The 51,009-nt window shown below is 43.3% G+C and carries 43 protein-coding genes and 2 tRNA genes (1 of these 45 cut by a window edge); 19 read left to right on the forward strand and 26 right to left on the reverse strand.

Translation table 11 applies throughout. The annotated features are described in order from the left end of the window. From BW716_RS17085 to BW716_RS17110, 6 genes are all read left to right on the forward strand, one after another. Positions 1-1,102: the 3' portion of a response regulator gene (locus BW716_RS17085; RefSeq protein WP_083724132.1), read on the forward strand. Its footprint begins 452 nt before the window's first position; 1,102 of the gene's 1,554 nt are visible here — the last part of the coding sequence; its start codon lies off the left edge, out of view; it ends in the stop codon at positions 1,100-1,102. 15 nt (positions 1,103-1,117) lie between these two features. Beyond that, positions 1,118-1,450 carry a hypothetical protein gene (locus BW716_RS17090; RefSeq protein ID WP_083724134.1) on the forward strand — a complete coding sequence of 111 codons (333 nt, stop codon included), beginning with the start codon at positions 1,118-1,120 and terminating at the stop codon, positions 1,448-1,450. After that, the gene (locus BW716_RS17095; protein WP_083724136.1) at positions 1,447-2,211 is read left to right on the forward strand and encodes an MBL fold metallo-hydrolase; all 765 of its coding nucleotides are present in this window, start codon (positions 1,447-1,449) and stop codon (positions 2,209-2,211) included. The genes BW716_RS17090 and BW716_RS17095 overlap by 4 nt, the downstream gene beginning before the upstream one ends. A 28-nt stretch (positions 2,212-2,239) precedes the next feature. After that, a complete protein-coding gene (locus BW716_RS17100; RefSeq protein WP_083724138.1) occupies positions 2,240-2,881 on the forward strand; it encodes a helix-hairpin-helix domain-containing protein in 642 nt (213 codons plus the stop codon). After that, positions 2,878-4,017, forward strand: a complete 1,140-nt coding sequence (locus BW716_RS17105) for an acyl-CoA dehydrogenase family protein (protein ID WP_083724140.1) — start codon at positions 2,878-2,880, stop codon at positions 4,015-4,017. Before BW716_RS17100 ends, BW716_RS17105 begins: the two co-directional genes overlap by 4 nt. 106 nt (positions 4,018-4,123) lie before the next feature. Continuing rightward, on the forward strand, positions 4,124-5,749 hold the full coding sequence (locus BW716_RS17110; RefSeq protein WP_083724142.1) for an NADP-dependent glyceraldehyde-3-phosphate dehydrogenase: 1,626 nt from the start codon (positions 4,124-4,126) through the stop codon (positions 5,747-5,749). A 297-nt stretch (positions 5,750-6,046) separates the two neighbouring features. Here BW716_RS17110 and BW716_RS17115 read toward each other — a convergent pair whose 3' ends face one another. From BW716_RS17115 to BW716_RS17150, 8 genes are all read right to left on the reverse strand, one after another. Next, on the reverse strand, positions 6,047-6,250 hold the full coding sequence (locus BW716_RS17115) for a hypothetical protein (protein ID WP_083724144.1): 204 nt from the start codon (positions 6,248-6,250) through the stop codon (positions 6,047-6,049). Positions 6,251-6,325: 75 nt separating this feature from the next. Continuing rightward, the gene (clpX, locus tag BW716_RS17120) at positions 6,326-7,561 is read right to left on the reverse strand and encodes an ATP-dependent Clp protease ATP-binding subunit ClpX (RefSeq protein ID WP_083724146.1); all 1,236 of its coding nucleotides are present in this window, start codon (positions 7,559-7,561) and stop codon (positions 6,326-6,328) included. Between the two features lie 131 nt (positions 7,562-7,692). Then, positions 7,693-8,403, reverse strand: coding sequence for an ATP-dependent Clp endopeptidase proteolytic subunit ClpP (clpP, locus tag BW716_RS17125; protein ID WP_083724148.1), 711 nt, complete (start codon positions 8,401-8,403; stop codon positions 7,693-7,695). Then, positions 8,393-9,775 (reverse strand): trigger factor, encoded by a 1,383-nt coding sequence (tig, locus tag BW716_RS17130; RefSeq protein WP_083724150.1) that lies wholly within the window; start codon positions 9,773-9,775, stop codon positions 8,393-8,395. The genes clpP and tig overlap by 11 nt, the downstream gene beginning before the upstream one ends. 174 nt (positions 9,776-9,949) lie before the next feature. Further along, positions 9,950-10,031 (reverse strand) — tRNA-Leu (locus BW716_RS17135). 100 nt (positions 10,032-10,131) lie between these two features. Continuing rightward, positions 10,132-11,316, reverse strand: coding sequence for an MFS transporter (locus tag BW716_RS17140; protein ID WP_220388779.1), 1,185 nt, complete (start codon positions 11,314-11,316; stop codon positions 10,132-10,134). Between the two features lie 64 nt (positions 11,317-11,380). Next, positions 11,381-12,553, reverse strand: coding sequence for a M20 family metallopeptidase (locus tag BW716_RS17145; RefSeq protein WP_083724152.1), 1,173 nt, complete (start codon positions 12,551-12,553; stop codon positions 11,381-11,383). A 28-nt stretch (positions 12,554-12,581) separates the two neighbouring features. Beyond that, on the reverse strand, positions 12,582-13,586 hold the full coding sequence (locus BW716_RS17150) for a helix-turn-helix domain-containing protein (RefSeq protein WP_083724154.1): 1,005 nt from the start codon (positions 13,584-13,586) through the stop codon (positions 12,582-12,584). Positions 13,587-13,769: 183 nt separating this feature from the next. On the opposite strand from BW716_RS17150, the gene BW716_RS17155 reads away from it, so the two are divergent. From BW716_RS17155 to BW716_RS39010, 5 genes are all read left to right on the forward strand, one after another. Next, positions 13,770-14,129 (forward strand): SnoaL-like domain-containing protein, encoded by a 360-nt coding sequence (locus tag BW716_RS17155; RefSeq protein WP_083724156.1) that lies wholly within the window; start codon positions 13,770-13,772, stop codon positions 14,127-14,129. Between the two features lie 128 nt (positions 14,130-14,257). Then, positions 14,258-16,180, forward strand: a complete 1,923-nt coding sequence (locus tag BW716_RS17160; protein WP_083724158.1) for a gamma-glutamyltransferase family protein — start codon at positions 14,258-14,260, stop codon at positions 16,178-16,180. Positions 16,181-16,257: 77 nt separating this feature from the next. Then, positions 16,258-16,331, forward strand: a tRNA-Ala gene (locus BW716_RS17165). Positions 16,332-17,592: 1,261 nt separating this feature from the next. Then, positions 17,593-19,716, forward strand: a complete 2,124-nt coding sequence (locus BW716_RS17175; protein WP_220388780.1) for a DEAD/DEAH box helicase — start codon at positions 17,593-17,595, stop codon at positions 19,714-19,716. After that, the gene (locus BW716_RS39010; protein ID WP_368677480.1) at positions 19,716-20,069 is read left to right on the forward strand and encodes a helix-turn-helix transcriptional regulator; all 354 of its coding nucleotides are present in this window, start codon (positions 19,716-19,718) and stop codon (positions 20,067-20,069) included. The genes BW716_RS17175 and BW716_RS39010 overlap by 1 nt, the downstream gene beginning before the upstream one ends. 254 nt (positions 20,070-20,323) lie before the next feature. Here BW716_RS39010 and BW716_RS17185 read toward each other — a convergent pair whose 3' ends face one another. Next, positions 20,324-21,361, reverse strand: a complete 1,038-nt coding sequence (locus tag BW716_RS17185) for a Fic family protein (protein ID WP_083724166.1) — start codon at positions 21,359-21,361, stop codon at positions 20,324-20,326. 968 nt (positions 21,362-22,329) lie between these two features. Here BW716_RS17185 and BW716_RS17190 point away from each other — a divergent pair. From BW716_RS17190 to BW716_RS17215, 6 genes are all read left to right on the forward strand, one after another. Then, positions 22,330-24,054 (forward strand): tetratricopeptide repeat-containing sensor histidine kinase, encoded by a 1,725-nt coding sequence (locus BW716_RS17190; RefSeq protein ID WP_083724168.1) that lies wholly within the window; start codon positions 22,330-22,332, stop codon positions 24,052-24,054. After that, complete coding sequence (locus BW716_RS17195; protein ID WP_083724170.1) at positions 24,026-24,772, forward strand: LytTR family DNA-binding domain-containing protein; 747 nt, start codon at positions 24,026-24,028, stop codon at positions 24,770-24,772. The genes BW716_RS17190 and BW716_RS17195 overlap by 29 nt, the downstream gene beginning before the upstream one ends. Positions 24,773-25,296: 524 nt before the next feature. Next, a complete protein-coding gene (locus BW716_RS17200; protein ID WP_083724172.1) occupies positions 25,297-27,030 on the forward strand; it encodes an alpha-keto acid decarboxylase family protein in 1,734 nt (577 codons plus the stop codon). Positions 27,031-27,309: 279 nt separating this feature from the next. Further along, on the forward strand, positions 27,310-29,073 hold the full coding sequence (locus BW716_RS17205; protein ID WP_220388781.1) for a hypothetical protein: 1,764 nt from the start codon (positions 27,310-27,312) through the stop codon (positions 29,071-29,073). 254 nt (positions 29,074-29,327) lie between these two features. Continuing rightward, positions 29,328-29,678: a hypothetical protein gene (locus BW716_RS17210; protein ID WP_083724176.1), complete on the forward strand. Its 351-nt coding sequence runs from the start codon at positions 29,328-29,330 to the stop codon at positions 29,676-29,678. Between the two features lie 129 nt (positions 29,679-29,807). Next, on the forward strand, positions 29,808-30,056 hold the full coding sequence (locus BW716_RS17215; protein WP_083724178.1) for a hypothetical protein: 249 nt from the start codon (positions 29,808-29,810) through the stop codon (positions 30,054-30,056). Between the two features lie 266 nt (positions 30,057-30,322). Here the strand turns inward: BW716_RS17215 and BW716_RS17220 are convergent, their stop codons facing one another. The 12 genes from BW716_RS17220 to BW716_RS17270 all read right to left on the reverse strand — a co-directional run bounded on the left by BW716_RS17220 (position 30,323) and on the right by BW716_RS17270 (position 43,626). Continuing rightward, entirely contained in the window at positions 30,323-33,121 is a 2,799-nt protein-coding gene (locus tag BW716_RS17220) for a bifunctional aconitate hydratase 2/2-methylisocitrate dehydratase (protein ID WP_083724180.1), read from the reverse strand. 171 nt (positions 33,122-33,292) lie between these two features. After that, positions 33,293-33,505, reverse strand: coding sequence for a hypothetical protein (locus BW716_RS17225; RefSeq protein ID WP_083724182.1), 213 nt, complete (start codon positions 33,503-33,505; stop codon positions 33,293-33,295). Positions 33,506-33,557: 52 nt separating this feature from the next. After that, complete coding sequence (locus tag BW716_RS17230; RefSeq protein WP_083724184.1) at positions 33,558-34,985, reverse strand: TolC family protein; 1,428 nt, start codon at positions 34,983-34,985, stop codon at positions 33,558-33,560. Then, the gene (locus BW716_RS17235) at positions 34,982-36,310 is read right to left on the reverse strand and encodes an HlyD family secretion protein (protein WP_235643762.1); all 1,329 of its coding nucleotides are present in this window, start codon (positions 36,308-36,310) and stop codon (positions 34,982-34,984) included. Before BW716_RS17235 ends, BW716_RS17230 begins: the two co-directional genes overlap by 4 nt. Before the next feature lie 31 nt (positions 36,311-36,341). Then, entirely contained in the window at positions 36,342-37,337 is a 996-nt protein-coding gene (locus tag BW716_RS17240; RefSeq protein ID WP_083724188.1) for an ABC transporter transmembrane domain-containing protein, read from the reverse strand. Positions 37,338-37,425: 88 nt separating this feature from the next. Continuing rightward, positions 37,426-37,755, reverse strand: a complete 330-nt coding sequence (locus BW716_RS17245) for a hypothetical protein (protein ID WP_143708886.1) — start codon at positions 37,753-37,755, stop codon at positions 37,426-37,428. A gap of 182 nt (positions 37,756-37,937) precedes the next feature. Continuing rightward, positions 37,938-39,263 carry a sigma-54 dependent transcriptional regulator gene (locus BW716_RS17250; protein ID WP_083724192.1) on the reverse strand — a complete coding sequence of 442 codons (1,326 nt, stop codon included), beginning with the start codon at positions 39,261-39,263 and terminating at the stop codon, positions 37,938-37,940. Then, a complete protein-coding gene (locus tag BW716_RS17255) occupies positions 39,260-41,461 on the reverse strand; it encodes a histidine kinase dimerization/phosphoacceptor domain -containing protein (RefSeq protein ID WP_083724194.1) in 2,202 nt (733 codons plus the stop codon). The genes BW716_RS17250 and BW716_RS17255 overlap by 4 nt, the downstream gene beginning before the upstream one ends. A 1-nt stretch (position 41,462) precedes the next feature. After that, positions 41,463-41,939: a DUF1275 family protein gene (locus BW716_RS17260; protein ID WP_143708887.1), complete on the reverse strand. Its 477-nt coding sequence runs from the start codon at positions 41,937-41,939 to the stop codon at positions 41,463-41,465. Between the two features lie 54 nt (positions 41,940-41,993). After that, a complete protein-coding gene (locus tag BW716_RS17265) occupies positions 41,994-42,692 on the reverse strand; it encodes a M17 family peptidase N-terminal domain-containing protein (RefSeq protein ID WP_083724198.1) in 699 nt (232 codons plus the stop codon). A 12-nt stretch (positions 42,693-42,704) separates the two neighbouring features. Continuing rightward, complete coding sequence (locus BW716_RS36790; protein WP_179091166.1) at positions 42,705-42,854, reverse strand: hypothetical protein; 150 nt, start codon at positions 42,852-42,854, stop codon at positions 42,705-42,707. A gap of 175 nt (positions 42,855-43,029) precedes the next feature. Beyond that, positions 43,030-43,626, reverse strand: a complete 597-nt coding sequence (locus BW716_RS17270) for an FMN-dependent NADH-azoreductase (protein WP_235643764.1) — start codon at positions 43,624-43,626, stop codon at positions 43,030-43,032. A 115-nt stretch (positions 43,627-43,741) separates the two neighbouring features. Here BW716_RS17270 and BW716_RS17275 point away from each other — a divergent pair, with 115 nt between their 5' ends. Continuing rightward, positions 43,742-44,086 (forward strand): helix-turn-helix domain-containing protein, encoded by a 345-nt coding sequence (locus BW716_RS17275; RefSeq protein WP_083724202.1) that lies wholly within the window; start codon positions 43,742-43,744, stop codon positions 44,084-44,086. 8 nt (positions 44,087-44,094) lie between these two features. On the opposite strand, the gene BW716_RS17280 is transcribed toward BW716_RS17275, so the two are convergent. The 5 genes from BW716_RS17280 to BW716_RS17300 all read right to left on the reverse strand — a co-directional run bounded on the left by BW716_RS17280 (position 44,095) and on the right by BW716_RS17300 (position 49,757). Next, a complete protein-coding gene (locus BW716_RS17280; protein WP_083724204.1) occupies positions 44,095-44,514 on the reverse strand; it encodes a two-component system response regulator in 420 nt (139 codons plus the stop codon). Then, positions 44,498-45,595: an ATP-binding protein gene (locus BW716_RS17285; protein ID WP_083724206.1), complete on the reverse strand. Its 1,098-nt coding sequence runs from the start codon at positions 45,593-45,595 to the stop codon at positions 44,498-44,500. The genes BW716_RS17280 and BW716_RS17285 overlap by 17 nt, the downstream gene beginning before the upstream one ends. Before the next feature lie 84 nt (positions 45,596-45,679). Beyond that, positions 45,680-47,803: a 7TM diverse intracellular signaling domain-containing protein gene (locus BW716_RS17290; RefSeq protein ID WP_083724208.1), complete on the reverse strand. Its 2,124-nt coding sequence runs from the start codon at positions 47,801-47,803 to the stop codon at positions 45,680-45,682. A gap of 20 nt (positions 47,804-47,823) precedes the next feature. Further along, complete coding sequence (locus BW716_RS17295; RefSeq protein ID WP_083724210.1) at positions 47,824-48,534, reverse strand: hypothetical protein; 711 nt, start codon at positions 48,532-48,534, stop codon at positions 47,824-47,826. Between the two features lie 116 nt (positions 48,535-48,650). Beyond that, positions 48,651-49,757: a ThiF family adenylyltransferase gene (locus tag BW716_RS17300; RefSeq protein ID WP_235643780.1), complete on the reverse strand. Its 1,107-nt coding sequence runs from the start codon at positions 49,755-49,757 to the stop codon at positions 48,651-48,653. Between the two features lie 441 nt (positions 49,758-50,198). Between BW716_RS17300 and BW716_RS17305 the strand changes: the two genes are divergently transcribed. After that, positions 50,199-50,939: a superoxide dismutase gene (locus BW716_RS17305; RefSeq protein WP_083724224.1), complete on the forward strand. Its 741-nt coding sequence runs from the start codon at positions 50,199-50,201 to the stop codon at positions 50,937-50,939. Positions 50,940-51,009 lie beyond the last annotated feature (70 nt).

The following is a 51,009-nucleotide window of genomic DNA, read 5'->3' on the forward strand; positions in this document are numbered from 1 at the left end:
TGAGTGGATGGATATTTATAAGAAGCTGGTTTACTGGGAAATGGAAATGGCCAAAACCAACAATCCAGAGATGATGGAGGTATTAAACTCCCAAAAGGCGGAGGCCAATACGGAGTTTGCCAAATTCATCTCCCGCAACTATGCCAGCTGGGTGGCTCCGAAAGCGAAGGAAGCTCCTGTGATGTCGCACTCCGTATTTAAAGAAAAGGTGGTGCCACAGCTGGACAATGACGTGCCGAACTTCTTCATTATCATAGACAATCTGCGTCTGGACCAGTGGAAGGCGATCCTGCCTATCTTCCTGGAGTCCTTCAGGCTGGTCACCGAAGATACTTTTTACAGTATACTCCCTACTTCTACTCAATATAGCCGCAATGCGATCTTTGCTGGTCTGTTGCCAATAGATATAGAAAGCCGTTTTCCACAAGAATGGAAAAATGACGATGAAGATGGAGGGAAGAACCTGCATGAAGAAGAATTCTTCGCAGATCAGCTCAAACGCCTGAAATTAGATGCCCGTTTTTCCTACACCAAGGTGACCACTCACAATGATGGTCAGCACCTTGTGAACAGCATACATAACCTGCTGGCCTATCCGCTGAACGTAATTGTGTACAACTTTGTGGATATGCTGAGCCATGCACGTACAGAAATGGAGGTGCTGAAAGAACTGGCAGGGGATGAAACTTCTTACCGTTCTATCACCGCCAGCTGGTTTGAACACTCACCTTTGCACCAGGCGCTGCGCAAAGTGGCAGACAGAAAGATTAACCTGATCATTGCGACTGACCATGGTAATGTCAGGGTGAAGACACCGGTAAAAGTGATAGGAGATAAGCAAACCACTACCAACCTGCGTTATAAACATGGTCGTAACCTGAACTATGACGCCAAGGAAGTACTGGCCTTCAGGGATCCCCGCGAAGCAGGTCTGCCCAAACCCAATGTAAACTCCTCTTATATCTTTGCAAAAGAAGATGGCTACCTCTGCTATCCGAATAATTACAACTACTTTGTCAACTTCTACCGCAATACCTTCCAGCATGGAGGTATTTCGCTGGAAGAGGTGATCGTACCTGTCGCAAGGTTGGTGAGTAAATAATCTTACTTTTGTGTCATGAACTTCAAAGTGACACCCAATAACCTGACCCGCCTTGAAAAAATCTTTGGAGAGGCTAAGTATGAGTTGCGTTTTGAAAAAGGAACGTTTAATTCAGGCTATTGTGTACTCGAACATAAAAAGGTCGTGGTAGTTAATAAATTCCTGAACCTGGAAGGACGTATCAATACGCTCCTGGATATCCTGGGCTCGATGGAACTGGATGAAAGTGTGCTGACTCCTGAATCCCTGAAGCTATACAAGCAGATCGTGGAAAACAGGAATACCGCTGCTGATGCGGCCGACGAAGAATCCACTCCTCCTTCACCAGAAACACCTTCAGAGAATTGAAAGTAACTTTTTTAGGAACAGGCACCTCTCAGGGCGTACCCGTTATAGCTTGTGGCTGTAGGGTATGTACTTCTACCGATAAGCATGATAAGCGTCTGCGCAGCAGTATCCTCATTTCTGATACACCTGCAGGCAATATCGTTATCGATACAACACCAGACTTCCGCTACCAGATGCTGAGAGCAGAAGTGAAACACCTGGAAGCGGTATTAGTGACTCACTCACATAAAGATCATATAGCAGGGATGGACGACATCCGGGCTTTCAATTATTTTCAGCAGCGCGCGATCGATATCTATGCGACACCGTTCACACAGGAAAGCATCATGCGTGAATTTGCCTATGCTTTTGCAGAGCATAAATATCCGGGCATTCCGGAGCTGAATCTCCTTACCATTGGTAATGACCCGTTTGTTGTAAATGGCATGCTGTTTACGCCGATCAATGTCATGCATCATAAGATGCCGGTATTGGGCTTCCGTTTTGGTGACTTCACGTATATTACAGATGCGAATTTTATCGCACCTGAAGAAAAAGAAAAAATCGTGGGCTCCCGCATACTGGTAGTAAATGCCCTGCGCAGGGAGAAACACATATCTCACTTCACCCTGGATGAGGCGATTGCCCTGGCACAGGAGCTGGCTATTCCACAGGTATACTTCACGCATATCAGTCACCAGATGGGACTACATGCCGAAGTCTCGCAGGAGCTGCCTGCCGGTATGGCACTGGCCTATGATGGGCTTGAAGTGACATTGTAATTTCATCCATCCATTTATTTGTTAACCTATGAAACCATTCTGGCACTTCACCGCGCTTGAAAGAAGAGGCATCATCGCATTGCTGCTTCTCACTGCTATCAGCATATATACACCGGCGATAGTCGCGCACTATTTTCCACTGCAAACCAGCAGGGATACATTACTTCAACAAGATATTGCGGCTTTTCAATCCTCTCTGAAAAAAGCCCCGCCTCCACCTAAAAAGCATATTACCTTTTCCCGTCCCCGGCAATCAGTAATCAACATCGACATCAACAAGGCTGATTCCGCAGCCTGGGAGTCATTGAAAGGAATAGGACCTGTGCTGGCTGCACGAATTATCCGCTTTAGAGAGAAACTCGGCGGTTTTTATGCCATTTCCCAGATCAGGGAAACTTACGGCCTGCCGGACAGCACATTTAAAAAAATTCAACCTTACCTGCGATTGAATGCAGTTTCACTAAAAAAACTGGACCTCAACACCGCAGATGAGCAAACTTTGGCCCAACATCCTTACATAAGGTATAAACTGGCGCGGTTAATTGTCCTGTATCGCAGCAACAACGGGCTTTTTCAGCAACCATCTGACCTTCTTGGCATACCATTGGTGGATGATAGTATTTATCGTAAAATTGAACATTACATCAAAACAGAAAAACCCCCAATATGAACTTCGAACCTACAGAAATGCAGCAGCAGATCACCCAGGTGATCAGGGATTTCGGTAAATCGCACATTCAACCAAACGTTATGGAATGGGATGAAACCCAAACCTTTCCGGCACCACTCTTTAAACAACTCGGCGAATTAGGCTTAATGGGGGTGTTAGTTCCACAGGAATATGGCGGCAGTGGCCTCAGTTATCTTGAATACGTTACTGTCGTCAGCGAAATCAGTCGCTTCTGTGGCGCTATAGGCCTTAGTATAGCAGCGCACAACTCTCTTTGCACCGGTCATATCTTACAATTCGGATCTGAAGAACAAAAGAAACGTTACCTCCCTAAACTCGCCAGTGGCGAATGGCTCGGTGCCTGGGGCCTCACAGAACCGAATACCGGCTCCGATGCCATGAACATGAAGTGTGTGGCAAAGAAAGACGGTGACGAATGGGTGCTGAATGGCACCAAATGCTGGATCACCCATGGTAAAAGTGGGGACGTGGCAGTGGTAATAGCCCGTACCGGAGATGTAAGAGATAGTCATGGTATGACCGCCTTTGTAGTAGAACGTGGTACACCCGGTTTCAGCGGTGGTAAAAAGGAAAACAAACTGGGTATGCGTGCCTCGGAAACCGCCGAAATGATCTTTGATAATTGCCGGATACCTGTTGCCAATATGTTGGGTAATGAAGGCGAAGGCTTCATCCAGTCGATGAAAGTACTGGATGGGGGTCGTATCTCTATTGCCGCACTTTCGTTAGGCATTGCCAAAGGCGCTTACGAAGCGGCCCTGAAATATGCACAGGAACGGCATCAGTTCGATAAACCTATTGCAACCTTCCAGGGTATCTCTTTTAAACTGGCTGATATGGCCACAGAGATTATGGCTGCTGAGCTACTGACTATGCAGGCTGCCTCGGGTAAGAGCAAAGGACAAAAGGTGACTCAGCAGGCGGCAATGGCCAAATATTATGCTTCGGAAGTGGCAGTAAAAACTGCGAACGAAGCCGTACAGGTATTTGGTGGCTATGGATACACGAAGGATTTTCCTGTAGAGAAGTTTTATAGAGATGCGAAATTATGTACTATAGGAGAGGGGACTTCCGAGATTCAGAAGCTCGTCATTGCCCGTGAGGCCCTGAAGTAATTGAACTATCTAAAAACATACTAATAGACTGATCCGCTCCCGGAGTGCGATCAGTCTTTTTTTTATAACCTATTTACTATCTTTCATCTATATAAACTACTATGTCATGACCTTTGAAGAACACTTACATCAAATGTTCCCGACAGCAGACGCCATCCCGGCGCAATTCCTGCTACCGGAGGAGATTCACCAGCGTGAATATCTTTCCGGCGGTGAAATGAAACCCTGGAACGGTGATGTCCACACCGTTCTTTCCCCTGTAGCTGTCCAGACTCCAGAAGGCCTCAAAAGAAAAGTAATTGGCTCTTACCCGCTGTGCACACAAACAGAAGCCCTTGCAGCGCTCGATGCAGCTGTACTCGCGTACAATGATGGTCGTGGTGAATGGCCTACCATGCCGGTAGCTGAGAGGATTGCCTGCATGGATAAGTTCACCGGCAAGATGATTGCAAAGAAAGACGAGATTGTAAAACTGATCATGTGGGAAATCGGGAAATCGTATGCAGATTCCATAAAGGAATTTGATCGTACCATTGAGTACATCAACGCTACGATCGATGCACTGAAAGATCTTGATCGCAATTCCAGCCGTTTCGAAATTGAACAAGGTATTATCGGACAAATACGCCGCTCACCATTAGGTGTTGTGTTATGTATGGGACCATTCAACTACCCGCTGAATGAAACCTTTACCACCCTGATTCCAGCCCTCATCATGGGCAACACGCTGCTGTTCAAACCTCCAAAGCACGGTACGTTATTGCACTATCCTCTGCTGGAAGCTTTTGCAAGCTGTTTTCCAAAAGGTGTGGTGAATACCATTTATGGTCGTGGAAATGTGATCATAGCCCCGCTCATGGAGTCTGGCAAGATCAATGTACTCACCCTGATCGGTAGCAGTAAAGTAGCCAACCAGCTAAAGAAGATGCACCCGAAGGTAAACCGCCTGCGTGCTATTCTGGGGCTGGATGCAAAGAATGCCGCAATTATCACAGAAAAGGCTGATTTAGACCTCGCAGTAAAAGAATGTGTATTGGGTTCACTTTCATTCAATGGGCAGCGCTGTACGGCTATAAAGATCATTTATGTTCATAAAGATGTAGCGGATGCATTCATTGAAAAGTTTAGTGCTGCTGTAGGCAAACTGAAAATCGGTATGCCATGGGAGAAGGATGTATTCCTTACACCACTGCCAGAGCCACAGAAACCGGCTTATCTGCAGGAGTGTATTGAAGATGCTATCGCTAATGGTGCGAAGGTGATGAACGAAAATGGCGGTACTACATTCGAATCATTTGTATACCCGGCGGTATTATACCCTGTGAATAATAAAATGAAGTTGTATAGAGAGGAGCAATTTGGCCCTGTCATTCCAATTTTGCCATTTGACAATATAGAAACACCGATCGATTATCTGATTGAATCCTCTCACGGACAGCAGGTGAGTCTTTTCAGCAATGATGCAGACGAACTGGCTTCGTTGATTGATCCGCTGGTAAACCAGGTAAGCCGGGTGAATCTGAACTGTCAATGTCAGCGTGGTCCTGATATTTTTCCATTCACCGGCAGGAAGGATTCTGCTGAAGGAACATTGAGTGTTCCGGATGCTTTACGTGCATTCTCTATTCGTACAATGGTGGCTACTAAACTGACGGAAGAGAACAAAAATCTCCTGAATGAGATCGTAAGTGAGCAGCATTCAAACTTTTTGTCAACAAAATATATCTTTTAAACAAGATCCTATTAGTGTTGATTTTTGAGTTAGAATATTACTTTTAAGGTTTTTAGCCATATGTTAAAAGTTTAATGTATTGATGATGTCTAAACTTTTTGATAAAAAAGTGAGTATAAACTAAATAAGGTGCTGGATTTTTGAATTAAGAACGTTAAATTTGGGTTAATTCATCACTCTTTACCAATTTATCAACCTCCTACAAAAAGAAAAGACAATCGAAACAACTTTTACGCAACCAAAAGAAAAAGGCATCCTCTCAGAGGATGCCTTTTTTATTGTGCCAATGTCTTTTGCTTAGTGCTCCAGAAAATCGTTTTCTTTTTCTTCTTTGCCAGCTGCTTCGGCTTTCTTTTCGATGTCGTTAAACCATTTCTCGACAGTACCTGCCAGGAATACGGGCACCTTTCCACCAACGTACTCTTTCAGTATCTCAAAGGTCTTGATAGCCTGTTCGTTGCTAAGGCCGGCTCTTTCTTTCAATTCTTTTAAGAGGTCCATATTTATTATTTGAATTAAAGGTAATAAAAAAGGCGAACGATCATCGTCCGCCCTTTTCAAAATATCATGTACACCTTACGCAACTTTCAGCTGCACCAGTGTTGATTTATCTAACTTCTCTTCTGCATATGCTCTTGTCAGTACAAAAGAGCTTTCGTTGGAAGAAGGCAGGTTAAACATCGCATCGCTCAGTACTACTTCACAGATAGAGCGAAGACCACGTGCACCCAGTTTGTACTCCATTGCTTTTTCTACGATATAATCTACTGCATCATCTTCTATTTCCAGGTCAATACCTTCTACTTTGAACAGTTTCTTGTATTGTTTTATAAGTGCATTCTTTGGTTCTGTCAGAATCGCTTTCAGCGCTTCGTTATCCAGAGAATTCAAGTAAGTTACAACTGGCAGACGTCCCAGCAATTCAGGAATCAGACCGAATGCTTTTAAGTCCTGAGAGTTGATGTAACGGAGTATATGCTTCTTGTTTTCTTCTTCTCTCTCTTTGTTCACAGTGAACCCGATAGAATGCGTCTGTACTCTGCGGCTGATAATCTTATCAACACCATCAAATGCACCACCGCATATAAACAGGATATTCTGTGTGTTCACTTTGATCAGTTTCTGCTCAGGGTGCTTACGACCGCCTTGTGGAGGAACGAGTGCTTCGGTACCTTCCAGCAGTTTCAGCAGACCTTGCTGTACGCCTTCACCACTCACATCGCGGGTAATGGAAGGGTTATCGCTCTTACGTGCGATTTTATCGATCTCGTCAATATATACGATACCTCTTTCAGCAGCTTCAACATCATAGTTACATACCTGTAGCAGGCGGGTCAGGATGCTTTCCACATCTTCACCTACGTAACCGGCTTCGGTAAACACGGTTGCATCTACGATAGTAAAAGGAACATTCAGCAGACGGGCGATAGATTTAGCCAGCAGGGTTTTACCTGTACCGGTTTCACCTACCATGATGATATTGGATTTCTCGATTTCCACATCGTCATCTCCTACCTGTTGGTTTAGCCTTTTATAGTGGTTATAAACGGCAACTGCCAGTATTTTTTTTGCATCATCCTGTCCGATCACATACTCATCAAGGAATTTCTTGATCTCCTGGGGTTTGGCCACTTTTGGAACGAAGTGGGAAGGGGCTTTTTTACCCTGCTGTTGAAACAATTCCTGTTCTATGATCTCCTGTGCGTTGGCCACACAGTTCTCACAAATATGGCCATCTGCACCAGCTATCAATATCTGCACTTCATCTTTCGAACGATTACAGAATGAACAACGTATTTTGGACTCTTTCATAGCTTACAAAGGTACAAATTAAAGGGGGAAAGGGTGTCATTTAAAAAGAAAAGCAAAAGTTAAAAAGAAAAACCGGCTGTGAAGACACGGTTTCTCTTTCTAAATTTTGCTTCTATAGAATTTACAACTAATTATTGAGGCGTAGTACCGTCCTGCTGCTGTTGTTTTCTAGGGTTCTTGGTGAGTACGTCATCGATGATACCGTATTCTTTTGCTTCATCGGCAGTCATCCAGTAGTCACGATCAGAATCCTTTTCAACTTTCTTTACAGGCTGTCCGCAGTGTCCGGCAATGATTTCGTTCAGCTCTTTTTTCAGCTTTACGAACTCGCGGGCAGTGATCTCGATATCTGAGGTCTGTCCTTCAGCACCGCCATGAGGCTGGTGAATCATTACACGAGCGTGCTTCAGCGCAGTACGTTTGCCTTTAGTACCAGCCACCAGCAGTACGGCGCCAAAAGAAGCGGCCATACCTGTACAGATTGTGGCTACATCAGGAGCGATGATCTGCATGGTGTCATAGATACCTAAACCAGCATATACGCTACCGCCGGGGCTGTTAATATACATCTGTATATCACGGGTACGGTCAGTAGATTCGAGGAACAGCAACTGTGCTGTGATAATATTAGCTACATAGTCATTTACCGGATCGCCCATGAAGATGATGCGGTCCATCATCAAACGGGAAAACACGTCCATAATCGCCATGTTCATCGGGCGTTCCTCGATGATGTTGGGAGTTAAGGCATTGATCTGGTGACGGGTATAGCTATCTACTACCAGGCTACTGATCCCTCTATGCTGGATGGCATATTTCCTGAATTCGTTATTAATGTTCATGATGGTGATGTTTATTAGGTAATTTAGCAAATTCTTCGGCTGTTACTTCCTCTTCCTTCACATTTACCTTTTGTTCTGCCCAATCAAACAGTTTTTGAGTCACCATCTCACGATAGGTCTGATCTACGAATTTTTCATCCTGCAGCAGGCGTTCCAGGTAGCTATCCAGCCAGTCTGCACCATCTGCAGCAGCTGCACCACCAAAATAGCCCATTACTTTCTGTTTGGCGCTTTCCTTCAGTTCATCCAAGGAGACGTCCAGTTTATTTTCGCGGATCAGTTTGTCGCTGATCAAAGTCCAGCGTAACTGATGATCAAATCCAGGATATTCTTTTTCGGCTTCTTCAGCAGTCTTTGGCTTTTCGCCACCCTGCTGCAACCAGCGCTTCAGAAATTCTTTGGGCAGTTCAATAGGAGTTTCGTGTACCAGCACCTCGAACAGTTCGTTGTGCAGGTGGTTACGGCTCTCGGAATCCCAGTACTTTTCTATTTCAGATTTCAGTTTCTCACGGAAGGCTTCTTCAGTGGTTACTTCATCTTTAGGGAATACTTCTTTGAAGAATTCTTCATTCAGTTCCCTCTTTTCAATTACTTCAACTTTCTCGATTGTCAGTTTGAAGTAACGTTGTGCATCCGCATCGTTATGACCATGGAAACCAAGGTCGTGCAGGATATCGTGTAAAGCAGCTGCATCAAATGAAGTAGCCAGGAAGAATACGATGCTATCGCCCTTTCCTTTACCCTTCAGCTGTTCCTGGATAGGAGCAGAGAACTGCTTTAACTTAATGGCGTTTTCTTTCTGAATACCACCTTCCAGTACGTTACCTGCTTCATCGCTCTCTTCGAACTTAACAGTCAGGAAATCATTCTCAGAAGATACTTTTTCAGTTTCTACGTTTTTGCCACCTCTTTCGAGCAGGTTGTCAACCTCTTTGTCCAGCATTTCGCTGGTCACTTTAATTTTATAACGGCTCAGGGTAGTTTTACCTTCCTGCAGAGGAGTTACTTCAAAAGCAGGTTTCAGGCCAATTTCAAAATCGAAGTTATATTCGGTAGGATTGTTATGATCGAAATTTTTAGCTTCCTTTTCCAGAGAAAGTGGCTGAGCGAAGATCTCAACTTTCTCATTCTGAAGGTAGCCTGTGAGTTCTTTCTCTACAGTTTTCAGTATTTCATCCGCGAAGATTGCCGGACCGTGCATTTTTTTCACCATCCCTGCTGGCACCATACCTTTACGGAAGCCTGGTATATTGGCGGTTTTGCTAAGCTGTTTTACTGCTTTGTCATAATTGGGAAGATAATCTTCCTGGCTCACTTTCACAGTGATCTTATCATTCAATAAACCGATGTTTTCTCTGGTAACGGTTGCCATAATTAATTTTAATAAATGTTCTTGTATGAAGCAATAATAATTCCTGAATTGAAGAATATGCCATGAAGTCACAAAGGCACGAAGGAATGGCAGCTATGTGGGAGTTACTAAGTGACTTAGTGCCTTAATGGCAATATTTTTTATAAGCTGTATGCCGAAATGTATAAAAAAAAGTGCGGGTGGAGGGACTCGAACCCCCATGCCGTGAAGCACCAGATCCTAAGTCTGGCGTGTCTACCAATTTCACCACACCCGCATACACTATTGTGTAAAGAACTACTTCCCCCTGCCTTGACATGCTGTGGAAAGGACGGCAAAGGTATTGTTTTTTATGAATTTAAAAAAAATGTCTGCACTTAAATCAGTGTCTTTTTGGCTGTTGTCGGCCTGAACATATAAAATAAAGCTATATTCACCAGGATAATTATTGTACAGCCCGCACATACTACCGGCCACTGCCCTTGGTTCCAGAGCCATAAGCCGATCGCAGAACCGCCCGCCCCACCAATAAAAGTACTGGTCATATAAACTGTATTAAAACGGTTTCTCGCCTCCGGCTTCAAAGCGTATATAATGGTCTGATTCGTTACCATGATGGATTGATGACCTACGTCTACCAACACAATTCCGGCTAATAGTAATATAATATTGCTCCCTGTAAAGTAAAATGTCCCAAAACTGAGGAGTTCCAGTATTAGACCGATAATAATATTCTTTCCCGGATCACGGCCATCACTCATCTTACCCACCAGTGGTGCCGCCAGTGCCCCGGCTGCTCCCGCTATGCCAAATAAGCCAATCTGTGCCGAGGTATATTTAAAAGGAGCATTGGAAAGGAACAACACCATGGTCACCCAGAAGGCGCTCAGCACCGCAAAGGAAAGGGCGTTCATTACAGAAGCCTCTCTGAGCCGGGGATGTGTACGGGCATAATGAACCACCGTACGCATCAGTTCTCCATAGTTACTCTTCAGGGTTGGCTGACTATCCGGAAACCGGAAGTACATCAATACCATCAGCACGGTACAGATGCCTGCCGCTATATAATACATCTCCCGCCAGCCAAATAAAGCCCCCACTGTACCACTCACTGACCGGGAAGCCAGGATGCCTACCAGCAAACCACCCATGATGGCACCGATGATGCTCCCTCTTTTATGATCCGGCGCCAGGTGAGCTGCCAGTGGTAATATCAATTGTGGTACTACAGAGGTAATACCGATCAGCAGACTCGCTGCCTGCAATACAAAGAAGTTCTGCGCGGTAGCCGCCAGCAATAGGGCGCCTATCGCCACCAGCGTGGTGATCATTATCTGTTTTTTACGTTCAAGGATATCGCCCAGCGGTACCAGGAGTAATAACCCCAGTGCATATCCGATCTGGGTGAGGTAGGTGACACGCCCGGCGGCGCTTTCTTTCAGCCCCCATTCTCTGGCGATCAGAACGATGAGGGGTTGACAATAATATATATTAGCGACGATCAATCCGGTACAGGCCGCCATAAACGCGGTGTCTGCTTTTCCAAGGTGCTTTTGTTCCATGACAGGGTAAAATTAGTTATACTAATTCAACACCCAACCGGCCCATCATTTATTTAGACAATAATTACCTGTAATTATCCAACAAACTTATCGCCCCTGTCGCCAGGAATTTAGCGCCATAGGCAATGGCGCCTTCATTGAAGATCACTTTGGGATGGTGCAGATAATACCCGCCACATGTCGGATCCTGTGCGCCCAGCAGGTAAAACATAGAAGGTACTTTCCTGGAATAGTGGGCAAAATCTTCACCTGCCAGCAGCGGTATAACCTCTCTGCTATTGCCGGCACCAAATACGGTATCGAGACTTTGTACAAGTTTGCCATGTACATTGCCGTCGTTCAGTACACTTGGCAGGTTATAGTAGAGGTCGAATCTGATCTTTGCATCATAGGCTATCATCAATCCTTCAATGATCTTATTGAGTCTGCAGATGATGTCATTGTATGTATCCAGGTCCAGAGACCGGATGGTTCCTTCCAGCACTACTTTGTCAGCAATCACATTCGGGGCTACGCCACCATTGATTTTGGTGAAGGACAATACGGCTGTTTCCGTAGGAGCAGTATGCCTGGCTACAATCATTTGTGCAGAAGTCACCAGTTGAGCCGCCACAGCCACTGCATCTACACCCAGTTGAGGTGCCGCGCCGGCATGTGCAGCTTTGCCCAGTACTTCGATGCTAAAGAATCCGGTACATGCCAGTGCAGGGCCCAGTGCATAGGTGATCTGACCCACGGGCAATGACGGATCTACATGCAGCCCCAAAGCGGCCTGTACATCATCGAGGTAACCTTCTTCCACTATTCTGTGAGCACCTGTCATACCTTCAGGATCGCCATTTGGCCCTTCTTCAGAAGGTTGGAACAGGAACCTGACAGTACCCTGGAAGTCTGTATTCTTTAAAAGCGCAGCAGCGCCTATCAGCATAGTCGTATGCAGGTCATGACCACAGGAATGCATTTTGCCGGCTGTCAGTGAGGCAAAGGGTAAACCTGTTTCCTCCTGCATAGGCAAGGCATCCATATCAGCACGGATGGCTACTACAGGGCCATCACCCTTACGCAGGGTGCCAATCACACCTGTACCACGGGCAGCGCCGGTAGTATATGGTATGCCAAGCTTGTCAAGCTCCTGCCTTACCAGTAGAGATGTTTTTTCTTCCTGATAACCCAGTTCAGGGTTGGCATGAATCTGTCTTCTGATCTGTATAAGTCTGGCTGATAATTGCTCGTCCATTTATTCCACTTTTCTTAAGATGATCCTCTCAAGATAAGCGGTTTTTACGATATTCTCTCGGAGAGCAGCGATACCGTTTCCGGAACACGGCCGTGAAGTAGTTCGCCCCTCTGTAGCCGGTATTGTAACTAATTTCCTTGATGCTTAGTGTAGTTTGAGAAAGTAGCGTGGCTGCTTTTTTCATACGCAGGTGTTCGATATACCCTCTGGGGCTGACCCCTAATAGCTCTTTGAAAGCCCGTTCAAAAGTGTTGATATGCATATCTGCTTTCCTGCTCAGATCTGCAATGTTCAGGTGTTGGTGATAGTGATGCTGAATGTACAGGCATACCTGTTTCAGTTTGCCTGCCTGTTCGCCGTTTTGCAGGTATTTAGGCGTAAGGGCGTTGAAATACAGCGTGAGCAGTGATTCCAGTTTTTCTTCTATGTAGGCTAGCTTTTCTTCTTCCTGTATGGGGCATTGCCGCAGGTCCTCCAGTACTTTCAGATCGGCTGCTTCCATTCTGATGGCGGGCAGTGTCGTACCTCTGCGCGCCTGTTTTTGCTGTTGCTGATAGATGTCTTCGAACGAAGGATGCCGGGAAATGAACCTGCTGAAAAAGGATGGGGAAAAAGAGATACAGATCATCTCATAATTGCCGGACCGCAGGTCGGCCGTATTCTGAGAGTGCGACGGAATGTAATAGATGCCGAATTCTTTTTCAATCAGCATTAGTTTGCCCTGCCCCTGCAGCCGACAGCTGATATTACCTTTCAGGATGCAGTACATGGCCAGCATGGGCGATGGGGTAGAAGGCCGTAACCGTACTTTTTCCCGGATAAAACATTGTTGCCAGCTGATCAGCCAGTCGGGGCCCTTTATTTCCTGGGTAATGTAACTGCCGAAGGGGGCTTCTATATAAGTGGTCGCCGAGGTAGGTGATAGCAGATATTGCTTGAATTGCTCCGGCAGATGAGTTGATATACGGATATGCGGCTGCATTTTTTCAGGGATCCCGAAGTGCAGCCCAGGGGGATATTGGTTGGACATCATGCATAGTGTTTAATGTGTGATTATGAGTAAATAGTTTGGGTTAGTATCAGCAAATTAACGAATATGACTGCGGGGGCATTGCATACTCATAGCTTGTTATGTAGCAGCACTGCCGGGCGGGTCATTTAATACTATGGTAATATGCTTATCTTAGCTTTACACGAAAACCAAACCCCAATCGTTATGACTACACAAGAGATCGCCCAGAAACTGGTGGCGTATTGCGCTAAAGGAGAATTCGAGAAAGCTCAGACTGAACTGTATGCCGAGAATGCGGTAAGCATTGAACCTTATTCTACACCTAACTTTGCAAAGGAAACTAAAGGTTTGCCAGCGTTACTGAAAAAGATTAAATTTTTCATGGATGGATTAGACGCGGTGCATAGCATCAAGGTGTCTGAACCATTGGTAGTAGCGAATGCTATTTCTTTTTCTATGGATATGGATGTGGATATGAAAGGACAGGGAAGAATGAATATGGCAGAGATTTGTGTGTATGAAGTGAAAGATGGAAAGGTTGTATCTGAACAGTTTTTCTTCTAAGTAATTTTTCAGCCGGCTCCAAGCCACTGCGCCGAACCAATCGCTTTTATACCGCAGGTATAAAAGCGATTGGTTCGGCTTTTTTCTTTTATTACCTTTCCATTCTACTGTCTAAATCGCATTTGCTTATGAAACGAATATACCTCCTGGTATGCCTCTTTGCTGTTGCCTCGCCTATGCTGGCACAGCAAACACAAAAACCACCTTTGCACGGTAAACACTGGATGGCTGTCACCGGCAAGCCACTGGCTGCTACCGCTGGGTCTATGATATTTCAGAAAGGAGGGAATGCAGTAGATGCTGCCTGCGCTATGTTGGCTGCTACCTGTACCATGTGGGATGTACTCAGCTGGGGGGGCGAAACGCAGGCCCTCATCTACAATCCAAAAACAAAAAAAGTCATTGCCATCAATTCGCTGGGTGTAGCGCCAACCGGTGCCACGCCTGAATTCTTCAAAGGCAAAGGCTATAACTTTCCACCTGAATATGGTCCGCTGGCAGCTGTTACTCCCGGTACTCCCGGAGGTCTTTGCCTCATGCTTGCAAACTATGGTAAACTGAGTCTGAAAGAAGTACTGGCACCAGCCATGGAAATGGCGGCTGGTTACCCGATCGAAGCACAGACTGCCAACAGCATTGAGCGTGCAAAAGAAAGGATCAAGGGCTGGCCATACAGCAAAGCTGTTTTCCTTACACATCCTGGTGAAAAGAGAGAAGCACCCGATGCAGGTGAGATCTTTGTACAAAAAGATCTATTGGCTACGCTTACCAAAATGGTAGAAGCAGAACAGGAAGCACTGCGCAATCATAAAAGCCGTAAGGAAGCGATCATGGCTGCTTACGACCGTTTCTACAAGGGGGATATTGCAAAGGAATTTGTAAGAGGTTGCCAGGAACAGGGTGGTCTCATCACCATGAATGATCTGGCAAAATGGAAGCCTGTAGAAGAAGAACCTTTACATGTAAATTACCGAGGTATAGAAGTATACAAATTACAAGCCTGGACTCAGGGCCCTGCTATGTTGCAAAGCCTGAACATCCTGGAAAATTTCGACCTGAAAAGCATGGGTTACAACTCTTCCCAATACATCAACACCGTATACCAAACCATGAGTCTTGCCTTTGCAGATCGTGATTTCTACTATGGTGATCCTGCTTTTTCTCCTAAACTACCAATGGATGGTTTGCTGAGTAAAGCCTATGCAAAAGACAGGGCGAAACTGATCAATCCATCACAGAACGAACCTAAGTTAGGGCCAGGTGATCCATATGTGTATGAGGGGAAAAAGAATCCATTCACAGATTTACTGAATGTGCACAATGCCCTCTCTGATACATCTATCAATCTGAACAAAGGTTTCCTGCCTAAACACGATGCTGCTGCCATCCTGAATTCACCTGTTACTGATCAGATGATGGCGATGAATGATAGCACTTATATGGACAGATTATGGAGAGGTACTACCAGTGTGGAAGCCGCTGACGAAGAAGGCTGGGTAGTGTCTGTAACCCCTAGTGGTGGCTGGACACCGGCTTGCATTGCAGGTCATACAGGTGTAGGTATGAGTCAGCGTATGCAATCATTTGTGTTGGATTCTGCGGTATGCCCTTTCAATGTGGTCGCTCCCGGCAAGCGACCCCGCGTTACTTTAACACCTAGTTTAGCGCTGAAAGATGGTAAACCATTTCTTTCCTTCGCAGTACAGGGTGGCGATACCCAGGATCAGAACCTGTTACAGTTCTTCCTCGATATAGTGGAATTTGGTATGACGGTACAGCAGGCTACTGAAGCTGCGAATATCAATACGAACCAGTTATGGTTATCCCTGGGTGGTACCCAGGCAAAAGATCGTATCCCTCATCCGGGAGAGATCCTGTTGAATAAAAACACACCTGACAGTGTGCGTGCGACCCTGATCAACATGGGTTACAAGCCTACTTACGGTGAGCGTACCAGTGGTCCGGTAAATGCTATTTTCCTTGATAGGGAACATGGTAGTTTATGGGGTGGTAGCAGCAACCATGGGGAGGATTATGGCATTGGCTGGTAAATTTCCAGCCATGCAGGCAATCGCAAAAAAAAGTTGGCAAATTCCAGAAATATTTTACATTTGCAACCTCGATTGCAGGGGAATTAGCTCAGTTGGCTAGAGCGCTTGCATGGCATGCAAGAGGTCACCGGTTCGACTCCGGTATTCTCCACAGAAATATACCTGATTATTAGTTAGTTGTAGAGTTTTTTCATTTCAACAATCCAGCCCGTTTTTAAAAATTGGATGGGAAAATGGAACGGAAAAAAATCTGCAACTTTTTCATTTTTAGATGATGGGGTAAGCTAAGAATTCGCTTCAAACACGATGGTAAACGTATCCCTTTATTTACCTACTCTGAAGATAATATTGAACTTGCCCGGCAAATCCAGACAGACATAAAGAAGAACCAGTTTGATGATACACCAACCAGGTATAAGGAATTCACGCTATGAAATAAAAACATTCACATGGTTAGGATTACAGTGGCTCGCTTTTATAACCTTGTTCTGTAGAAAATTAAAAGTTTAAACAACTTCAACGTAAACCGTTCCTTTCCAACATATTGAAGGGAAGGGCCTATCTTCTTCACTGGATTATTCTCGTTGATTTCAGCCTGGCTCATTTGCTGCGTTTAAAGGGAATAAAATAGATTGGCTGTTTTTCAGACTAAGTAACTTTCCCTTGTAAAGCCTTTGGGCAATGCCCAATAAATTTGGCCACCCTTTCTATTAATATTCTAACTGTTCCCTCAGATACACTATATTTTTCATTATACCGAGCTTCTGAATATGCCCTATTTAATATAATACAGAGCTCCGTTTCCTCATTAGTTACACAAGGCAAGACATGTATTTCGAGCAATGTTATCAAAAGTCTGTCGTTTTTGAAGATGACAGGGTTAAAATAAGAACGCTTCATAAAGACTCCCCTTTTCTCTTTTTGTTCACCCGGATAAAAATTTCTGAATATTCTGCTTTTTACAGCATTTTTTCTAATTCGTTAATTATTTGTCCTATACCAGCACAAACTCCTATATTCTCTCTATTTTTATTACCCATAAATCCCGTCAAATGTCAATATCCAAAAAACAACCAACCGCCAGGAAAAGGGTAAATAAGAAAAAACAGGCGCTCCCATTACACGTTTCGCATACCCGTAAACCGGATAACCTGACAGATAAAGAATGGCAAACAATTTTGCGTCGTCAGATAGCAGAAAAAGAGACATTCACTATAGAAAACCTTGACCAGGAACCTATATATAGCAATTATCGTGTGTTTAGTGCAAAATCAGGGAATACCTATAAAGTAGCTTTACGCAGTAAAGATAATAGCCTGAATTTTTGCTCTTGCCTGGATTTCAAAACAAACCAGTTAGGCACATGTAAGCATATCGAAGCTGTTCGCTTATTCGCAGGCAAAAAGCGAGGTATGAAAAAACTGTTGGATGTTTTACCGGTACTCTCTTATTCATCCATGTATGTATCTTACACAGGAGAACAAAAAGTGAAACTGCGCATCGGAACAGAAGGTGAAAAAAAGTTTAAGAACTGGAGCAGGAAATATTTTGATAGAGACAATACACTACTTCCTGCTGCATATTTTGATATAGAGCAATTGCTGCTGGAAGCTCATAAAATAAATGCCCAATTCCGTTGCTACGATGATGCCTTACAACTAATCATTAAATATCGGGAGAAGCACAACCGGAAAGCATTATTAGAAGAAAAAGGGGCCCAATTGCTGAAAGATCTCGTAAATGTGTCCCTATTCCCTTATCAGCAGGAAGGTATACTATTTGCCACCAGGGCTGGCCGATCTATTCTTGCAGATGATATGGGACTCGGTAAAACAGTACAGGGTATTGCATGGGCAATGCTCCTACAGCAAAATCTTAATACAGATAAAGTGCTGATTATCTGCCCCACTTCATTAAAATATCAATGGAAAACTGAAATAGAAAAATTTACTGGTCGTTCTGTTACAGTTATAGAAGGTAATGCACTAACCAGGCGGGCTTTGTATGAAAATGATGAAAACTATTTCATGATTGTTAGTTATCATATGGCAGGTAATGATTGGCATTACATTAATCAGATGAATCCTGATGCTGTAATTCTGGATGAAGCACAACGTATCAAAAACTGGAAAGCAAAAATTTCGCAACACATCAAACGTATCCAGTCCCCCTATGCGCTGATTCTTACAGGTACACCACTTGAGAATAATATTGAAGAGCTGTATTCGCTGGTTCAATATATTGACCCATTCCAATTGGGATCCTTACATCATTTCCTAAGAAAACACCAGTTAACTGATACCGATACCGGAAAAGTTACCGGCTATAAAGGCCTTAATGAAATTGGTAAACAACTTGCTGATATTGTGTTGCGTCGCACTAAGAAAGAAGTGCTTAAACAGTTACCCGGAAGGATGGATAAAACACTGTTTGTACCACTAACACCACCCCAACAGGATTTACATAAAGAATATGCAGACGCGGTAGCTCAACTGGTAAATAAATGGAAGCGTTTCGGTTTTCTAAATGAACAGGACAGACAGCGAATGTTAAACTATCTGAATTTGATGCGCATGGTTTGTGACAGCACCTATATTATTGATCAGAAAACCAATCATCAAACCAAACTGGATGAATTGTTTAATATTTTGGATGAGCTGTTTCTAATAGAGGATGAAAAAGTGGTAATTTTTAGCCAGTGGGAAAGAATGACACGTCTTATTGCTGAAAGACTAAAAGAGCGCGGGGTGAAATTTGAAAACCTTCACGGAGGAGTACCCAGTAAACGACGGGAGTCGTTGTTTGAGAATTTTAATAATGATGCACAGTGTAAAGTTTTTCTTTCTACTGATGCTGGCGGAGTAGGACTTAACCTACAGGCTGCCTCATATCTTATTAATATGGATATTCCCTGGAATCCTGCAGTACTTGAACAACGAATTGCCCGTATTTATCGCATGGGGCAAAAGAAAAACGTATCCATCATTAATCTGGTTGCGCAGGAAACGATCGAACACAGGATGCTGTCTGTATTAAAGTTTAAAAGTGCTGTTGCCGCTGGTGTATTGGATAATGGCGAGGATTGTATTTTCCTGGGTGATGACAAGTTTAAACAATTCATGCAGTCTGTAGAAACACTTACACAGGAGATATCACAAACCATCACCTCTTTCGATACACAGGAGCAGGAAGAAATAACAACACAATATAATAAAACAGAGAAAGATGCAGACGATAATAACATGATTGAAAGACTGGAAAATGAGTCTTTACAACAGCCGGCATCCAAAATAATGACGACCGATGATCCCCGGGAAGAAACGGCTGCTACAATAGTTCAACATGGTATGAACTTCTTTACACAACTAATAAATACCTTAAGTAATCAGGATGCTGTAGAAAAACTGACTGCAACGATTACTGAAACAGACCAAACTACTGGTCAAACATATCTGAAACTACCAATTGAGAGTAAGCAAACCGTTGAAAAAGCGCTACACTTATTAAGCGGTTTATTTAAAGCATTTGACAAATGATGTTGCCTGTGCTTGACCTTTTCGCTTGTGAGGTCGTTGGTGAATCTATGAATCGCATTATTCCTGATAGATCAATCTGTCTTTTCAGAAAGCATGAAAGCGGATCACGAAATGGAAAAATAGTCCTGGTACAATATAACAGTCTTCCAGCTGAAGGCTTAGCGGGAGGGTATACAGTTAAAGAATATAGAAGTACAAAGCAACATAAAGAAGAGCAGTGGAGCCATGAGTCAATCATACTACGTCCCTTGTCTACTGATCCTTCATTTCAGGATATTGTACTTACGGAAGATCAATCTACAGGCTTTAGGGTACTGGCTATTTTCGAATCGGTTTTGTCTTCAAACAGCTAAAGGTACCTAGCACCTACTATAGCTCTCCAGGGAGTGCGCTTAATATTTCCCTAAAAAGGGAGTACAAATTCTTAATTTTCTTCTCCAGTGTTCGAAAATTTGGAGAGGAATAATTATTGTCGCTATAGTAAATATTTTCGCTTTAAATGTTTAACTGTGTGCATAGCTGTACTGAATTTCCCAAAAAATTTGTCAATTCTCCAAATTTCTCCACAAGCCTGTGGGTCAGTGATTTACAGACTTTTGCACGAGAATTACAAGCTATAATTCGTTCCCGGTCCTGAACCGTGTTTAATGATCTGTTTTTCATTGACCAAAAAGGTAAGAATCCTCTTGACCGTACCAAGCGGTATGTTTAGTTTCTCAGCTATTTCCCCAGATTGGCATCCTGGATGATTTTCAACGAATATATAAATGCTTTTTTCTTTTGGAGCCAGGCTAATTTCCTTTGCAGCAGCCGTTAATTTAATCATTAACTGACTGCTGATGTTATTTAAACAATCCAGAAAAAAAATAATCCACGGATAAACATCTTCATGCGGCCTTTGTTGCTGGCATTGCATTAATTCTTTGTAATATTCCCCCTTTCTGTTTTCAATTTCATGTTCAAAGCTTACATACTGAATCCATCTGTACCCGTTTTTTAGAAGTAACAAGGTAGCTATTAATCTGCTTAACCTTCCGTTACCATCCTGAAAAGGATGAATACTTACGAAATCGTAAGAAAACAGCGCACACTTTACAATAGGGTGTGTTTCATTGTCCGCATGATACCATTCTATAAGTTCCTGCATTGCATTTTCTGTTTCAATGCCGGGTGCAGTAGTATGAAAGATAACCTGTTTAGCCCCGTCTGGTTTTCTTGCTTCTACGGCATTACTGTGTTGTTTATAATTTCCTCTATGCCACTCGTCTTTACGGCTGTGCTTCATAAGAATATTGTGCAGGCTCTTAATAGTACTTTCGCTTACCCCCATTTCCTCATAAGAATCGGAAATAATATCCAATGCATTAAAATAACCTGCAACCTCCTGGGAATCACTGTCTTCTAATTTCGATATACTTAATTTATCAATCAGGACCTTTACTTCATCATCTGACATTCTGGAGCCTTCTATTCTTGTAGAAGCGCCAACACTTCTGACTGTTGCTATCGATTTTAAATGTTTTAGGTTTTGTCCTTCTCTTTTTTCAACGGCGGTCCATGAAGCATCAAAGCGGTCTAATTTGCTTATTGCACTGATCAGTTGCCAGTCTGGTTTCAACTGAAATGTATGTACCATATTTTCCATTATGTGAATATAAGCCATTTAATGAAATGAGACGATATGAGACGAAAGAAGACTTAAAATGAGACGATCGTTTAAATACAATTTGAGACGATATGAGATGAATAGAGACTACAAGTAATCCTATAGCTGATTTATCATCAAATTATTTAATGCTTCAAAATCCTCCAAAAACTTCGACATCTCCCCTCCCTTTTCCACTAAAGCGGGAACAGAACAGTCAAATGTATTGTTCCCGTTTTCTTTTTCTGCTTAATCCTTGCCTGGTTGGCCATACACTGGAATACTGCATTTTACATTTCAAAGCCCCGATTGCCCACGGCCTACTTTTCGTTTTATACAACATTGTGTGAGATGAATTGTTATGGGAAATTAATATGGATGATTCTCACGAACTGCCCTTTTTTTAAAGGTTATAAGTTTATTTAATCGGACAATAGTGATTTTAAAGCTTGGATCGTTTCAAAATATCTTACTTTTAGCTAAGCATGTCATACCTTCTTTTATTATCATTCATGTAATAAATCTAAAACACAATGAGTATAGTAAATGTAATATTGCAGCCATTACAATGCATTCCACAGCAATCACTTGCCCCCTCTAGCCCTCCATCCCCTGACCCTAAAGACAGGTATTACGTATTCGCTCCACTGATAAATGCCCAATTATTAACTAGTCCAGAAAACACTATACTCGTCAGAGTCACTTTATTAATAGACACCGCAGTACAGGCTTCCGATGTAATATATTCGCCAGGACATGCCGAAATCACAGGTAATATAATGAGTTGCCGATTCCAATTTACGCCTCCCCCTGAAACCTCACCTAACGAAACTGTTAATCTATACTATTCTGAATTCACTTTCATGCAAAATTCAGATAATCCTATCGATACAGTTCGGGTTTATCTAACAAACACTGATCCGGAAACATCAAGAGGCACTGAAACTACTGTACAGAATTGAGTACAAATGACCAGGCTAAAAATCTTCATTATTGTATGGTTAGCATGGCAACCTTCTTCCCTTTTTTCGATGGGTCATCAGGATAGCTTATTTATTATTGCGCTAAAAAATAAGGCACTGCAATCCAAACCGAATGAGAATTTTTATTTAACCCATGTATTTTTTTTACAACATAACTGGGATTCTACCCTGATCTATTCCATGAAGGTGATTGCCGAAGGAAATACTGATCACCAAATCATTGATTATAGTCATTACTGCCGGGCTATTAGCTTTAAGGAAAAACAACTTTTTAAGGAAGCAGAAAAAGAACTTGGTCTCATTTCTCCCCGCTTTGCTTTTGCTTATAAAGTAACACTTAAACTTGGCGCCATTGCATTAGAACTCAAGAACTTTTCCAAAGCATTAACCTACTTTCAGCAAATTGAAAATCTTCCAGACACGGGCTCCTATGATGTAAAAAAAAGTACTGTTTATCATGATATCGGGATCTGTTACCTGCATTTGAAGAATTTTGCCAGGGCAGAAGATTACCTTTTTAAAAGTGTAAAATTGCAACAGGAGCAAAACGACACATTGTTTATGGTTGGCAGCTACATGGATATTGCGAATGTTTATTACGAACAATATAAGGATAAGCAAGCCATTCCTTATTTTCAAAAAGCATATCAGTTGTCAAAAAAAACAAACGATTTCGGGCTCAGACGGAGGGCCGCTAAAAATATGGCAGTAGTGGAAGAGAACAGGAAAGATTTTCTGGCAGCTTTGCAATACAGGAAAGAATTTGAACAATGGCAGGATTCTGTTAACGATCAGAACAAAGTATGGACCATTGCCGAGATGGAGAAAAATACTACGGTCATGCAAAAACAGAAGGAAGTGGATCTCCTGGCGGCGGAAAACAAACTGAAAGCAGCCCAGCGTAACACTTTATTAGCCACATTGGTATTATCCATGTCTCTGCTGATAGCGGGAAGCTACTTTTATTCACAAAAAATCGAAAGCAATAAGATTATACTTGCTCAAAAAAAGCAGGTAGATGAACTAAACACCGCAAAAGATAAATTATTTTCTATTGTTAGCCATGACCTGCGCTCGTCCGTTGCCGCACTGAAAGTCAGCAATACTAAACTAATCGACTGTCTGGAAACAAAAAACATAAACGCATTAGATCAATTATTGAGAAATAACAGCGCTATTACAAATGCCACTTATAGCTTATTGGACAACTTGCTTAACTGGGCATTACTGCAAACCAAACAGCTTTATTTTCACCAGGAATCTGTTCACCTACATTCCATTGTGGAGCAGGTGGCTTATAATTACAGGCCCCTGATGACAGAAAAAAACATCAGCTTTACCTGCACTATCGATACCGTTATTTTTGTTTTCGCCGACCTGGATTCTTTAAAAGTTATTTTACGAAATTTACTGGACAATGCTATTAAATTCTCTCATGAAGGCGGTATCATTAAAGTATGGTCGCAGGAAGCAGCAAGCGGTTTTTACAACATGGTTGTTGAAGACAACGGAACGGGCATGAATCCATTATCCCACCAGAACAGGCATCCGCATTCAGGAACAGGCCTTGGATTACAGTTATGCAAATCTATGGCTGAAAAAAACGGAGGCTATGTATCTATTGAAAGCCAGGAGGGAATAGGCACCAAAGTGTTTGTATCATTACCTACATACCAGTCCCATGGAAAATATTCATATACTAATAGTTGAGGATAACCCGGAGCAAAGTAAAACACTGGCAGATGTATTGACAGCTCACAACTATATTATATCAGCAGTAGCAGCCAGTTATACCGAAGCAATCCATTTGTTTTATAAAAACAAAGTGGATTTGGTAATTATTGATATACTTTTAAACGATATTCCCGATGGAATAACGTTTGCTGAAACCATCAATACCGTTCCGAACGCAGCCAGGCCATTTGTATTCTTAACCAGCTCGAAGGACCGGCAAATTTTCGAAAGAGCCAAACTCGCCCATCCCTTTAGTTTTTTATTAAAGCCTTTCAATGAGCTGGAAATCTTATATGCCATAGAAATAGCGGTAGAGAAATTTTATGGTCAACAACAGGTATTTACCAGTGAAGAACCAGCTGCAGTAGTGAGCAAAGACTTCCTGTTTATAAAAAAGAAAGGTGCCCTGAAAAAAGTACAAACAGGCGATATTATTTATATTGAAGTAGTAGAAAGATACTGTAACATTATTACAGAGAAAGAAAAATTTCTCGTACAGATTTCGCTTTCTAAAATCCTCGACTTAGTGGATACCACCCTCTTTTACCAGACCCACCGGAATTATGTTGTAAATGCTGAAAAAATCATTGAAATCATTCCAGCCGATAACCTTATCCTTTTACAAGGCAATCATCAGGTTCTGTTAAGTGATACATACAAGAACTTTATAAGCCGATTTCATATCCTGAAATAGCCAATTCGGTTCCCCCTTCGCCCCCTTTTATACCTCTTTTTGGCCTCTTCCCGGCAATGAAAGCCGGTTCTGTGTCATTATGCCCGTAATGGCTTCGCAGCCTCCCTATCTTTACATTCCAATTACACAATAACATTAAATGGGATTTTTTAAAAATCTACAAACCTTATGATTAAAAATATCCCCCCACAAAACTGATTCCGTTCAGTTAATTCAGCGGGAGGTATTAACCGAATGGCCTTACGATTAGCGATATAAAAATAATTGCTATGATGCAAAACGCTTACAATCCCCTTTAAATTATTGGGTTCCTCTTTCGCTGGCATTTATGAACGCCTCCCCAACAAAGTATTATACTTTGTGAATGAGGATGGTGTGCCCTATAGCCAGGATCTTCCCCCCGCAGCAAATAGTGCTTCCACTGGCGGTGAACCTACAAACATTGGCTCACAGATAGGAGTTTGGGTTGATACCAATTAGTTGCCATTATTTAACAATAATTATCAAACTAACGCACTTATAATATGTCTACAAATACATTCACTGTTGCCGATTACTTGCTAACACGGCTTAAACAATTAAATGTCACTGATGTATTTCAGATTCCGGGTGATTATGTAAAGCATTTTACCCAGGCTCTTGAGTACTTTAATGGAATAAATACAATTGGTGCAATAAATGAATTAGATGCCGCCTATGCCGCCGATGCTTATGCAAGAACAAGAGGTCTTGCAGCAGTATCGCTGCAATATGGAGTAAGTACATTCAGTGCACTTAATGCTATTGCGGGGGCTTATGTGGAAAGAAGCCCGATAGTAGTGATTAGTGCTGCTCCAGGTGCGGACATGCGTAACCAAACAGATCGGTACGGAATGATCTTCCATCATTCCACCGGGAACCTGCTCGCTGACCAGAATGTGTATAGTAATGTGACAGTGGCCGCGGAAACATTGAGTACGAATGTGGGTGCTCCTGAAAAAATTGACAATCTCCTAATTCAGGCAATTACACATAAGCGGCCGGTTTATATTGCATGCTACAAGGAAGTGTGGCAACAGCCCTGTCCACGCCCTTCAGCAAAACCGTTGCAACCATTGCTAATTAAAAGCGAACCGGCTGCACTTGAAAATGCAGTTGATATGGCGTGGCAGATTATTATCAATGCAAAAAATCCATTGATATGGGCCGGCGTGGAAGTGTTGCGTCATGGACTAACAGGCTTGCTCCAGCAGATCATCGATGCAAGCGGTATTTATTATACGACGACTACTCTTGGGAAAACTGTGCTGGATGAAGATCCCCAAAATTTCATTGGTACATATTCAGATGCGGCTTCAGTAAAAAGCGTACTCGATATCGTTGAGCAATCGGACTGTATCATTTCACTCGGAACAATTCTGACGGATGACTACCTCTGGTTCATGGAGAATAAATATGAATACATGGTACTGGCGTCCACAGATCAGATTCGTGCAGGATATTTTAAATACCAGGAAATAACGATGAAAGATTTCATGGAAGCACTACTCAGGAAATTCAAGACAAGCGCGAAGCCGAAGTATCCGCTCAAAATGACCCCGCCCAAATGGCCAGTATATCCTGAGCCATGGGAATCGAATTCAGATCCGAAATTCAACAGTAAACCGGAAGTGATCACTTTCAACAGGTTCTTCCAGCACACGATGCAATTCCTGCAGGATAATAAAATGATGAACGATGTGAACATGGTGTTTGGTGTAAGCTGTTCGCTGTACGTTGCTGCCAATGCAACAGGATTAAAGCAAGGTAGCTTCATCGGTTCGGCAGCATGGCAATGCATAGGTTTTGAAACCGGTGCAGCACTTGGCGCCCAACTCGGAAGCGGAAAGCGTTCATGGACTGTTGCGGGAGACGGAGGATTTATGATGGTAAGCCAATCGTTATCAACCCTTGCGCGTAACAAAGTAAACGCGGTAATCTTTGTGATGAGCAACGGTGTTTATGCGATCGAGCAGGTGTATGTAGATGTAAAAGCGTTCCAACCCAGTTCGGGAGTACCATTCGACGCCTTTGATATTCTTCCCAAATGGGATTATGCTGCACTGGCTAAAGCATTTGGTGCAGAAAGCTTTTGTGCTGAAACAGTTTCCGATCTCAAATCAATACTTCCTAAGCTGAAAGCCCTCAAGAACAAACCGGCATTGGTTGAGGTGATTATTCCATATAACGATCTGCCAGGACAAATGAATCGCCTGGGAGAAGAAACACTGCCTTTATAACTCAACTTTTAAATCAATAATACAATGAACCCAAAAACATACTCCATTTTCGGAGCCGGAGCTGCAGGATTGTACACCGCATGGCGTTTGCTTGAAGGCAAGACCAATGACCCGACATTCAAATCGAAGCAACTCTCGAAAGGCGATGTGCTTGAACTATATGACTGGGGTAAGTACGATTTTTCAAAATCACATCCTGGTTCCCGTGCTGCGGGGGCACGTATTTGCACCTGGCATTACAAAGATGACAAGGACAACTCTTATGTAGAACTTGGTGGAATGCGTTATTCATTCTGGGATCAAAAATCTCCCCATTCAAATGATGGGCGTGCACCAGGTCATCGTCTGGTAACAAAAACTATTGAAAATCTGGGACTTGACAAATATTCAGTTCCTTTCAATGTTACCAACAATCAATTATTTTATCTGCGTTCACGCAATTTTTACATTAATGATATTACTTCCAGCAATCCCGCCCCTTATAATATAAATAATTTTGGAGCTGGAGCCACACCTGACCAGGCTTTTACCATTCTTGAAAATCTTGGTATTCCTGCCGGGGTGAAAAAAGACGGTGGATTTACCCGTTTAGAATGGTGCAGATTCTACAAGGAAGGACGAATCATCAAAAAACTTCCGGAATCGTCTGTTTTCCAGGAGGGGGATTTACTTAAAGATATTGGTTACTGGAACCTGCTTTACGACCAGGTAGGATCGGAAGGATATGATTATGCAGCCGATGGAAATGGTTATAGTTCGAATGTGATCAACACAAACACAGCGGTATCCATGAATATCAATGATGAATTTACTCCGGGTAGCCAGTATAAAACATTGTCTATTGGTTATTCAGGAATGTTCAATGCACTCTTTGACGAAATTGTGAAGCTATGCAAGCAGAAAGGCATTGTTTTCAAGTATTATCCTGATACTCGCCTGCATTCTATTTTATGGAAAAACAAGAAAGCGGTGTTTACTTATGCATCACGCACAAATCCGAACATAGCCGAAGGAACACGTGAGGCGGATGCTGCATGGCTGGCTATTCCACGTGCAGCCATTGATCTTGTAGCTCAGGCTACCCGCTACCATCAGCCGGCAAAAGATGAGGTAGATGTACTTAATCATGAAAAGGTAAATCTCTATCTGGAATCAACAATCATGCAGCCCTCCTATAAAATAGGAATGTTTTTTGACGATCCATGGTGGACTACAGCGGCAAAAAATAATCCTGCAATTTACCCCGCACAAATTACCGGGTATGTTATCACCCCTGATGTAATTGAGCAACTAGGTAAGGATAAATTTCCTGCAAAGGTATTAAAAGACATAAGCACGCTGATTGATGTTCCTTATTCTGGCCTCAATGAAATGGTGAAAGCAATTGAGAACAAAACCGAAGAAGCTTTGACCATTGCACAGGTAAATCAGTTATCAATAGCTGCACGCCGTGATACCATTGGGCCAAGCGTATCCAATTCCCCAATACGCATGGTTGTTTATTTTGGGAACAACGCTAAAGTGCAAGGCAAAAAACCTATCTATGGCATTCTTGCCAGCTATGATGACGAAGATAATACCACTTTCTGGCAGGAATTAGAACTTGGTGCCAGGCGCGAACGCACAGTTCCGGTTTCCAGTGATACGCAACCACTGGAAGGACCAAGAAAAGTGCCTGAACGCATGGTAAAGATGCTTCGAAAGATGTTGGCTGAACTTCATTATGGACCGAATTCTGATTATACCAATATTCCCGAACCATTGGAAGCAGCCTATATGGACTGGTCTCTTCCCCCATTCAATGCGGGATACCACGAATGGGCGCCACATTTTGATGTAGGTGATGTGCAACGCAAGATTCGTAAACCTTCTCAACTCATTACCGGAAAAGATGCAGATATTTTCATTGTTGGCGAAGCATACTCTAATGATCAGGCTTGGGTGGAAGGTGCATATTGCACTGCTGAATCTGTGCTAAATGATTTTTTTGGTATAGAGCCGATCATCGATAATAGTGAATATCCATTTATTTGTCCGGAATAGCTTGAAAGCCGGATGTCCTTTTATTTGAATATCTATTGTCATTTGTTGTTGTTCACCAGCAAATTTTATTAACTACAGAATGCCCTGCCTGGTTTTTCCGCTTACTTATCAGCCCATAAAATTTCTGATTTCTTAATCGAAAGCTCTTTAACTGGAGCAGCAAACATTTTATAAAGCGAAACTGATCTCATTCAGACAATTCAATGAGAGGCGGTAACCGAAAAGCCTTATGAGTAGGACTAAAAATAACAATTATGTCCACAATTAACAACGGAACCTGGAGATTCATTCAAAAGTGGTCTGACTCTTCACATTATTCATTTAATGCAACTTTAATTAATGGCACTTTAACCATTAATGATGGGGAGTTTTTTGGTACATACACTGCATTGGACGGAGCCAATCCTGGTCAAATAGCTATTGCCATTGCCGATTTCACTAATCGCACTATCACATCATATGTTGGTAATTACCAGGGAAACTTAATGGGGGGGCAAATGGTAGGGGCGCCAGATAATGGGTCAGCTACCCCAAAGGGAGTTTGGACGGCATTCCACATTTCTATTCTGGAAATTAATGAAGGATCTTATGGTATAGAAGTATAGTTCTCAGAAGATATTTTAGCCAAACAAGAGCTGCATTTGTTTAAAAACGGACTGATCCTGTTCAGTCACTTCAACAGGAGGAGTAAACCGAAAAGCCTCAAGAGTAGGAAAAATTTAAAAATATAAACTATGAATTCATTTATTGGCACTTGGCAAGACCAAGGCAACGCAAAAATTACAATTACCGGTTCTCAAAATTTTTTAACTGTAACCTATAATAATGGACGAGGTCCATTTCAAGGCTTTGAAATTGATTTAACATCACCGGTAATAAATGTAAACTTTACGGATGATGCGCCATTTGTTGGCGTACTAGGAATTAATAATGGGAAAACGCAGATTTTTTGGATTAATGCCACTGTATGGACAAAAATATAATAACTCATACATAGGCTTTTTACAAAAAAAAATCAGTTATTAGTGAGGGGCTGATCTGAATATTCAACAGAACACGAATGACTATAACTACAATGTAGGCTTCCGTTGGATTACCTGGAGTGCATTTGATAACAAATGGATCAATAACTATGGTACGTCGCAGAATATCCTGCACTGGTCGCCACATTGTTATGGTGGGATGTGAAGGAATAGAAATAAAAAGGCGTCTCATCATAATTGATGAGACGCCTTTTTGTATAGTATTATTAATAAGACAGACTGTCTTTACCTACCGGACTAGAAACCAGATTCTTCAGAGGTGGCGCGAACTTAGTCAGATCGATACCTTCTACAGCCGTTTTATATTCTTCCATATTAGGAATTCTTCCAAGGATAGCAGAAAGAACAACTACTGGTGTGGAAGCAAGCAAAGATTCTCCTTTTTTACGATCGGAATCTTCCACAACTCTACCCTGGAAAAGACGCGTTGATGTGGCCATTACTGTATCTCCTTTAGCTGCTTTTTCCTGGTTACCCATACAAAGGTTACAACCCGGACGCTCGAGATACATCATGTTTTCGTATTCTGTACGTGCAGCGCCTTTCGGAGCATTGTCGTTGAACTCGAAGCCAGAATATTTCTGCAATATTTCCCAATCTCCTTCTACCTGCAATTCATCAATGATATTGTAAGTTGGAGCTGCTACCACCAGCGGAGCATTGAACTCAACCTTACCTTTCTGTTTTTCCAGGTTCCTGAGCATTTGAGAAACGATTTTCAAATCGCCCTTGTGTACCATGCAGGATCCTACGAAACCAAGATCCACTTTTTTATCACCGTAGTAAGAGAGTGTACGGATGGTATCGTGGGTATAACGCTTAGAAACGTCGTCATTATTCACATCAGGGTCTGCAATCATTGGTTCAACGATGATATCCAGATCCACTACCACTTCAGCGTAATACTTAGCATTCGTATCTGGTGTTAAAGCTGGCTTTTCACCTGATTTAATCTCAGCGATTCTCTTATCAGCTTTATTGATCAATCCCTGCAGCACCTGCCTGCTGTTATCCATGCCTTTTTCGATCATGATCTGGATTCTGCCTTTCGCAATTTCCAGTGATTGAATCAGGGTATCATCTTCAGAAATACAGATGGAAGCTTTTGCTTTCATCTCTGCGGTCCAGTCAGTAAAGGTGAAAGCCTGGTCAGCAGGGAGTGTTCCGATGTGTACTTCAATCACTCTGCCCTGGAAAACGTTCTCTCCGGCAAATTTCTGCAGCATCTGCGCCTGTGTAGCGTGTACAACATCACGGAAATCCATGTGATCCTTCATTTCTCCTTTGAAGGTTACTTTCACTGACTCCGGAATTGGCATGGATGCTTCACCAGTAGCCAATGCCAGGGCAACGGTACCTGAGTCAGCCCCAAAAGCAACACCTTTAGACATTCTTGTGTGAGAGTCACCACCAATGATGATTGCCCACTCATCTATCGTAATATCGTTGAGTACTTTGTGAATTACATCTGTCATGGAATGATATTCACCTTTCGGGTCACGGGCAGTAATCAATCCAAACTCATTCATGAATTTCATGAGTTTTGGAATGTTTGTCTGCGCCTTCTTGTCCCATACTGATGCGGTGTGACAGCCTGACTGGTAAGCACCGTCAACAATTGGCGAAATTACAGTGGCAGCCATAGATTCCAGTTCCTGGGCAGTCATCAGACCGGTCGTATCCTGAGAACCTACGATATTTACCTCTACACGAACATCTGAACCGGCATGTAATACTTTGCCCGGAGTAATACCAACCGCATTTTTGTTAAAGATCTTTTCTACTGCTGTCAGACCCTGGCCCTCGTGAGAAATTTCTTTTGGCAGTGCAAATACAGCGGTAGGTTCAATACAGAGGATCTTAGCCGCTATGGTCTGGATCTTTTTACCGAACACGATAGCATATGATCCGCCAGCTTTGATAAATTCCATTTTCTGAGGCGTCAGTGCCTTAGAAATGTCAATCAGTTCCTTATCGCCGTTGTAAAGTTTCTTTGTCTTTGTGTTGATGGTAAGAACTGTGCCGGTAGCAACAGAGTATACTTCCTCGAGAATATGCTCACCAGCTTCATTGCGAACAAGTTTACCATTTTCGTCTACCTTTTTCACCCAGTTTTTGAGGTCAATACCGATACCACCGGTTACGTCAACAGTCGTGAGGAAAATTGGAGAAATGCCGTTTGTACCACCTACAATCGGGGCAATGTTCACAAATGGAACATAAGGACTTGCCTGTTTGCCCGTCCAGAGGGCCACGTTATTTACACCAGACATTCTTGATGAACCTACGCCCATGGTGCCTTTATCAGCAATCAACATCACGCTCTTGTTAGGATGTTGTGCCTGCAGCGCCCTGATTTCGGCCTGTGCCTGGGGAGTGATCATGCATTTACCATGCAATTCACGGTCAGATCTGGAGTGTGCCTGATTACCCGGAGAGAGTAAGTCAGTAGAAATATCACCTTCACCAGCTATGAAAGTTACTACCTTAATTTCTTCAGGCAGTTCAGGGAGGTTAGTGAAAAATTCCGCTTTAGCATAACTTTCAAGGATCTCTTTAGCTATCTCATTTTCATTTTTGAATGCTTCTTTCAGACGGTCTGTGTCGGCATCATAGAGGAAAACCTGCGTTTTCAGCACATTTGCAGCTTTTTTCGCAATAGCGACATCTTCACCCAGCGCCAGATCCAGCAACACCCCGATGGAAGGACCACCCTTCATATGTGATAATAGCTCAAAAGCAAAAGATGGGGAAATTTCCTCAACTACGGCAGTACCAAGAATGATTTCCTTTAAAAACTGAGCCTTTACACCAGCAGCAGGAGTAGTTCCTGGCAATACGTTGTAAATAAAGAAGTTAAGAGAATCTTTTCTGTGCACATTGTCAAGATCTCTAATTTGCGCGATGACTTCACTTAGTAATTCTGCGCCATCAATCGGCTTGGGATGGAGGTCCTGACCTTTTCTTTCCTCAATTTCATTGAGATACTCATTATAACGACTCATACGACTTTTCTTTTTAAATGCGAAGACGCAAAGGTAAATAATGTAGATAATATTACATAGCTATCTAATAATATCTCACTTTAGCGGAGGGGGAATAAGCATCTCCACCCGCCCCCACTAAAGGAAACAGCTTAAACCATAATTCTCACATGCGATTCTTCGGAGGGTTACTTATTTTAATGTAACCTGCTTATTCTCTGCACTATGCCTTAAATAAATCACACATATGGCCCCCAGTGCGATCATTACCCCCAGCCCCGCAGCGGTAAATGCCTCCAGGTAAGGTCGTGTCGCCGCCATCACATGGTAAAAGCTATTTTCAGGGTGATCTACAGAAAGATACCCCTTGACGAATCCTGCCACTATCAATGCCACCCAGAACACTGCGAGGCTTAAATTATTGATGACTGTCTCCTTTTGAGACGGTCTTTTTATCTTATAATTGCTGTCTGGTTCCAGCTTTATAATATAATTCAGCCAGCTTTTTCTGATACCCCGATATGATACTCTCTCTCTTGATTTTCATATCTATCAGCTTACTTTCCCTGCTATTAATCAAAAACAGCGTACTCTCTCCCAGATCAAATTTCTGCAATTCACCTGCTAATAATGCCTGTTGGTTATTAATACTCCGCACCTGCACGATTAGCTGTGACTGATAAGCTGTGAGGCTATTAAATGAGGCCGTGATATCATTGTTAATCTCGCGTCCGGATTGCATCAGATCGTAATCTACCTGCTGCTGTTTAAATCTGACCTGTTTCAGTTTTCCCCGCTCTGCACGCAGGAACAACGGGAAAGCAAAATCGACACCTATCTTGTAATTACTCCATCCAAAGTCATAATAATCCGGTACATAAGAACCAAAATCTGTACGTCTGCTCAGCAATGATCCATTGATGTTGATCTTGGGCTTCAGCTTCTCCTGTGCAAACCGGCGTTCTACATCCAGTTGCTCTCCCTTTGCACGCAGCTTTACCAGCTCCGGATGCATATCGGCTAATCCAAGTAAAGAGTCCAGCAGTACTCTGTCTGGCAATTGCAGTTGCTGATTTGACTCCTGTGGAATCGCGTCTTTGGGTAGCTCCAGCGGTGTACCTTTCTCGTTCCAGAGATGGTTGGAAAGTACCAGCATCGCATTCTTTACTTCTATCTCACTTTTAGCCAGCTGGATCTCCCTGTCCTGTACCGTGATGCTTGCTTCAATGGTATCCAGTCCAGGTTTATCACCCAGCAATGCCTGATTAGTCAATGCTTTAAAACGCTTTGTGGCAAGATCCAGCCCTTCCTTAATCAACACATATTCCCTGAAGGCATAGTACCAGTTCCAGTAATCTTTTACGGCACCAAACCACACGCTGTTTATTTGTTTCACTTTATCTGCTTCTGCATAGTTCAGCATGGCTTTTGCCTGCCAGAGCGTACTACGCCGCGCATCAATCAGCAACCCCGCACCAAGTGGGATGTTCAAACCTACTGCCACAAGACCTGCATCGGTTGTATGTGTTTCAGGATTTGTATACACACCCGTGTTGCGGTCATAGCCTACTTTCAGATCAGCACCGGCAATGTATAATGGTACCTTCAGTTCATTATGCCAGTTATTATAGTATGTAGTATGACCAAATAATTTACGTCCGAAAGCAGATTTCAATGTCGGGTCAAATTCTCCTTTTGATTGCAGCACGCTGGCCTTTGCCGCATCGCTCAATAAAGCCGCCTGCTTTACGATAGGATGATTCATGAAAACGATATCTTCCAGATCCCCCAGCGAAAAGATTCTGGCCGTATCCTGCGCATAAGCACATTCCCACGAAAACAGTAGTAAGCCGGCAATTAAATAATAGCTTAATTTCTTCATCATTTCTTACTATTTGAATCCTTTGTTGAAGGCTCTTTCTCCAAACTTGGCGGGAAACCATTCAGTTGTCGCCAGATTTCATACCACAGCGGCACTGATCGAAGAATAATACGACCATATACGCCAGAACCCTGTCTGAGCTGAATAGGCCAGGCCTCATCATTTTGAGGAACCGGCGTAGTAGGTTTTATCAGCAATCTGTATTTACCACCATTACTACTGATCCTGTCAATCGCCCATACCTTGCCCGCAAATGTTCCTACTGCTACTGAAGGCCATCCGGAAAACTGCACTGATGGCCAGCCTTCAAACTGTAATCGAACATCGCTCGTATCCAGGATCAGGGGCACGTCCATGGCATTTACATATAATTCTGCCGCCACCTGTGGATGGAGTGGTTGTAGTGTTGCAATGGATTCACCTTCTTTGATATTCTCGCCAATACCAGCTTTCAGTGTTTTTACCACATATCCGTCCTGTGGTGCACGTACTACATATAGACCACGGCGTATCGTGATATTGGAGATGTCATTGCGTAGTTTGGCAATATCTCCTTTTACGCCTGCACGGCTTGACAAAGCAGAACTCATATCCGACTGGGCTTTGGCCAGTGATTCCTGGTACTTGGCCCTGATATTGTCCAGGTCAATCAGTGCATTTAGTAAGCCCTGTTTGGAGTTGTTCAATTTGTTTTGTTGTCCGATCACTTTGGCATTGTCTTCCTGCAGTTTGAGGCGGCGGGTTTCAATGTCAGTCAGTGAGAACAGGCCATTCTTATAGCCGGATTCGTACCGTTCCAGACGGGCTTTAGATGTTTCGTAATAATTCTGTACAGCTACCAGGTCAGCACTGTCCATCTTCACATAGTTTTCGGACTGACGCACCTTATTTTCGGCAGCGGACAACTGGTATTGCAATCCACGGTTCATGGCCTGGATCTGAGCAGCTGTTGCCTCCATTTTCTGTACGGCAGCGCTTTCGCTGTTCTTTTTGGCTTCCAGCTGTTCTGCGAGCCGCTCTGGCAATTCAGGGTCAAAGTAAGACTGGCTGGTCTCTGAGATCACCAGGATCGTATCCCCTTTTTTTACTTCCTGACCATCGCGCACGGCCCAGTGTTCAATCCGCCCACCTATCTGGTTTTGCACAGTCTGAGGACGGTCTTCAGGCCTTAGCGCGGTGACAGTTCCTTTGCCTGGAATGGTCTGGCGCCAGGGCAGGAGCAGGATGATAAAGAATATGACGAGGCAGATGCTCATGATCTTGCCCAGCATTTGCGATCCATTTATCTGAATGAGTTCGGCTTGTGACTGTGTATTCAAAGCCTCCATGTGTTTATGATGTAAACTATTTTGTGCCATATTATTTGCCCTCCTCTATTTCAAGATCAGTGACTACAGCCAGTTTCTCTGCGCCGGTTACCATGTCAAATACTGTATTCAGACTAGTCATTAGTTTTTCAATAGCATAACTAATCTGTACCACGATCACTTCCGCAGCTACAAACTGACCGAAAGTCATTTCTCTTTCTACTACGAAAAATGATCCCATCAGCAGCAGACCGCCCATCAGGATGGTGCGTAGTGCTACAGAACTGACGAAGAATTTCTTCAGTACATTAAAGTGATCATTACGGGCCATGAGATATTTAGCGGTGATCTCGTCAGTGGTTTTACATACCTGGTCCATCTTTTCAGGATGGCCACGGTAGGTGTCCAGATCAGCTGCTACGTCTTCGAGGTGAGCGACCAGCTCATATTTATAGCCGGATTCGTCAATGCTGGTATTGACCCCATGTCTGAAATAGAGTATGAGCACCAGTGCGATGGCGGCAATAGCAAATAACCCCACCGCCATAAATACAGGGTGGTAAAAGGAGAGGAGTATGGCACTGAAAAATATCTGGACGGATGCAGCTACAATGTCCACCAGCAATTTAGTCAGGCCTTTTTGAATAGTGAGAATATCAAAGAAACGGTTCACCAGTTCTGGTGGATGTTCACCATTTATTTCTTCCTTTTTGATACGGGGCAGGCGATACGCGAACTCCATGGCCGCTTTGGCAAATATCTTCTGCTCGAGAAATTCAACAAGCGTCAGTTGTCCGATCAATAGTGCACCCCCAATCACGATACCTGTCAGTACTACCGCTATTAAGATATAGGTAGAACTATACATAGAACCGTTGGACAGCAAGTTATAGACAGCCGTTGTTCCTAACGGCAGCGTGAGACCAATGATGCCGATAAGTACGGCATAAATAAAAATGTAATTGATAGAGGTTCGTTCGTGATGTAACAACCTCACCAACCTTTGCCAGGGTGACGGAGCATCCGCATGCTTCTTCTTCTTCTTCATAAACAAAGTTTATTCTAGTAATGAATTGATGATGTAGTATTACTATATATACTGGTGTGTTATGACGGTAACGAAGCCTGATCAGGATTTAAATGAATAAAAGTGGAGGAGGGGTCAGCACATCCCTGAGGGGTTCTTTAAAAATGCTAAAACTATAGGTCTCCCAATGTACAGAAAGTGGAGAGGCCCAGGTAAGTGTGGAAAGGCTGAGGCCGTCTTCATAAAATGAGAAGAGTTCTTTGCCGCCTTTTTTTACACAGTTATCCCCAAAGTCGCCGATAGGCGCTTCGTCACTGGCATTCTCGATATTATAGGATTTGTAAAAAGCGTACGAATAACGGCATGCGCCTACAGTAAATACTGTAATCAGCAGCAACCATATTATCCTCTTTAACGACGAGTTCCTTAAATTGTTCACAGTTTCCACTGTTACAAATATAGGGATTCAGCCTAAAAATAGTAGTGTTATAACAATTATTTATATGAATTGAACAGGATATAATATAGTCCCAATAAGATCTTCACTAAAATTACCGTAAAAAGTATAGGCTTTGACGCATGCTGTTTTGTGGGAAAGTATGTATGCCGGTGTAGAATAACTCATTGATAGGTTTGCTGAATACCAAACTTCTTCATCTTTGCAAATAGGGTTTGCGCAGCTATATCCAAGGCTGCGGCAGCTCCTCCTGCACCACTGACCTTGCCATGACTGGCGCGCAGCGCCCTGATAATATGCTCCTTCTCCATTTCCTCCATGGTCTTGATCACCTCCGACGAAGCCACTGGCGTAATATCTGGTTGTGACCGCAAATCAATCGAAGTGATCTCCGATCCCTCTGCCAGCAATACCTGTCTTTCGATCAGGTGCTCCAGTTCCCTGATATTCCCTGGCCAGGGATATTCCTTCATTTGTCGCAATACAGTTGCGCTGATCTTATTGACTGTCTTCCCAAACTTCTCTAAAAAATAATATGCTAACGGTTCTATATCCTCTTTCCGCTCCCGCAATGGGGGCACTTCTATGGGAAACACATTCAATCTGTAATACAGATCCAATCTGAATCTTCCCTCAGCCACCTCTTTCTCTAAATTCCTGTTTGTAGCAGTAATGATCCGCACATCAATAGGTATAATTGCCTGTCCTCCTAATCGCTCTACTTCCCGCTGCTGCAATACCCGCAGCAGTTTTACCTGTGCCTCTAAGGGCAATTCACCTATTTCATCTAAAAATACGGTACCTCCATTTGCCTGTTCAAACTTCCCGATCCGTTGCTGGTTTGCACCTGTAAAAGCCCCTCTCTCATATCCAAACAACTCTGATTCTACCAGTGATAAAGGCAATGCTGCACAGTTTACCGTCACCATTGGCTGATGACTGCGGGAAGAAGCCCTATGTATCGCTGCTGCTACTTTTTCCTTGCCTGTACCGCTTTCGCCGGTGATGAGCACAGAAGTATTGCTGGGTGCTACTTTGCTGATGTGGTCCAATACATTCGAAAATGCCCTGCTCCGGCCTACCATCCCTGTATCCTGTAGTACTGCCGGCTGTTGTTGCTTTGCTTCTAATTCATGTCTGAAGAAGGCAATATCCAGCATGACCAGCAGATCCTTTTCCCTGAATGGTTTTACAAGAAAGCCATACGGGTTCGTGGTCTTAGCCGCTTCCAGTATATCCTGGTTTGTATTCGCTGAAATAAAAAGGAAAGGTAAGCGCTGTGTCATCAGCTCCCTCGCCAGATCAATGCCCGTCAGGTCGCCTTTGAGTATAATATCTATCAGCATCCAGTCAGGTTGTTTACTCTCAATCAGCTTGCGGGCCTGTACCACGCCCGATGCTATGCCGACTACCGTATATCCTGCTTTCTGCAGCATCAGCCGCAAATCGTTTGCTACAATAAACTCGTCCTCTACAATCAATATCTTCATATCATTTCTTTTTGCGCAGCGGGGAAAACTATTGTAATGACAGTACCTTGCTCACTCGTCACCTCAAATGTACCATCCAGCTGTTCACTCAGCCCACGCATGAGGTTCATGCCAAGTGATGATGTATTATCGAGGTTAAATTGCTCAGGCAGTCCTGTTCCATTATCGAAGATACGAAGCTGCCAGTGCTGCTCATCTATGTTTTTTAGCGAAATTTCAATAATACCCTGACGTGTTCCGGGGAATGCATATTTGATGGCATTGCTCACTGACTCATTCAGCACAAGTCCCAGCGGTACTGCCTGTGCAACATCTAATTCCAGTGGGGTAATATCCAGGTTGAATTGTATTTGTGCTTTTGTCGGGAAACTTTCCTGCATGTAAGCCACCAGTTCCCTGATATACCAGCTCATGTCAATCCTGGCCAGATTGTCCGTCTGGTATAGTTTCTGGTGGATCAGTGACATAGCATGCATACGATGTTGACTGTTGCGGATCGCATCGATAGCGTCCTGGTTGTCCAGGTAATTGGATTGGGAATTAAGCAGACTAATTACAATCTGTAAATTGTTTTTTACCCGATGATGAATCTCTTTCAGTAACCATTCTTTTTCCTGTAGCAGCTTGCGCAATAATTCATTCTGATTATTGATCTCCTCCTGTTTTTGTTGCAATTGCAGGTTGCTGCGTTGTTTCAGCCTGCTACGGTTATATGTCAGCGCGAGGATAATCAGCAATGCACATACTCCTGCAAAGATTACATTCCTGAATATAATTTCTTTTTGTAATGATGCTTCCTGCAATGCTGACTTTTGTCGTAATAATTGAATATCCTGGTCTTTTTTATTGGTTTCAAACTGGATCTGTAGCACAGCCAGTTGTCTTGATTTATTCAGATTAGTAGTAGAATCTGAGAATAATTTATATAGCTTATAGTGTTCCAGTGCTCCTTGTACATCGCCCGCTGCAGAATCTGCACGATACAGTAACTGGTGGCTTTGTAGTAACCTGATGGCTGGTTCGTCACGGTTCAGGACATCCTCTGAATAAGCTACCAGGTAGGGTTTGCTATCTTTCATTTTTCCCATGCCCTGCAAATAGCCAGCTATTGCAAGCCTGCTTATCTGTCTGAAATAAGGCGATAATTTTTGCCTGTTGTACAGTGTTACGATCTTATTGAAGTACGGCATTCCGCTTTTAAAATCTTTCATGGCAAGATAGGTGTTGATATAACGGGTCAACAGATCTACCCAGGCGTCATCATCTTCTTTAGCAATGGGAATGAGGGATTCTATCTTATGAAGCGTATCCAGCGAAGCTTTGTACTGACCCAGCTTACGAAGAATGAATGAAATATTGATCTGAATACTTTGTATGCTATTCGTATCGCTGTTTGAATAAGCAATTTTTAACCCACGATTGAAGTATTCCAATGCCTGTTCATATTGATCTATGGTATAAAAAATCATACCAAGACGGTTGTAGATAGGGCTCATGATAATACCTGTTTCATGTAGTTGTTCTCCCGTTTGCATAGCCATGAGGTTATAACGGAGTGCGTTGGGAAAATCATTCAGAAAAGTATAGGTATTCCCCATCAGGCTATAGAGTCCGTGTAATCTTATAAAGTGTACTTGGTTGTAAAGTTGTAACGCGGTCTGAAGTGTTTGTAATGATTTGGTATACTCTCCGTTCACACTATAGAGATCCCCTACGAATTCCAGCATACTGGCTGCGCTCAGGTAATCGTGGATGCTGCGGTAAATATTGACGGCAGCTTCGTAGTAGAGAATCTTTGCAGGGAGATCGGTGGATCTGTTTTGAAAAGTGCCTCCTATTTCGATCAGGGCTTCTGCCTGTAACCGGGGTGTACCATACTTCCTGAGAATATTGTAGGCTTCCATGCTGGTAGCACGACGGCCATCATCCCTGTGTGATTCGTTCAGGATCTTTGCGGTCAGGAGTTTACCAATACCAATGCCTCCCTGATAGTTCATCTTTCTGCTGAGAGAATCTATCTGTCTGGCAATGGTCCAGGCAGAATCCATATCCTGTTTTTCATAACCTGTCTTCAGGATCAGGCGTTGCCCATCTCTGTACAGGGCGCTGACTTTCGCGGTATCCTGTCCAAATGAAGGAATAAAAAACAGGAGGGCCACCAAAGTGGCCACTCCCTTTATTTGAAGATCATGCATCATATTATACCAGCTGTTTGCGTGGCAGTGCTTCCCTCATCAGATAACAGATACAGATGGCTACACCTGGTCCAATGATGGACGTCAATCCCAGGTATCTGGCCATAATGGCGCCCATCAGGCATCCCAGCAAAAAGCCTCCGATTAATATGGAGACATTTCGAAAACGCTGCATGGCTGCCGGCTCTTTAAAACCAGTACGTACCAGATTGCCCAGATCAAGTGCAGCCTGTGTTACATTGCCCGTCATCATCGTGCCCGGACCATGCGTCTCTTTGGCAAAGAGTTTACCAAAGGCATTCTGCAGTCCCATTGCCACCACTACCATGAATACCAGCAAATATAACATAAAGGAACTCATCAGGGGCAGGAACATCGCCAGCACCCCAGTCAGCATCAGCAGCACGCTTTCCCCCAGCATGATCCGGTACTTTCTGACTAGTACCCTGGCCAGCCAGCCACCTATCATCACCGCCGCCACAAAGGTGGGAAAGTCAACATGCGGAGTGCATCAAAATGAGATCAGCTTTCATAATTACTGGAATGATTGAATAGCTGTTTCAATGCCTTGTCCTGCTACGGTGAAGAATGAAGGTCCTGCCAGCAGAATCACTTTGCTCAGAGGCTTGAAAGTAGCATAGTGTTTATCTTTCAGGTATTCAGCTACTTTATAAGCCTGCAGCATACCTTTGGTCACATTCTCTGCTACCAGTGCTGTCGGAGAGTCGATACCCGCATCTTTCAGATCACTTGCAAATGACAGAGAAGCTACATTCAGTGACAGTGCTTCACGCATAGCGACACTACCTACTTTCGTCATCAGCCCGGGTGCGAATTGATTACGATCGCCGAGACCGATGAGCAACAGTTTCTTTGCCTTGATCTTGCCCGCTGGCGGTGTGATGAGAATTGTTTCCAGTGCATGGCCTGCAAACTGGCCGGACTTACGGATTTCAGTGATAAGGCCATTGGTGGCTTCATCCAGATGTACCATGCCATTGAGTGCTGCTGGCAGGGCAGGAGGGGCGTTGAAAATATCGCCTTCGGTATATTCAAATACACAGGCTATCTGCAGGTCTGCCACGGTTGCTGAAGGGCCTTGTACCAGTCCTTCTATGGTGACGCCATCTACTTTACCCCAGGCTTTGGTGGTGCCAACAGCGGTTGTAGTTTGCTGTGCATGTACAAAAATGTGTGCGAGTAATAATGTGGTTAGAACTATTGTGCGTTTCATGTTTATTAAAATTTAAATGCGACATGTGTATTGACGAAGATGCCATAAGGAGTAGCGCCAGTTAAATACAGCATCTGCCTGCACTACGAAGTGCTCACCAAATGGCATGTTACTGTAATGATGCAGGTCTATCAGGTTCACCGGACCTGGAAATGGTTTCATGTTATGATGTTTTTACAGGGGGCAATCTGTATGCCGAGGGTTAACATGCTTTAAATCAATTGTTTAAAATAAATATAGACAATGGCTTATTTACCGTATTTCGTATTTTGAATAAAAAAAACAAAACCGCACCCGGAAAAGGAGTGCGGTTTTGAAAAATATATTGCAGGATGAATTACACAGTAATTGCTTCGTACGCTTTTTCCATTGCAGTATCCTGTACACCTGGTACACTCAAACCTTCTGCTCTTACCACGGTCACATCCGTCATGCCCATAAACCCTAACACCGCTCTCAGGTAATTTTCTGTATAATCATACACCTTCATCATTCCTTCAGAATAGACGCCTCCTGTAGAAATAGCCAGATATACTTTCTTGCCTTTCACCAATCCTTCCGGTCCATTTGCTCCATAGCTAAATGTCTTTCCTCTTCTGGCAATATGATCAATCCATGACTTCAGATTGGAAGTAATACTGAAGTTATACATTGGTGCGCCGATTACCACTACATCTGCTGCCAGCAATTCAGCAATTGCTTCGTCAGAATGTGCAATCGCACTCACCTGCTCAGCAGATCTATTTTCTTCAGGGGTAAAAAAGGATTGAATATGCGCTTCTTCCAGGTGTGGAAACGGTGCTGCGGCCAGGTCGCGAATTACTACAGTGCTACCGGGATGAGCAGCAGTCAGCTTTTCAACAATGGCATTTCCTAATTGTGCGCTATACGACTGAGACTTTCTTGGGCTGGTGATCAAATGCAATATTCTCATGATGCTTATTTTTAAATTTTAACCCAAAAGTATCTACAATCTCCTCGCGGCTGTCGATACTATATTCCCGGATAGCACTATCCTACAGGATAGTAATATGTCGTATTTTTGTACCATGAGCGTACGAACCAAAGAAACATGCAGAAAACACATCATTCCTGTCAAAGATGCCCTTGATGTACTCGGTGGCAGGTGGAAGCTCCAGCTCCTGATTCATCTGGGCTTTGGTCCCCGTCGTTTCAACCAGCTCGCCAAAGAGCTGGCTCCCATTACAGACAGAACCCTTTCCAAAGAGCTAAAAAGCCTGGAAGCTAACAAGATTATTTCACGCACCGAATATGATGCTTTTCCTCCTGTAGTAGAATACAGGATCACGCCCCACGGAGAATCACTGTTTGCCGTGATTTCAGAACTCGGCAACTGGGGGCGTGCCCATAGAAAGTTAATAATGGATAAGTAAAGTTGTGCTCAGGAAAAGTCTCTGAAAATATCGGCTACCGCAGTTGTCAGCTCCTTCGCCAGCAAAGGCTTTTTTAGCAACTTCACCACCATGGGATTGGCATACGTGCGGCTGATATCACTATAATCAAGCGAAGAGGATACCATGATCACATGGCACTGCGATTTGATCTTAGCAGGATAACTATCAAAAGCCTCCAGGAATTCAAACCCATCCATCTCCGGCATTTGTATATCCAACAATATTATGGTAGGAGGAATACGAGGTAATGTTATATTGGACGATAGAAACTCAAGCGCTTTATTGGCATTATTAAAAGCAAGTATAGTCCGGCTGATCTGCTGTATGGCAATCAACTTTTCATGCAATAGAAGGTCCACTTCATTGTCATCTATCAAAATCACACGTAAATCAGGAATCGAAATCATTTCTGTTCGGAATGCTTATTTCAAATTGTGTACCTTCTCCATACTTGGATTCTACATTGATCGTACCGCCAATCTTGTTCAGGGCTTCTTTCACTATATAAAGGCCAATGCCGCTGCCCGGCTTGTTGTTATTCTTAGATCTGAAGAACATTTTGAAGATGTTGTTCAGGTGTTCACTTAATATACCAATACCATTGTCCGATATTACCAGCGTTGCTTTGTGGGGCTCTACTTTTACTGCCAGGTTCACTTTTGGATGCACCTCATCCGGTTTCTGATATTTAACAGCATTTGATATAAGGTTGTTTAAAATTACACTAATTCGGAAAGTATCTCCCTTAAATTCAACCGGCTGGTCTACATTGACCTGGAACTCTATCGCTGTATTCTGATGTTTGAATTGTGTGATACATTCATTCAGCAGATGGTCAAAAGTAATTTTCTCATACTCCACATCCAATCTTGAATTGCGATAGTATTCAATAATCTTTTGAATAAAGCCATCCAGTTTCTGAATACATACTTCGATCATATTCAGATAGCCGTTAGGGTCAGTAACAGAGTTATCCAGTCTGCTCAGGTTAATGATACCCAGTACAGACATGAGCGGAGAGCGAAGGTCATGCGAAGTGGAGTAGATAAAGCGGTTCAGCTCATCATTGATCTTTTCCAGTTCGATGATCTTTTCTTTCAGTTGTTTGCGGGTTGCATATATTTCGTAGGCATTCTGAATGGTTCTGTGCAGCTCGTGCTCATCCCATGGTTTCTTGATATAGGAGAAGATATGCCCCTTGTTGATGGCATCGATAATGTCTTCTACATCGGTATAGCCGGTGAGCAGGATACGCATGGGATCAGGCAAGGTATCTTTAATCTCATTAAAGAATTCAACACCGGTAGATACGGGCATCTTCTGGTCAGCGATGATAATGTGTACATCGATGCTCTTTAGTAACTGCTTGCCTTCCTGGGCGGAGTTTGCTGTGTAAATTTCATAACTGCGGCGGAAGCTGGCTTTAAAAGCATTTAGGTTGTGTACTTCGTCGTCAATGTAGAGAATCCTGATACGGTTTTCTTTCATCCACTAATGTTTTATACAAAAAACGATAATGATTTAATTGCAGGGCTCTATTCCTGTCTGGGGGGGTACCATCGGAGCATGACACTAGGTCATAGTGTTTATCTTCAATGGTAAATATATAATAAATTCTGCACCTTCCCCGGGTGCAGTATTAACGAATATCCGTCCCTGATGTTTTTCTATGATACTGAATACGATAGAAAGGCCCAGGCCTGTACCTTCGCCTACGTCTTTGGTAGTAAAGAATGGGTCGAAGATCTTTTCTTTTACTTTTTCTGTCATACCCGGACCAGTGTCTTTGATACTGATCACGGCCATTTCATCTTCCTGCCAGGTAGTGATGATCACACTTTCTTCCCTGCCGTTTGAATGGGTATTAATCGCATTGAAGGCATTGGTCAGTATGTTCATGAATACCTGGTTCATTTTACCGGCATAGCATTCAATCTTAGGTAGTGTACCGTAGTGCTTCGTGACCGTTACATTTGGCGGAATGCTGTTCTTCAGGAGTACCAGCGTGCTATCCAGCCCTTCGTGCAGGTCTACCGATTTCACATCACTTTCGTCAAGGCGGCTGAAGGTACGTAATCCTTTGACAATCTCAGCCGTACGTGTGGCACCATCTTCAATACCTTTTATCAGTGAGGCTATTTCTTCGTGAATATAGTCAATGTCTATCTCTTGTTTGTAAGCCGCGATCTCCCGCAGTTCCATTTTCACATCGGTGGCGGTGGCGAGATCATCGTACTTATTAAGCAGCGTTTTAATATCTGCTATATCCATTTTGAGCGGCTTGATATTGGAAGTGACAAAGTTGATCGGGTTATTGATTTCGTGTGCAATACCAGCAGTAAGCTGACCCAGAGATGCCATTTTCTCTCTTTCCACAAGTTGTGTCTGTGCGTCTTTCAGGTTTTTGAGGGCTACATTCAGCTCTTCATTGCTGGCCTGTAACTCTTCCGTACGTTTATGCACTTTGTCTTCCAGTATAATATTCTGCTCTCTTACAAGGCGCTCATTCTCCTGTGAGGCTTGCAGGGCTTCGGCTCTGAATACATTGATCTTGTGTGCCAGTGCGAAGGAGAGGAGCAGGGCTTCCATTCCTGAGCCGATCTGCAGTGCATAATAGGTAAAGTCATTATATGGCAGCACGTTCATATTGCGTAGTACGAATATGATCACACTGACGAGGAACACAGACCATGCCAGCAAAAAGAAACGGGCGGAGCTATAGCCCATCCGGCTCATCCTGAGTGGTACGATAAATACGATGACGGCAGCGGCAGAAACTACCAGCTGTACCCACACCTGCGCAATGGTATACCAATCCAGCAGGGCAGGAATGAAACATACCAGGTATGCATAAATGAGGTAGTTGATCAGGTTGTGTCCACGCCTGTAATGTTGCTTCGTTTGCAGGAACTGCTGTACGAACATCAATGCCGTTAGTCCATTGAAGATGGGTACCAGTACGGTGGCATGTATTTCCATCCAGGGCCACGAAGGCCATAGAAAGCGGAAGGCAAACCCCTGCAGGGTAGCTTGTGTGAGGCCTACGAAGATATTGTAGGCTACATAGATCAGGTAACTGTTATCCTTGGTAGAAAGGAAGATAAAGAGGTTATAAAACGACATAGCGAGGATGACCCCGACATACAACCCGAAGATAAGTCCCCGGGAGCTGTTTTTGGTCGTAATCTGCTCTTTGGTACCAATGTAGATAGGCAGTTGTAACTGTTCTCCCGCCTTGATGCGCAGGTAGTACAAATGGGTACTGTGTGCCTGGAATACGAGGGGGAATATATAGTTCTGATGATCGAAAATTCTGTTGTGAAACTGGGTGAATTCCCCTAGTCTGGTTTCTTTGAAACTGCCATCAGGCATTTGTTCAAAGAGGGTAATATCGTCGATGGTGGGATATTCTACTTCCAGCAGCAGTTTGCGGGCGGCGCCGGGGTTTTCGATATGGAACCGTGCCCAATGGGTATAGGGGGTGATTTGCAGGTTAGGTACATTCTCTCCTGGTGAGACAAAGGAAATGTGTTGCACATCTCCGATCCCGAGCTTGTTTGACTTGTCAGTAAATAATTCAAGGTATTTGCCTATGCGGGTGAGGGGCATGCCTTCCTCATATACAAAGGGAGCTGCTGCCTGCGTATGCAGATAGCATAATAGGGCGAATAACCATAAGGTAATGATCCGGAACATGCGATAAATTTAGAAAAAATTCACCTTTCACTCTGCACTTTGGTATATTGATAGTCGGGAATTTCCAGGTGATAACTGACTTCGTAAGAGCCTTTGGGGCCAACTTCTGTTTTGGTTTGAACAAGATGTTCGCGCAGATCATAGATAAGTTCCCGCTCTTTGGGATCTGCATATTCCAGGGTATTGACGTCGTTGATCACCATGGCAGTGGCTACGAAGTCGTCTTTAGGATAGAAAAAGGTGCCTTTATCGCCGAGGGATTCGTCGATCATAAATCCTACTCTCTTTCCGATACGTGTGGTGATGGGTGCACATAATACGTGAAAATTATCTATTGGCAGCTGTGCAGCGAGTACTACGCCTGCCCTGGCCAGTACCTGGCTACCGATGCCCATACCGGCTACTTCCTTGGAGTTCCACATTGCACAGATCTCCGCACTACCGGGTTTCACCATGTCATAGATCTTGTTGTCGTACTTGCCGATCGCAGTTTCTATAGGCAGGGGAATGACACCGTCAGCCAGCTGTACTCTGGCGCCACCGTAGGTTTTGGTGCGGGATTCATCTTCAACAATAATTACAATACTATTTTCATGTTGCATCCAGTCCGCATTACCGGACGTGATTTTAGCAATCCCAAAATAGATCTCCAACAACCGGAGGTGGCCGTTGTAAAACCTCAGGCAGGCTTCAGGATCGTCTGGTGCTCTAAATGCCCTTACTGTAATCATGATTTTGCATGTGGGTACTCTTTAATAATAGCATTGGTACTAGGGATGGAGGGAACATAGCTGCATTGCATTCGTTTGCAAAGAATGCAATGCAGTTATGTTCTAACCAGCTTGATTTAAACAAATATCTGCTCGAAGTCTACATAATACCTGCCAGAGCTTTTGTATTGATTCAGCAATATGCGCCTGCAGGTGTCTGTAACAGCAGCACCTCCCAATACAACGGAGGAGGCCAGCTGTGGCCAGGTGGTGATAGTTTTACCAATTTCGCTCAGGGAGTATTTCATCCTGGCAGACATATCATCCAGGGCAACCATGGGACGGAAGATGGGTAATTTTTCTGCGTCAGTCAGCCCTTTTAAGCGTTCCAGGTCCAGATCGGCAGGGATAAAACCATGCAGCAGGGGCCTGTCAGGCTCAAGGTCAAAACGTTCTACATCCACCATCCCTCTGTCATTGGTGTCCATTATTACCGGGATTTGCAAAGCTTTTGCCTTTACCCGGCTCAGAATTTTTATATCGATTCCATCACATTCTTCTATCAGTACATCCAGATTACCATCAGCAGTAAAAAAGTCATCCAGGTTCTGCTCTGTTGCGCCATCCAGGTAACATTTTACTTTGATGAAAGGATCCAGTTCTGCTATTTCCCTGGCTGCTACTACCGCCTTGGATATTTGTATATTGTGTATGCCCGTACGGATACGGTTCATATTGGTCAGTTCTACTTTATCAAAATCCGATAGTCTCAACTCTCCACACACTCTTTCCATAGCAATCGTAAGCGCGATACTGCCACCTACTGAGAGACCGATAATGCCGATCTTCTTTGTACGCAGTGTTTCAATTTCTTCTTTCGTGATCTTATGCTGGTTGCGGCTTGTGCGCAATGCAATAAAATCTTCTTCATCTACTATGTGCACTACTCTGTCAGCCCATGGATAATACACCCATACTCCGATTTCTTCCAGCGCCTGTGTTCCAACATAAGCGGCTAAATGCTGCTCATACTCTTCAGGTGTCAAACGCTTGGTCGGGTTGCTGATCTTAATGAGTTCCTTCAACTGTGATACGATGTGGTCATAAACGCGGATATGCGGGTTATTACTCAATAAGCTGGTAAGGGATTTATACTCTTCGGCATTTCCCAACCTATAAAAGGATGGTGTGAAATTGTCTGTTTCTGGCTGTTGTTGTTTTATATGTTCTTCTAATAGTCTCATTTTGCCTGGCATAAAAAAATTATGAACAACGAATGGTATAAATTGGAATATGAATTGTATAATTAATAAATTTAATATTGTATCAGCACCCACCCCTAAGTGTAGAGATATGTATCGGCATAAGGTTAAAGCCCTCTGAAGGCCTGGTTAGTTAGCGTACTACATATATTAGTTCGTCATCATGTAGTTTCGGGACAAATAGTTTTTATAATCAAATAAAAAAAATTGTTAAAGTTTCACATGAAAGCTATGGTAAAATAACAATTAATTTCAAAAGAATGTGATTTATAGACGTTATTTTAGGAATAAACCGTGAAATACGTAGTTGCCACAACGCCGTCATTGATTAAATTTTTTTAATAATTGGTGTAGTATTTGTGGCATACAGCAGGTCGTCGTAAATTGAATAATTATCTACATCATAATTTTAATACCTGGTATATGAATAAAAGAGAATTTATTAAGTTAGCCGGTCTTGCCAGCGTAGCTGCTGCTGTGGGCAACCCTGCCGGTATGGTGAGTGCTGCTTCATTGAAGGGAAAAAAAGAAACGAACGGAAATAGCCCAAAAGCTCCTTTTACTGTGCCTGCCTTGCCGTATGCTTTTGATGCACTGGAACCAAACATCGACAAGACGACAATGGAAATCCACCATGATAAGCATCATGGCGCCTATGTGAAAAATCTGAACGACGCTGTAAAAGGTACTAAGTACGAAAGCCTGACGCTGGATGAAATCCTGGCTACAATAAAAGCAGATGATAAAGCCATTCGTAACAATGGTGGTGGTCACTACAATCACTCTCTGTTCTGGACATTGCTGTCACCTACTAAAACTACTCCATCCGACAAGCTGAAAGCCGCTGTAACAGCATCTTTTGGCTCATGGGAGAAATTCCAGGATGCGTTCAATACTGCTGCAAAAACAGTATTTGGTTCTGGTTGGGCATGGCTCATTGTTACACCAGCTAAGAAGCTGCAGGTGATATCGACACCAAATCAGGATAATCCTTTAATGAAAGGGATTGTGAAGGAAACGGGTACGCCGGTTCTGGCACTGGATGTATGGGAGCATGCTTATTATCTGAAGTATCATAACGTGCGTCCTGATTATATCAGTGCTTTCTGGAATGTGATTAACTGGAATGAAGTGGATAAGTTGTATGCTGCGGCAGTGAAATAATTAACCAAATTAAAAGGGCTGGCAAATAGCCAGCCTTTTAATTTGTGTGTGCAAACAAAAACGCTCTTGC

The organism is [Flexibacter] sp. ATCC 35208 (assembly GCF_001975825.1).
In the GTDB taxonomy this organism is placed as follows: Bacteria; Bacteroidota; Bacteroidia; order Chitinophagales; family Chitinophagaceae; genus Chitinophaga.

Excerpts from the sequence above, each read along its gene's own strand:
- BW716_RS17265 (WP_083724198.1), bottom strand. The coding sequence starts at position 42,692 with ATGAAACGCACAATAGTTCTAACCACATTATTACTCGCACACATTTTT.
- BW716_RS17240 (WP_083724188.1), bottom strand. The coding sequence starts at position 37,337 with ATGAAGAAGAAGAAGAAGCATGCGGATGCTCCGTCACCCTGGCAAAGG.
- BW716_RS17205 (WP_220388781.1), top strand. The coding sequence starts at position 27,310 with ATGCGTTATTCATTCTGGGATCAAAAATCTCCCCATTCAAATGATGGG.
- BW716_RS17090 (WP_083724134.1), top strand. The coding sequence starts at position 1,118 with ATGAACTTCAAAGTGACACCCAATAACCTGACCCGCCTTGAAAAAATC.
- clpX (WP_083724146.1), bottom strand. The coding sequence starts at position 7,561 with ATGAAAGAGTCCAAAATACGTTGTTCATTCTGTAATCGTTCGAAAGAT.
- BW716_RS17195 (WP_083724170.1), top strand. The coding sequence starts at position 24,026 with ATGGAAAATATTCATATACTAATAGTTGAGGATAACCCGGAGCAAAGT.
- BW716_RS17175 (WP_220388780.1), top strand. The coding sequence starts at position 17,593 with ATGAAAAAACTGTTGGATGTTTTACCGGTACTCTCTTATTCATCCATG.
- BW716_RS17300 (WP_235643780.1), bottom strand. The coding sequence starts at position 49,757 with ATGAGACTATTAGAAGAACATATAAAACAACAACAGCCAGAAACAGAC.
- BW716_RS17270 (WP_235643764.1), bottom strand. The coding sequence starts at position 43,626 with ATGAGAATATTGCATTTGATCACCAGCCCAAGAAAGTCTCAGTCGTAT.
- BW716_RS17190 (WP_083724168.1), top strand. The coding sequence starts at position 22,330 with ATGACCAGGCTAAAAATCTTCATTATTGTATGGTTAGCATGGCAACCT.
- BW716_RS17285 (WP_083724206.1), bottom strand. The coding sequence starts at position 45,595 with ATGAAAGAAAACCGTATCAGGATTCTCTACATTGACGACGAAGTACAC.
- tig (WP_083724150.1), bottom strand. The coding sequence starts at position 9,775 with ATGGCAACCGTTACCAGAGAAAACATCGGTTTATTGAATGATAAGATC.
- BW716_RS17255 (WP_083724194.1), bottom strand. The coding sequence starts at position 41,461 with ATGATGCATGATCTTCAAATAAAGGGAGTGGCCACTTTGGTGGCCCTC.
- BW716_RS17290 (WP_083724208.1), bottom strand. The coding sequence starts at position 47,803 with ATGTTCCGGATCATTACCTTATGGTTATTCGCCCTATTATGCTATCTG.
- BW716_RS17250 (WP_083724192.1), bottom strand. The coding sequence starts at position 39,263 with ATGAAGATATTGATTGTAGAGGACGAGTTTATTGTAGCAAACGATTTG.
- BW716_RS17140 (WP_220388779.1), bottom strand. The coding sequence starts at position 11,316 with ATGGAACAAAAGCACCTTGGAAAAGCAGACACCGCGTTTATGGCGGCC.
- BW716_RS17185 (WP_083724166.1), bottom strand. The coding sequence starts at position 21,361 with ATGGAAAATATGGTACATACATTTCAGTTGAAACCAGACTGGCAACTG.
- BW716_RS17150 (WP_083724154.1), bottom strand. The coding sequence starts at position 13,586 with ATGATGTCCAACCAATATCCCCCTGGGCTGCACTTCGGGATCCCTGAA.
- BW716_RS17275 (WP_083724202.1), top strand. The coding sequence starts at position 43,742 with ATGAGCGTACGAACCAAAGAAACATGCAGAAAACACATCATTCCTGTC.
- BW716_RS17160 (WP_083724158.1), top strand. The coding sequence starts at position 14,258 with ATGAAACGAATATACCTCCTGGTATGCCTCTTTGCTGTTGCCTCGCCT.
- BW716_RS17220 (WP_083724180.1), bottom strand. The coding sequence starts at position 33,121 with ATGAGTCGTTATAATGAGTATCTCAATGAAATTGAGGAAAGAAAAGGT.
- BW716_RS17210 (WP_083724176.1), top strand. The coding sequence starts at position 29,328 with ATGTCCACAATTAACAACGGAACCTGGAGATTCATTCAAAAGTGGTCT.
- BW716_RS17215 (WP_083724178.1), top strand. The coding sequence starts at position 29,808 with ATGAATTCATTTATTGGCACTTGGCAAGACCAAGGCAACGCAAAAATT.
- BW716_RS17115 (WP_083724144.1), bottom strand. The coding sequence starts at position 6,250 with ATGGACCTCTTAAAAGAATTGAAAGAAAGAGCCGGCCTTAGCAACGAA.
- BW716_RS17155 (WP_083724156.1), top strand. The coding sequence starts at position 13,770 with ATGACTACACAAGAGATCGCCCAGAAACTGGTGGCGTATTGCGCTAAA.
- BW716_RS17105 (WP_083724140.1), top strand. The coding sequence starts at position 2,878 with ATGAACTTCGAACCTACAGAAATGCAGCAGCAGATCACCCAGGTGATC.
- BW716_RS17235 (WP_235643762.1), bottom strand. The coding sequence starts at position 36,310 with ATGGAGGCTTTGAATACACAGTCACAAGCCGAACTCATTCAGATAAAT.
- BW716_RS36790 (WP_179091166.1), bottom strand. The coding sequence starts at position 42,854 with ATGAAACCATTTCCAGGTCCGGTGAACCTGATAGACCTGCATCATTAC.
- BW716_RS17200 (WP_083724172.1), top strand. The coding sequence starts at position 25,297 with ATGTCTACAAATACATTCACTGTTGCCGATTACTTGCTAACACGGCTT.
- BW716_RS17295 (WP_083724210.1), bottom strand. The coding sequence starts at position 48,534 with ATGATTACAGTAAGGGCATTTAGAGCACCAGACGATCCTGAAGCCTGC.
- BW716_RS17230 (WP_083724184.1), bottom strand. The coding sequence starts at position 34,985 with ATGATGAAGAAATTAAGCTATTATTTAATTGCCGGCTTACTACTGTTT.
- BW716_RS39010 (WP_368677480.1), top strand. The coding sequence starts at position 19,716 with ATGTTGCCTGTGCTTGACCTTTTCGCTTGTGAGGTCGTTGGTGAATCT.
- BW716_RS17100 (WP_083724138.1), top strand. The coding sequence starts at position 2,240 with ATGAAACCATTCTGGCACTTCACCGCGCTTGAAAGAAGAGGCATCATC.
- BW716_RS17280 (WP_083724204.1), bottom strand. The coding sequence starts at position 44,514 with ATGATTTCGATTCCTGATTTACGTGTGATTTTGATAGATGACAATGAA.
- clpP (WP_083724148.1), bottom strand. The coding sequence starts at position 8,403 with ATGAACATTAATAACGAATTCAGGAAATATGCCATCCAGCATAGAGGG.
- BW716_RS17305 (WP_083724224.1), top strand. The coding sequence starts at position 50,199 with ATGAATAAAAGAGAATTTATTAAGTTAGCCGGTCTTGCCAGCGTAGCT.
- BW716_RS17145 (WP_083724152.1), bottom strand. The coding sequence starts at position 12,553 with ATGGACGAGCAATTATCAGCCAGACTTATACAGATCAGAAGACAGATT.
- BW716_RS17110 (WP_083724142.1), top strand. The coding sequence starts at position 4,124 with ATGACCTTTGAAGAACACTTACATCAAATGTTCCCGACAGCAGACGCC.